We start from the raw sequence: 57671 nt of genomic DNA, 5'->3' as shown, positions 1-57671 counted from the left end.
GGCGGCCCCGGAATAATGACATCTACTCTCCCTGCGGTGCACTCAAGTGGCGAAAGGACGGTCGGTGCGGTCCGATGGAGCTGACGTGGGCGATGCCGAGGTCGACGGGTGGACGCCGCGCAGGGCACCGGCTCTGATATGGGCAGGGAAAGCGTCGACCGGCATGATTGCGTGTGTGTTTCCCGGTCCTTAATTGACTGTTTCCGAGGGCGCCGTCGGGCGCGCACGAAAAACGGCCGACACCGTTGGGAGGAAACGGTGCCGGCCGTTCGGAAAGATGCGAGACAAGTGCCACCACAATGGTCGACGCAAAAAGCCGTCGACGGTGGGCACACAATGGTGAGATCTGACGCCGTGGCCAGATACTTCACGCAGGAAGCATCTTAGGGCCGGATCGGGTGGCGCTGTCAAGGGGTCCGGTGGCCGGCTGTCGGCGCTGGTTCAGAGCTGGGCGAGCACGGTGAAGTCGAGCCCGTCGGCCTCGGCCAGGTAGATGCGCTGACGGACGTGCCTCTGACGCAGCCGCAACCGCCCACGCGGCCCGTGGTACGCGACCGCGTCGGCGGCGGTCTCGATGGCCCGTACGTCGAGGGTGCGGGCCTGGCCGATCAGCGCGGCGAGCAGCATCACGCCCTCGTAGCAGGACTCCCCCAGGCTGCCCAGCGGCGGCGCCTCCACCCCGAAACGCCTGGCGAACTCGCCGTGGAAGTCGAGATTCTCCTGAGTCACCAGCCCGGCGAAGAAACCCGCCGTGCTGTACAGCCTCCGGGTCGCGCCGGCGCCGCTGGCCAGCAGCATGTTCTCGTCCATCAGGGTGCTCAGCCGCAGGCAGCGCTGGTCCAGGCCGGACCGGGCGAACGCGCGGTTGAACCGCACCGCGTCGGCGCCGACAAGCAGCATCAACACCGCGTCCGCGTCACTGTGCTCGATGCGGCGCAACACCTCGGTGAAGTCGTGCGCGTCCAACGGCAGGAAGTGCCGGCCCACCACCTGCCCACCGCCGCGCAGCGCGTACCGCTGAGCCGCCCGCGACGTACGGCGCGGCCACACGTAGTCGTTGCCCACCACGAACCAGCGACGCACCCCCTGCTCCCCGGCGAGCAGCCGCATCGCGGGCCACAGTTGGGCATCTGGCGTCTCGCTGGTCAGGAAGACCCCTTCGGTGCGTTCGCCGCCCTCGTAGAGTGCGGTGTAGACGTACGGCACCCGGTGTGCGACGCGGGGCGCCAACGCCTGGCGCACCGAGGAGATGTGCCACCCCGTCACCCCCTGCACGGCCCCCACCGACACCAACGCCTCGACCTCGGCGGCCACCTCGGCCGGCGGTGCGCCACCGTCGACCGGCACCAGCCGCACCTCCCGGCCGAGCACACCACCGCACCGATTGATCTCCTCCACCGCGAGTTGCGCGCAGAGCTCGCACGTGGGGCCGAACATGCCGGCCGGCCCGCGCATCGGGTAGACCAGCGCGATGCTGACCACGGCGCGGTCGACGGTCAGCCACGGCGGTGCCGGCGCGGACATGAGCACATGATTGCCCGGCCCACGACCGAAGACCAGCGCTCACCACTGACCGGGACGACTCGCTACCATGACAGGGCCACCGGACCAGGGAGTTTCATGTCAGACGTGCCCGGGGCGCCAGCCGACCTGCTGCGCTCGCTCACCCGCGCCGAACGGCTGCTCTCCCGCCGGCTGGGCGCCGTTCTGGCCGACGACGCGTTGAGCATCGAGGCGTGGCGGGTGCTCTGCCTGCTCGCCGACGGCCAGGGTCACCCGATGAGCGAGGTGTCCGTCGAGGCGTCGCTGCCACCGGGCACCCTCACCAAGCTGATCGATCAACTCGTCGACCGCAACCTCGTCTTCCGCCGGATCGATCCGATCGATCGCCGACGAATTCGGGCGTACCTGACCGCTCGGGGCCGCCGCGAACACGCCCGCCTGGACGAGCGGGTCCGAGCCAGCATCGCGGAGCTGGGCGTCGCGGCGCTGTGCGTGGCGCAGACCAGCGAGCCAGGCATGCCCCCGGCCGCCAACCTCGTACGCCAGCTCGACGACCTGATAGGCCGCCTCGACCCGGCCCGGCAACGAGTGCACGCCGACGCGGCCGGCCCACACCGCTGACCCCTCCCCGCTCCGGCTCCGGGCTTGCGGGGCGTTCGGCACGGCCTTGAGCGTGGCCCGACCTCCCACCCCACACTCCAGAGAGCGTGATGTCTGTGAGTCATCACGATGACTCACAGACATCACGCTCTCGTAAGTGTCCGCCAGGCACCGTCGTGCCCCGCACCGCTGTGGCCTCAGGAACGGTCTTGGCAGCCGAGGCCAATCCCCGCTCGGCCGCCGCGGGTGACACGGACCAGCAGGACCGGCGCACGGCCCGATAGCGGCTCCTTAGACCGTTAGGTGGGCACGCAGGGTGTGCGCGTCGGGAGCGGTGGCGGTCCACAATGTCGCCGGACCGCCGGCCAACGGCAGCCGGGCGACACCGCCCTCGACCGTCGGAGGCTCGGCGGGCCGCGACGGGTCGACCACCAGCAGCGACCCGGTGGCCGGGGCGCCGCCGAGCACCGCCGGGCCGGCCCAGCCCGGCGCCTGCGGTCCCACCGCGAGGGACTGGCGCAGCAGTGGTCGACAGGCGTAGTCGACCTGGGTGTGCACCACTGCGCCGCCGGGGGTCTCGCCGTACCGGCCGCAGATCAACTCGTCGCGCCACCGCAGGCTCGCACCGGCGGCCAGGTCGATCCGGGACTCGGCGAGGTGCGCGCAGCCGGCCGCGGCGACCAACTGCTCCGGAAACCAGTGCAGCGTGGCACCGGCATGCACCACCGCCCGCACCGCCATCCGGGACACGGCACCCGCGCGACCCGGCAGGGCGATCGACGCGGCGACGCTGTGCACCCGGACCGCCGCGCCCGGGCCCACCTCGATCTCCAGGCGTAGATCGTCCCCGGCGAGCGGTCCGGCCGCCCCGCCGACGAGGTGCACGGTGGCGACACCACCGTCGGTCGGGGTCTGGCGCAACAGCAACGGCGTCTCGCCGTGCAGCTCGACCAGTGCCGTGCCGCCTCGACCGTCGGCGCGAGCGACCAGCCGGGCGAGCGCTCGCATCAGGCCGGGCCGACCGGCGCGGCAAGCGGGTGCAGTGCGGCGTGGTGGGCCAACTCGTGCCGGATCCACTCCGCGACAGGCGTTGCCGTGGGATCTCCCACGATGGACAGGAAGAGGGTCGGGAGGTCGCCGCGCCGGGCCCGCGCGTCACGATCCATGACGGCGAGGTCGGCGCCCACCATCGGCGCCAGGTCGGTCTTGTTGATCACGAGAAGGTCGGCGGCGGTGACCCCGGGTCCGCCCTTGCGGGGCACCTTGTCCCCACCCGCCACGTCGACCACGAAGATCTGCCGGTCGACCAGCCCCCGACTGAAGGTCGCGGTCAGGTTGTCCCCACCGCTCTCCACGAGGACCAGGTCCAGCGGGCCGACCGCCTCGGCCAGTTCGTCGATGGCGTCCAGATTGGCGCCGATGTCGTCGCGGATCGCGGTGTGCGGGCAGCAGCCGGTCTCCACCGCGCGGATCCGGACCGGATCCAGCACTCCGGCCCGCCGGAGGAAGTCGGCGTCCTCGGTCGTGTAGATGTCGTTGGTCACCACGCCGAGCCGCAGCTCGTCGGCGAAGGCACGGCAGAGCGCGGCCACCAGGGCCGTCTTGCCGGACCCGACCGGGCCGCCGATGCCGACCCGCAGGGCACGGCCGGCGCGCGCCAACGGCGGATGCGGGTCCACCCCCGGCTCCGGGTGGGTGTGCGGAACGGTTTCGTCGTGGGGTGGGGTGACCGGCAGCGGCGTGGTCGGATCGACGGCGGGCACAGCGTTCGGCACAACTGTGTCAGGACGCAAAGAGACGCACCTCCCAGGTGGCATGGATTTCGGCATGGATGTCGGCGAGTGGAGCGGCGGCAGCCGGCAGCCGCTCCGGTGGGTCGTCGGCGGCCCGCGCCGCGTCGGCGGCCGTGCCGTCGCAGGCGTCGGCCAAGCCGACCAGCAGGGCCTGGACCCGGTACGGGTCGAGGCCGAGCAGACGTACGCCGGCGCTGGCCGCCCCGGTCAACGTCCCGTACGCGGCGATCGTGGCGGTCTCCAGCCGGGACAGCCCGGCCGCGGCGCAGAGCAGCCCGAGCACCAGCGGCTGGTGTGGGCCACCGGGCGTCGCGGGCAGGTCGGCGAACGGGGCGTCCGGCCAGATGGCCCGCCCGGCACGCAGCAGCGCCCGGCCCTGTCGGCGCGAGACCGCCCGCAACGCCGGGGCGGCGGTACGCGCGTCCAGTTCCGCGTCGAGCCGAGCCAGCGCCCCCGACCGGACGGCGGACCCGGCCGGCGCCCCCGTCCGAGCGACAGCCTCGGCCGGCACGTCCGACGGTCGGGCGGACCGGGCCGGGTGCGCCGAGCCGACCGTCTCGGCCACCGCCGCCCGGTGTGCGGCCGCCGCGAACGCCGCGCCGACCAGACCGGCGGTGGCCAACCGTCCGGCCAGGAACGCCTCCAACGAGGCCAGGTCGGTGACCCGGCCGGCGGCGACGGCCGCCTCCAGGCCGCCGGAGTGCGCGTGCGCCCCGGCCGGGAAGCGGCCATCGGCCAACAGCAACAGCAGGCTCGGCGTCGCCATCAGAACAGGAAGTACCGCTGGGCCATCGGCAGCCGGGTCACCGGGTCCGGTTCCACCACCTGCCCGTCGATCCGCACCGTGAAGGTGTCCGGGTCCACCTCGATGCGCGGCATCGCGTTGTTCTCCGGCAGGTCGGCCTTGCCCCGCGACCGCACGTCGCTCACCGGCACCACCCGGCGTCGCACGTCCAGGCGGAGCCCGGCGTCCAGGGCCGCCGGAGCCACGAAGGCCAGGCTGGTGGCGGCGGCCGCGTTGCCGTACGCCCCGAACATCGGCCGGGGCAGCATCGGCTGTGGTGTCGGGATGGAGGCGTTGGCGTCGCCCATCTGGGCGTACGCGATCATGCCGCCCTTGATCACCAGCAGCGGTCGTACGCCGAAGAACGCCGGGTCCCAGAGCACCAGGTCGGCGAGCTTGCCCGGCTCGACCGAGCCGATCTCCTGTTCCAGCCCGTTGGCCATCGCCGCGCAGATGGTGTACTTCGCCACGTACCGCCGGGCCCGGTGGTTGTCGGCGGCCCCGTCACCCGGCAGCGCGCCGACCCGGTCCTTCATCACGTGGGCGCTCTGCCAGGTCCGCATGATCACCTCGCCGACCCGACCCATGGCCTGCGAGTCGGACCCGATGATGGAGATCGCGCCGAGGTCGTGCAGCAGGTCCTCGGCGGCCATCGTGGACGGTCGGATCCGGCTCTCGGCGAAGGCCAGGTCCTCCGGAACGGAGGGGTTGAGGTGGTGGCAGACCATCAACATGTCCAGGTGCTCGGCCAGGGTGTTGGCGGTGTACGGCCGGGTCGGGTTGGTCGACGACGGCAACACGTTCGGCTCGCTGGCCACCGTGATGATGTCCGGCGCGTGCCCGCCACCGGCTCCCTCGGTGTGGTACGAGTGGATCGCCCGCCCGCCGATCGCCCGCAGGGTGTCGGCGACGAAGCCGGCCTCGTTGAGCGTGTCGGTGTGGATGGACACCTGGACCCCGGACGCGTCCGCCACCCGCAGGCAGGCGTCGATCGCGGCCGGCGTGGTGCCCCAGTCCTCGTGCAGCTTGAACCCGCCCGCACCGGCCCGCAGCTGCTCCCACAACGCCTCACTGGAGACGGTGTTGCCCTTGCCGAGCAGCAGCACGTTGACCGGCATCGTGTCCAACGCCTCGTGCATCCGGGCCAGGTGCCAGGCGTTCGGGGTGACGGTTGTCGCGCGGGTCCCCTCGGCCGGCCCGGTGCCGCCCCCGACCATCGTGGTGATGCCGCTGGCCAGTGCCTCGGTGACGATCTGCGGGCAGATGAAGTGCACGTGGGTGTCGACCGCGCCGGCGGTGAGGATCCGCCCGTTGCCCGCGATCACCTCGGTGGACGGGCCGATGACCAGGTCGGGGTGGACACCGGGCATGGTGTCCGGGTTGCCGGCCCGGCCGAGCGCCACGATGCGTCCGTCGCGCAGCCCGACGTCGGCCTTGACCACACCCCAGTGGTCGAGCACCACCGCACCGGTGATCACGGTGTCCAGTGCCCCCTCGGCGCGGGTGGCCCGGGACTGGCCCATCGACTCACGGATCACCTTGCCGCCGCCGAAGACCGCCTCGTCGCCGCCCACGCAGTGGTCGGTCTCCACCTCGATGAGCAGGTTGGTGTCGGCCAGTCGGATCCGGTCACCTGTCGTCGGCCCGTACAGGTCGATGTAGCGGTCCCTGCGCACGGCGCTCACCGCGGCGACCCGTCGGCCGTGACCGCGTGCGGCGACGGGTCCAACGCTCCCGCGCACTCTGCGCGCAGGCCCGGCACGACCCGTGCGCCGCCGAGCGGAACGAGGTCGACGGTGCGGCTGATGCCCGGCTCGAACCGGACCGAGGTGCCTGCCGGAACGGCGAGCCGCTGCCCCCAGGCCGCGCCCCGGTCGAACGACAGCGCCGGGTTGGCCTCGGCGAAGTGGTAGTGCGAGCCGACCTGCACCGGGCGGTCGGCGGTGTTCACCACGAGCACTGTGGTCACCGGACGCCCCACGTTGATCTGGACCGGGTCGGCCGCCGGCAGGATCTCCCCGGGGATCACGGGATCGGGTGGTGCACCGTCACCAGTTTGGTGCCATCCGGGAACGTCGCCTCCACCTGCACCTCCCTCAGCAGCTCGGGGATGCCGTCCTGGACGTCGTCGCGGCCGAGCACCGTCCGGCCGGCCGACATCAGGTCGACCACCGACCGCCCGTCGCGGGCCCCTTCGAGGAGGAACGCGGTGATCACCGCGACGGCTTCGGGGTAGTTGAGGCGCAGGCCGCGTTCGCGGCGGGCGCGGGCGACATCGGCCGCGACGTGGACGAGCAGGCGATCCTGCTCGTGCGGGCTGAGGAACACGGGGCTCTCCCGGTGGGTCGGCGTGCCCCGGCTCGCCGTCGGCTCCACGCGGAGCCGCCCGGGCAGCAGGGCCCGGGTGCGAGCTGGGAGTCACACGACCGCCGGGTCACCGCCGACGGGGCGACCCGGGACTCCACCATCCCGGCCCGCACGACGGGCAACCGGCGGTGTCGGGTCGGATGCGGACCGCACCGCCCACCGCTGAGCAGACCGTAGAGGATCGCCACCGACCGAGGCAACAGTCCACCGCGTGTCCTGACCCCCGACGGCGTGCGAGGCGGTGGGAGCATGATCTGGGCGGGCTTTCCGTCGTCCCGGTCGAGCCTCGGCGCGATCGGGCACCGGCAACCGGGGAGGCACCCGATGCAGGAGTCAGCACCTGCGGCGAACGCTGACGGTGAGCGGCGGCTGCGGACGCTCACCGTGGTCGGGGTGGCCGCCAACGTCCTCGGTGTGGTCACGGCGGTGGAGGGCGTGCTGCGCCGAGACGCGCTGCTGGTCGCCCTCGCCCTGACCGCCGTTCTGCTGCTCGGCGGGTTCTGGTTCTGGTACCAACGCACCCGGCTGGCGATCGCGCTGCTCGCGCTCGGCTGTGTGTTGCTCGGCGGCGTCGTGGCGACACAACTCGGCCGCGAGTCGACGCCGCCCCCCGTGGCCGGTGGCACGTCGACGCCCACACCGTCGGCATCGGGCGGAGCTTCCTCGCCGAACACCGCCGCCACCCCGCCTCCGGCGCCGGCCACACCAACCGCCAACGGTACGGCCGTGGTCGACCCGGACGCGCCGCGCGTCCTCGTGGACCGCAGCGTGGTGCTGCCGCGTGGCGCGGCGGTCGACGTCGACCGGCCGGCTCAGCAGGTCGTCGCGAAACACACAGGCGGGGCCACCGACGGGCTCGACCTGTACCACGACTGGGCGGACATCCGGTCGGACAACATCCAGGTGGCCAACCCGCCGAACGTGTACCAGTACTCCGGCGGCGACCCCGACCGGGCGTACGCGGTCTGCGCCGTCGACGGCTCCGGGTCGGCGCGGGCGTCGTTCACGCCCGGGGCGGATTTCTGCTTCCGCACCTCGGAGGGGCGCGTCGGCTTCGCGACCATCGCCCCGCCCAACAAGGATCAGGTGTTCGTCGTCCACGTCGTGGTCTGGGACGCCACCGGCGCCTGAGGTCGGGGCGCGGGACGGCTGTTCCGGCGCGGGGGTTCGCAGGGCATGATCGCCGGATGACGGCGACGAGGGGTACGCGCGCACTGCTCGGTGTTCTGTTCCTGGCAGCGGCGACGGTCGGGGCGTGGATCCTGTGGCTGGGCTGGGACACCCGGTACACCGTCGACGCGCAGACCGGCGCGAGCAGCGGCCCGTACGAGGCGTGGCAGGTGATCGGCTGTGTGCTGACGCTCGTGGTGCTGGCCGCGCTCGCCGGGACGCGGCTCAGCCCGTGGCTGGTGGCGCCGGTGATGACTGTGGCGTTCACGGCGGCCTGGTCGTGGCGGGCCGCGGGGACCGACGACAGCGGATTGTGGGCGGTCGGCGGGATTCTGGTGCTGATCGGGATGGCTGTCGGCAGCACGGTGGTGAGCCTCGCGGCGCGGCGGGTCGGCCAGCGGTTCGCCGGCCGATCCGCCTAGACGACCCATCGCCAGGTGGGCGCCGAAATGCTACGAAGGGGAGATGCCTGACCCGACAAGCTCCCGTGGTGCCACGTCCCTGGAGACTCCGCGGCTGCTGTTGCGCGGCTTGCGAAGCGACGATCTGGACGGCTTCGCCGCGATCAACGCGCAGCCCGAGGTGATGCGCTACATCCATGACGGCCACCCCCTGGACCGGGCCACGACCGCGGAGCGTCTGGCCATCTGTCAGCGGCAGTGGGACGAGCACGGCTTCGGCCTGTACGCGGTGGAGATCAGAGAGACCGGCGAGTTGGCCGGTTTCACCGGACTGGCGGTGCCGACCTTCCTGCCCGAGATCATGCCGGCCGTGGAGATCGGCTGGCGGCTCGGCCGCGCACACTGGGGTCGGGGCCTGGCCACCGAGGCGGCCCAGGCCGTTGTCGCCCACACTCGTGCCGAGCTCGACCTGCGGCGGCTGGTCAGCATCCACGTGGTCGGCAACGACGCGTCCGCGCGGGTGATGGTCAAGATCGGCATGTCGCTGGAGCGCGAGACCGTGCAGCCGGACACCGGCCGCCAGGTCCGGGTCTACGCGATGGACCTGTAGGGGGCCGTGGCGTCGGTTGCCGCGGGTCGGCCGGTCAGCGGGCCGCGACGGGCTGCGGCGCCGGCGCCCGGGTGAAGGGGATGCCGACGTGGTCGCCGGTCCCGGGCTGCCCGTCGGGGTGCCGCCACAGCCCCCGGTCGCGCAGGATCGGCAGCACACCCTCACCGAACCAGTACGCCTCCTCCAGGTGCGGATAGCCGGAGAGGACGAACTCGTCGATGCCGAGCGCATGGTATTCGGCGATCCGGTCGGCGACCTCGGCATGGCTGCCCACCAGCGCGGTGCCGGCCCCGCCGCGGACCAGCCCGACCCCCGCCCACAGGTTGGGCGCGACCTCCAGGCCGTCGCGGGAGCCGCCGTGCAGGTCGAGCATCCGGCGCTGCCCCTCGGACTCGCTGCGACGCAGCCCCTCCTGCACGGCCCGGATGTCGGCCTCGGAGACGCCGTCGAGCAGGCGTTGGGCCTGCGCCCAGGCCTGCTCGGCGGTGTCGCGCACGATGACGTGCAGCCGGATGCCGAAGCGCAGTTCCCGCCCGGCGCGGGCGGCCAACGCCCGGACCCGCGCCACCTTCTCGGCCACCAGGGCCGGCGGTTCGCCCCAGGTGAGGTAGACGTCGCTGTGCCGCACGGCCACCGGGAGGGCGGCGGCGGATGACCCACCGAAGTAGACAGGCGGCACCGGGTCGGGCAGCCGGTGCAGCCGCGCCTGTTCGACGCGGACGTGGGCGCCGTCGTGGTCGACCGTCTCACCGCGCCACAGCGCACGCACCACGTGTAGGAACTCGTCGGTCCGCGCGTACCGGGTGTCCTTGTCCAGGAAGTCGCCGTAGGCCCGCTGCTCTTGCGACTCGCCGCCGGTGACCACGTTGAGCAGCAGCCGGCCCCGGGACAGCCGCTGGAAGGTCGAGGCCATCTGGGCGGCGAGGGTGGGGGCCAGCAGCCCGGGCCGGAAGGCGACCAGGAACTTGAGTCGCTCGGTCACCTCGGTGAGCATCGCGGTGCTGAGCCAGGCGTCCTCGCACCAGGCGCCGGTCGGGGTGAGCGCGCCGACGAAGCCGAGTTGCTCGGCGCTGCGGGCGATCTGCCCGAGGTACGCCACGCTGGCGGGGCGGGCCCCTCCGGCGGCGCCGGTCGGTCCGCCGTGTCCGCCGCCGACGATGTCCCGGCTGTCGCCGTTGGTGGGCAGGAACCAGTGGAAGGTGAGGGTCATCGGGGCTCTTTCCTCCAGCGGGGGTGGTCGGCGCACGCGGCGAGGCGGGCACCTCCTGAGGGGTGGGACGATCCCATCGACAGCCTACCCATAAAACCTATCGGGTTAGTAGGCTACTGCCGGCGCCGACACCTGTCGATGCGCCACCACCCCCGTGCCCGACCCGAGGAGCCGCCATGCCCACCCCGTCGACGAGCCGTCCTCCGCATCGCCGCCTCCTGACGGCCGTGCTCACCACAGTGGCCCTGCTCGCCACGGTCGCGGTGAGCGCGTGCGGCGGGTCCGCCGATGCGGGCGGCACCAAGGACAAGCTCCGGATCGGCTACCAGCGCTTCGGCGGGCTGAGCCTGGTCAAGGCGCGCGGCGCCGCACCGGATGTGGACTGGTCGCTGTTCGAGAGCGGCCCGGCGCTCACCGAGGCACTCAAGGCCGGCTCGATCGACATCGGACAGGTCGGCGAGGCGCCGCCCGTCTTCGCCGCCGCCGGGAAGATCCCCTTCTCCATCATCGGCACGTCGGCGCCGATTCCGCAGGGTGAGGCCGTGCTGGTCAAGGCCGACCGGGGCTACCGCAGCTTCGCCGATCTCAAGGGCAAGACGGTGGCCCTCAACAAGGGGTCCAACGTGCACTGGCTGCTGGTGCGGCTGCTGGAGGCGAACAACATGACGTTGAAGGACATCCAGGTCAAGTACCTCAGGCCCGCCGAGGGGCGGCCCGCGTTCGACGGCGGCCAGATCGACGCCTGGGTGATCTGGGACCCGTACTTCGCCCTGGCCGAGCAACCGGGGGTCCAGGTGCTCGCCGACGCGACAGGTCTGGCCAGCAACCGCGAGTACGTCCTGGCCACGCCCCGGGCGGTCGACAAGCGGACGGACGACATTCGCGCGTTCCTGCAGCGCTACCGCGAGGTGACCGACTGGGGTATCGCCCACCCCGAGGAGCGGGCCAGCACCCTCGCGCCGGAGCTGAAGATCCCGCAGGACGTCACCAGCCGCGCCCTGGCCCGCAGCGCCCGACCCCTCGCCCCGGTCACCCCGGCCATCGGCGACGAACTTCAGGCGATCACCGACAGTTTCATCGCCCTGGAACTCATCCCGGGCCCGGTCGACCTCCGATCCCGGGTCGACGGCCGGTTCAGCGCGGTGTTCCAGTGAGTCGTACGACGCTCGTCGAGGCGCCCGACGAGGTCGCGGCGGCGGCGCCTGTCGTACCCCGTCGTCAGCGGCCGGCCCGGCGCTGGCGGCGGGTGGTGAGCCCGGTGGTGCTGGTCCTGGGGTGGGAGTTGGCCGCACGGACCGGGCTGCTGGCGGCGGAGAAACTGCCCGCGCCCAGCGATGTCCTGGCCACCGGTTGGCGGCTGAGCCGGGACGGAACCCTCGGCATCCACCTGCTGGACTCCCTCACCCGGGCCGGGGCGGGCCTGCTGATCGGCGGTGTTCTGGCCCTGGCCCTGGGCACCGTGGCCGGGCTGCTGCGGCTCGGTGACGACCTGGTCGACCCACCGGTGCAGATGGCCCGGATGCTGCCGCACCTCGGGCTGGTCCCGTTGCTGATCATCTGGGTCGGCATCGGTGAATCACTCAAGATCAGCCTCGTCGCTCTGGGTGCGTTCTTCCCCATCTACTTCAACACCTACGCCGGCATCCGGGACATCGACGAGCGGCTGGTGGAGGCGGCCCGCACCTGTGGTCTGGGGCAGGCCGCCCGGCTGCGGCACGTGGTGCTGCCCGGCGCGCTGCCGTCGCTCTTCCTCGGCCTGCGGTTGGCGATCGGGGCGGCCTGGCTGAGCCTGGTCGTCGGCGAACAGGTGAACGCCCAGACCGGGATCGGCTTTCTGATGATGGAGGCGCGGGAGTTCAGCCAGACCGACGTGGTGGTGCTCGGCCTGCTCGTCTACGCGCTGCTCGGGCTGATATCCGACCTTGCCTTGCGCGTCCTGGAGAGGAGGATGTTGACATGGCGTCGCGGACTGCGGGCCACCTGAACGGCACCGAGCCGGTGCTCACCGCCCACGCGGTGCGCCGGGCGTTCGGGCCGACGGTCGTGCTGGCCGGGGTCGATCTGACCATCGCACGTGGTGAGGTCGTGGCCCTGCTGGGCGGCAGCGGTTCCGGCAAGAGCACGCTCCTGCGGATTCTCGCCGGGTTGGACGGCGAGGCCAGCGGGACGAGCATCGTGCACGGCACCGCCGCGGTGGTCTTCCAGGAACACCGGTTGCTGCCGTGGAAACGCGTGGCGGAGAACGTGGGGCTCGGGCTGTCCGGCGCGGACCGCCCGAGGCGGATCCGGCGGGCGCTGGCCGAGGTCGGGTTGGCCGAGCGACATCGTGCCTGGCCGGCCGAGTTGTCCGGCGGGCAGGCGCAGCGGGTGGCCGTGGCGCGGGCCCTGGTCCGCGAACCGGACCTGCTGCTGCTCGACGAGCCGTTCGGCGCCCTGGACGCGCTGACCCGACTGCGGATGCAGATCCTGCTACGCCGACTACGCGCCGAGCACGGCTTTGCCGCCCTGCTGGTCACCCACGACGTGGAGGAGGCGCTGCTGCTCGCCGACCGGATCCTGCTCCTCGACGAGGGGCGTATCGCCGCGGAGCTGCCCGTCGACCTTGGCCCCACCCGTACGCCGGACGACCCGGCCTTCGGCGCGCTGCGCCGCCACCTGCTCGACCGACTCGGAGTTCCCACCACCTGACGAGCGGAGCTGTGATGACCCGCTGGACCCCCGACCCCACCTTCTACCCGTCGCCCCGCGAGGCGGTGACCGCACCGGCGGAGAAGCTCGCCTACGTGGCGGCCTTCGACCGGACGGCCACCCGCCCGGACGCCATCGTGGTGCTGGACACCGACCCCGACTCCCCCGACTACGGCCGGGTCGTCGGCTGGACCGACCTGCCGTACGTCGGTGACGAGCTGCACCACTTCGGCTGGAACGCGTGCAGCAGCGCGCTCTGCCCGACCGCCCCGCACCCGCACGTCGAGCGGCGCTACCTGATCGTGCCCGGGCTGCGGTCGTCACGCATCCACGTGCTCGACACCCAGCCCGACCCGCGCCAGCCGCAGATCGTGAAGGTGATCGGGGCGGAGGAGCTGGCGAAGCGGGCCGGCTACTCGCGCCCGCACACCGTGCACTGTGGCCCGGACGGCATCTACCTGTCGGCTCTCGGCGGCGCGGACGGCGCGGAGGGCCCGGGTGGCATCGCCATCCTCGACCACACCACGTTCGAGGTACGCGGGGCGTGGGAGGCCGACCGGGGTCCGCAGTTCCTGGCGTACGACGTGTGGTGGCACCTGACCCAGGACGTGCTGGTCACCAGCGAGTGGGGCACCCCGTCGATGATCGAGGACGGCATCGTCGGTGAGCTGCTGCTGGGCCGACGCTATGGGCACGCCATCCACTTCTGGGACCTCGCGAAACGCCGGCACGTCCAACGGGTCGACCTCGGCGACCAGTATCAGATGCCGTTGGAGCTGCGGCCGGCGCACGACCCGACGAAGTCGTACGGGTTCGTCGGGGTGGTGATCAGCGTCGAGGACCTGTCCGCCTCGATCTGGCTGTGGCACCGGGACGGGGACGCCTGGGCGGTCACCAAGGTGATCGACATCCCGGCCGAGCCGGCCGACCCGGCGGACCTGCCCGACCTGCTCAAGCCGTTCGGGGCGGTGCCGCCGCTGGTGACCGACATCGACCTGTCGGTCGACGACAGGTTCCTCTACGTCTCCTGTTGGGGCACCGGGGAGCTGCGCCAGTACGACGTCAGCGACCCGCTGCACCCGGTGCAGACGGGTTCGGTGCACCTCGGCGGGATCGTCCGCCGGACCGCGCACCCGTCCGCACCGGACGAGGCGTTGGCCGGTGGCCCGCAGATGGTGGAGGTCAGCCGGGACGGGCGGCGGGTCTACGTCAGCAACTCGCTCTACGGCTCGTGGGACGACCAGTTCTACCCGGACGGGGTGGGCGCCTGGCTGGCCAAGCTCGACGTCGACGTGGACGCCGGCGGCCTCACCCCCGATGAGCGGTTCTTTCCGCACGGGGAGGAGTTCCGGGGCCTGCGGGTGCACCAGACCCGGTTGCAGGGCGGGGACGCGTCCTCCGACTCGTACTGCTATCCGTGACCGTCACCACCCTGGCGACGCTCGCCGCGCTCGGCGCGTTCCATGGTCTGAACCCGGCGATGGGTTGGTTGTTCGCGGTGGCCCGGGGCCTGCAGGAGCGCAGTCGGTTGGAGCTGCTGCGCGCCCTGCCGCCGATCGCCGCCGGGCATCTCGCCTCGGTGGCGATCGTCGCCGCGTTGGTCGCCGCGACCCGGTCGGTGACGACGAGCACCGCCCTCGCGGTGGTCGGCGGGGTGTTGCTTGTCGCCTTCGGGCTGTGGCGACTGCTCTCCGAGCGGCACTTCCGCTGGGCGGGGATGCGGCTGTCCGCGGCCCAGCTGGCCGGTTGGTCGTTCCTCATGTCCTCGGCGCACGGCGCGGGGCTGATGCTGTTGCCGGTGCTGGTGGCCGAGCCGGTGCCCGGGGGTCACTCCGGGCACCTGGCCGCCGCGCCGGTGGGCGCGCTGTCCGGTCTCGCGGCGGCCGGGGTGCACACCGTGGCCATGCTCGGCGTCGCCCTGGCCGTGGCGATCCTGGTCTACCAGGTGCTCGGGGTCGGTGTGCTGCGTCGGGCGTGGTTCAACGTGGACCGGCTCTGGGCCGGGGTGCTGGTGGCGGCGGGGTTGGTGACGCTGATCCGGGCGTGACGATCCATCGTGGAAACGTGTGATGTGTGATCTCATGTGGTGGTGATCACTCCGACTCCCCTCATGCGTCTGGTGGCCGGTGTGTGGGGGTTCAAGACCCTCGCGGTCGGCGTCGAACTCGGCCTGTTCACCCGGCTCGGGGGCGGGCGGACGATGACCGTCGAGCAGGCCGCCGCCGAGTTCGGGCTGCCCGACCGGCCCGCGGACCTGCTGCTGGCGGCCAGTGCCTCACTCGGCCTGTTGGAGAAGGCCGGCGACGGGTACCGCAACTCCGAGTTGGCCGAGCAGTTCCTGGTCGAGGGCCGCCCGTACTACTTCGGCGCGCAGGTGCGCTACTCGGACCTGCGCACCTACCTGCCCTGGCACCGCATCGGCGAGGCCCTGCGCACGGATCGGCCGTTGACCTGGGACCCGGAGTCCCAACAGTCGATGTTCGACACCGCCGACCCGGCGATGCTGGCGCAGTTCTGGGACGCGATGTTCTCCACGTCCAGCTTCACCGCGAGCGCGTTGGCCGACGCGTACGACTTCTCGGCGCACCGCCGGCTGCTCGACGTGGGCGGCGGGGCGGGCGCGTTTCCGATCGAGTTCTGCCGCCGCCTGCCCGCGCTGCGGGCGACAGTCCTGGATCTGCCGCACGTCTGCGTCCGGGCCCGGGAGCGGATCGCCGAGGCCGGCCTGACCGGGCGGATCGACGCGGTGGCCGGCGACTTCCTCGCCGATCCGGCGCTGCCGGACGGGCACGACGTCATCCTGCTCAGCATGATCCTGCACGACTGGGACGAGCCGACCAACCGGGCGTTGTTGGCCCGGTGCCACGCGGCGTTGCCGCCCGGCGGGGCGATCGTCGTCTGTGAACTGCTGCTCAACGACGAGCGCACCGGGCCGCCGGAGGCCGCCCTGATGGGGATGAACATGCTCGTCGAGACCGAGGGCGGCCGGAACTACTCGGGTGCCGAGTACACGGCCTGGCTCACCGACGCCGGCTTCGTCGACGTACACACGGTGCCCTTCGACGCCCCCGGCGCCAACGGCGCGGTGGTGGCCCGCCGAGCCTGACCGACGACGACACCCGGCCCCGGTGCGAACCGTGGGCCGGGTGTCGCGGCGCCTCACGGCGCTGGCGTCCGATCGGCTACCGGTACGGGTCAGGCGCGAGCCTTCGCCGGCTGCTTCATGAAGTCCATGACCGCCTTGTTGATCTCGTCGGCGTGGGTCCACGGGATGCCGTGCGGCGCGCCCTTCATCGTGATCAGCTGGGCGGTCGGCATCATCGGCCCGAGCCGCTGACCGGTCACCGGGTAGGGCAGCACGCGGTCCTGGTCACCCTGCATGATCAACACCGGAATGTTGATCTTCGGCAGATCCTGACGGAAGTCTTCCTGCCAGGCGTCCACACTGTCGTGGGTGGCCTTGCCGGAGGCCATCGCGCCGATCTGCCAGTGCGCCCGGTACGCCTCTTCGCTGACCCGCTTGCCCATGTTCTGGTCCGGGTTGAAGAACGCGTCGCAGAAGGACGTCAGGTAGGCGAACCGGTCCTTGATGATGGCGTCCTGGAAGCCCTTGAACAGGCTCCGCTCGACGCCCTCCGGGTTGTCGTTCGCCTTGGCCAGCATCGGTTGCAGCGGGCTGAGCAACACGGCCCGGCTCACTCGCTGCGAGCCGTAGTTGCCCAGGTAACGGACCACCTCGCCGGTACCCATCGAGTGACCGATCAGGGTCACCTCGTTCAGGTCCAGCTCGGTCATCAACACGTCCAGGTCCGCCGCGAACGTGTTGTAGTCGTACCCGAACGCCGGCTGGGCGGAGTTGCCGTACCCGCGCCGATCGTAGGTGATCGTCCGGTACCCGGCGTTTTGCAGCGCGCGGGTCTCCTTCTCCCAGGTCGCGCCGTTGAACGGGAAGCCGTGGACCAACACCACCGGCTTGCCGGAACCGTGATCCTCGTAGTACAGGTCGATGGGCGCGGAGTTCTCCGTACCCACGGTGATGAAAGGCATGTTTGTCTCCTGCTCCGGTCTCGGGCTGTCGGACGTCAGGCGCTTTCCCGTCGGGTCGCCGGATATGCGGGCCGTCAGATCGGCCCGAACCAGAACGGGAGCAGAGGTTTCGCGACCCGCCCCTGCCGACCTAACCTCGGGGGGTGAAACTTCCGCCCCGGCTGCGGGCCGTCAGCGACCTGCACGTCGGGCACCCACAGAACCGCGCGTTCGTCCAGGAGCTGCACCCGGAAAACGACGGCGACTGGTTACTCGTCGCCGGTGACGTCGCCGACCGGTTCGCCGACATCGAATGGGCGCTCGGGCTGCTGAGCAGCCGGTTCGCGCGTGTCGTCTGGGCACCCGGCAACCACGAGCTGTGGACGCCACCGGGGGACCCAGTCACGTTGCGCGGCGAGGAGCGCTACCGCGAGCTGGTGCGGATGTGCCGGCGACTGGGGGTCGTCACCCCGGAGGACCCGTACCCGGTGTGGGACGGCGACGGCGGCCCGGCCACCATCGCCCCGCTCTTCGTGCTCTACGACTACACGTTCCGGGTGCCCGAGGCCCACACCCAGGAGGAGTCCCTGGCCCTGGCTTACGCGGCAGGCGTGGTGTGCACCGACGAGGCGCTGCTGCACCCCGACCCGTACCCGAGTCGGGAGGCGTGGTGCGCGGCCCGGATCACCGAGACCGAACGCCGGCTGGCCGAACGCGACCCGGCGCTGCCGACGGTGCTTGTCAACCACTACCCGCTGGTGCGCGAACCCACCGACATCCTGCGGTACCCGCTGTTCGCCCAGTGGTGCGGCACGGTGCGCACCAGGGACTGGCACCTGCGCTTCGACGCGGCAACCATGGTCTACGGGCACCTGCACATCCCCCGCACCACGTTCCACGACGGGGTGCGTTTCCAGGAGGTCTCCCTCGGCTACCCCCGCGAGTGGCAGCGCCGCGGGCCGGTGCCCGACCCGGTGCGCACCATCCACCCCGCCGACGACGTGCGCCGACGCTCGTCCGTCAACGGCTGAGGCCGTCAGGATTTCCGCAGCGGCCGGAACGCGGCCCGCACCTCCGCGGAGAAGAGTTCCGGCTCCTCCCACGCCGCGAAGTGCCCGCCGCGGTCGGCTTCGTTGAAGTACGCGATGCCGGGGTAGACCGCCTCGGCCCAGCTACGCGGAGCGGGCCAAAGCTCGCCCGGGAACGTGGTGAAGCCGACCGGCACCGTGACCGGCGGCGGTGCCTGGCCGGCCGCCTGGGCGGCTGCTTGAAACCGCCCCTGCTCCCAGTACCACCGGGCGGACGAAGCGCCGGTGCCCGTCAACCAGTACAGCGTGATGTTGTCGAGGATGCTGTCCCGGGTGAGACCGCCGGCCGGTTCACCGTCGAGGAACGCGCGGGAGATCTTGTAGTAGCTGTCCGTGTCGTGGTCGAGCATCCAGGCCGCCATCCCGACGGGCGAGTCCAGCAGCGAATAGCCGATCGTCTGCGGCCGGGTGGACTGCTCCAGGAAGTAGCCGAACCCGTCCATCGAGAACAGCTTGAGCGCGTCGAGCGCGGCGCGTTCCTGCTCGGAACTCGCCGGCAACTTGTCCTTGATGCCGACCGCCCCGGCGAGCAGGTTGACGTGGATGCCGAGCAGCCCTTCGGGTGCTTGACGCCCCATGGCGTCCGTGACGGCCGCGCCGACGTCGCCACCCTGTGCGACGTAGCGCGAATACCCTAGGCGGTCCATGAGTTTCGCCCACGCCTGTGCCATCCGCGCCGAATTCCAGCCCGGCTCGGTCGGCTCGCCGGAGAAGCCGTAGCCGGGCAAGGACGGCAGCACCAGGTGGAACGCGTCCTCGGGCGTGCCGCCGTGCGCCGTCGGGTCGGTCAGCGGGCCGACGGCCCCGAGCAGCTCGACGACCGAGCCCGGCCAGCCGTGCGTCATGATCAGCGGCAGGGCGCTCTCATGCTGCGACCGCACGTGGATGAAGTGAATCTCGACGCCATCGATGTTCGTTGTGTACTGCGGCAGCGAATTCAGCTTTGTCTCGCACGCACGCCAGTCGTAATCGGTTGTCCAGTAGCGGGCCAACTCCTGGATCGTCGCCAGCTGCACCCCCTGCGAGCGATCGGTGACCAGTTCGCGAGTGGGCCAACGGGTAGCCGCGATCCGGCGACGCAGGTCGGCGATCGCGTCCTCAGGTGTGACGAGCCGGAACGGACGAATTTCGCTGTCGTTGGACATCTTCCCCACCTCGCCACGTCGAGTCGGCCAGCGCCGATGCACCGACAGTGCCGGCACTCGCCCAGTCTCACAGCGGGCCGACGCCACCCGGGCCGAAACGCGAATCGCCGCCGCGCCTCCACGTCGTACCCATGGGATGATCAACCGGTGGGTGAACCGGACGAAGACGACGACAACTGGCTGAACGGCGAGGAAGTCGCCTGTCCGGAGTGCCACGAACGCCTCTACCGCCTCGACCACTCACCACTGCTGGACTGCTACTTCCTCTACTGCGACAGCTGCCCGATGCGGGTCGATGTCAGTTACTACGACAAGACGTTCAGGACCATCGCGGACGCGCTCCCTTCGCAGGACAGGACCTACCCCACGCTGATGGCGGCACTTGAGGCGCGGCTACGACGATGCGACTGCGGCGGAGGGTTCCGGGACTCGGCACCTCGGCGCTGCCACCGGTGCTCCACCGTCCTGACGGCCATCGGCGAGCCCTCCGGTGTCGACGTCTGGCCGGGTTGGTGGACAGATGAGACGGACACCGGCTCCCTGGAAGAGACGTTCACGGCCAGGTACTTCCGCACCGAGGACCTCTGGGAGCACTGACCCTGCCGTTACGCACCGGTCCACCGAGTTCGATCGTTTGAGTCTGAGTCGGCAGAACAAGGAGGCATTCGTGGCAGCCTCGCTGCGCCGCATTGCTCTGAATCGGCGGTCCGAAGCCGGAACCGAGCCGGGCACTGTTGAGGCGCGGGGCTCATAGCCTGCGGAGACGGCAGCGCGTGTGCTCGTGGATGAGGGCGGCCGCCGCTCCCCCGGCGGCCGCCCACGCCTCGGTCAGCTCGCGTAGACCTCCAGCGTCGACAGCTGCCCGGCCGGCCAGCCGGTGTTGCCGGTGACGGTGATCCGCACGTAGCGCGTCTGCGCCGCGCTGAACGTCAGCGTCACCTGATTACCGCTGGCCGGGTCGAAGATCCGCCCCGCCGATCCAACGAGGGCGGAGAAGCTCCCCCCATCAGTGCTGCCCTGCACGGAGAGGGTCTGCGTCCGAGCACCCCACGCCGACGACGGCGGCAGCTTCAGTACCACCCGCCCAACAGTGCGCGACGAACCCAGATCGACCTGCACCCACTGCGGGAACGCGCTGTTGGCGCTCTCCCAGTAGCTGTTCACGTCACCGTCGACCACGTTCCCCGACCCGTAACTCTGGACATGACCGCTCTCCGACGTGGGTCGACCCCGGGCCAGGTCCGCGTTGGCCGCGGCGTCCGTGGTCACGGTGACCGCGGAGGACGCGCCGGAGGTGTTGCCGCCGGCGTCACGGGCGACGACAGTGAAGGTGTACGCGGTGGACGGGCTGAGCCCGCTCACCGTCGCCGTGGTGCTGGTGACGGTGGCGACCACGGTGCCGCCCTGGCGTACCTGGTAACCGGTAACCTCGGTGTCGTCGATGGAGGCCGTCCACGCCAGGGACACGCTCGTCGAGGTCTTGCCGGTCACCGTGAGGCCGCTCGGGGTGCTCGGCGGGTTGTCCGGGACGGTGCTGCCGGCGTACACCTCGACCTGGGCGAGTTGGGCGGCCTGCCAGCCGGTGTTGGCGCTGATGCTGAGGCGGACGTAGCGGGCCGTGGTGGTCGTCAGCGTGCGCGTCACGGTGTTGCCTGTCGCCGGGTCGAAGGTGAACGCGGAGGCGGCGGCGATGGTGGCGAAGGAGCTGCCGTCGACGCTGCCCTGCACGGTGATGGTCTGGGTACGCGCGCCCCAGCCGGTGGGGAGCCGCACCACGAGCTTGTTGACCTGGTGGCTGGCGCCGAGGTCGACCTGCCACCAGTGCGGGAAGGAGCCGCCGCCGCTCTCCCAGTAGCTACCGGCGTTCGAGTCCACCGCGTTCGACGCCGGGAACCCGCTGCCCTGGCTGCTCGCCGAGATGGGCCGACCGGCGGCCAGGTTCCCGCCGGTCGGGGGCGGGGTGCCGACCATCGGCGGCGTGGGGCGTACGGCGGTGAGCGCGAGCTGCCCCTTGAGCATCCGGCCGCCGTCGGCGGTGATCCGCAGGTAGTAGTCGGAGGAACAGGCGACGCCGTCCTCGTCCAGTGCGCGGATGTTCGCGCCGGCCGGGGTGGTGGCCTGGGTTTCGGACGTCTTGGCGATCTGGTTGCCCTCGTTGTACTCGTCGAACATGGACACGTACAGGCCCTGGGAGCCGAGCCGGACCATGTTGTAGATGTGCCGCCAGTAGAAGTCGCCGTGTTTGCGGTGACCCCCGGCGAGGTCGCCGGGCATGACGCAGGGCAGGTAGTCGATGCCGCGCGCCGCGCAGTCGGCCATGTCGCCGACGTTGACGTTGTTGTAGTACGAGTCCAGCTCTTCCACCGTCCGGGCCCGGTAGACCATCCACGGCGAGATCGCGTGGAACGCGTGGTAGACGTCGAGGAAGCCGGGGCGGGAGTCCTCGATGCCCTGCCGCCACCAGGTGGGCACGCCACCGATGACGTAGCAGCCCTGCGCCTTGAACCAGTTGATGACCTCCAGGCAGGGCCCCGGGGTGAAGGGCCGGCTGGACTCGCTGAAGCCGAACCCCCAGATGCAGACGACCGGTTTGCCGTTCTGCCGGGCGTACGCGGACGACGCGGTGTGCGCCGCCATCTTCGTCGTCCAGTCCGTCTTGATCTCCGACTGGAAGGTCAGCCAGTCGGTGACGTCGTACATGATGTAGAACTTGCGGTTGTACCGTTCGGCGGCGGCGCGCACCTTCTGGGTCATCGCGTCGCGGGTCGGGCCCTCGTCACCCATCGGGTTGAACCGTTGCAGCGCGGCGGTGTCGCACCCGTTCTCCTGCATCCAGCGGAAGTGGGTGTCGACCGTCTGCTGGTCGTACGAGGAGAAGAGGGTGGCCGGCTGGCCGTTGCCCAGGTTGGGGTACGCGGTGGGATAGGTGCGGGTGTATTCGCGCATGTCCGGCCAGGACACGATCGTGGTGTTGGCGGGTGAGGGCGGCTGGAACCGGTCGCGGCCCCAGTGCCACCAGCCGCCGATCGGCGCCCCGTCGCCGGGTGCGCTGAACCAGCCCTGGTAGCCGACCGTCACCTTGCCGACCACGTCCCCGGGGGGACTGGCGGCGTGCGCGGGGCTGGCCAGGGTGGTGAGCAGCTCGGTGGTGGAGGCGGTGGCGAGGGCGGACCCGGCCAGCACCGATGTGACGAACCTGCGGCGGGAGACCGCCATGACGACCACTCCTTCGGGACGGAAGGCATTGACGGCCATCGTGGCAGCAGTGGATGCCGACCCGCAAGAGTTAGACTGTTCGATGAAATTCCGGGTCAGATGACGGGAATTACACGCTGGACCGTCAGTGGCCGATGGCGCGCTCCAGCGCCCGCACCGGGGAAAGGATCTGGCCGCCGGCCTGGCGGCGACGGGCGTCGCGCACCGTCAGCCGTACGCCCTCGGTGAAGCCGATCCTGGGATACCACCCGAGCAACTCGCGCGCCTTCCTGGTGTCCAGAGCCATGTTGCGCACCTCGCCCGGCCAGGGCAGCGGCTCGTAGCGGGCCGCGTTGTCGACGCCGGACGCCACCCGGACCGTGTCGTACACCTCGTTGACGCTCGTCTGCCGACCCGAGGCGATGTTGACCATCCCGACCCCGTGGTGGTGACAGGCGACCGCGATCGCCTCGGCGACATCGCTGACGTAGATGAAATCCCGGGTCTGTGTGCCGTCGTCGTAGATCACCGCCTGCCGGCCCCCGAGCAGCGCATCGGCCATCAGGGACACCACGCCGCAGTCGCCGCCCTGCTGCCGCGGCCCGAAGACATTGCCGAACACCATCGAGGTGTACGACAGGCCGTGCTGACGCCCGTACCAGTCGAGGTAGTGCACGCCGACGGCCTTGCTGACGCCGTACGGGCTCACCGGCGCGATCGGATGGTCCTCGCGGACCGGCAACTCGTTGGCGGCGACGTTGCCGAAGATGTCGCTGCTTGTCGCGTTGATGAGCAGCCGTACGCCGCCACGGGCGCAGGCGTCCAGCACGTTGACCGTGCCGAACACGTTCACGTCGGCGTCGTACAGGGGTGAACGATGCGCTGCGGGAACGCTCGGCTGTGCGGCGAGGTGCACCACCACGTCCGGCTGCCACGTGTGGATGACCTCGACACCCTCCGGCGTACGGATGTCACCCGATACGACGTCCGCCTCGGTCAACCCGCCGGACACGGCGTCGGCCAGGTTCTCGATCCGGCCGGTGGAGAAGTTGTCGAGCACCCGGACCTGGCTGCCCATCAGCATCAGCCGGGCGACCACGTGACTGCCGATGAAGCCGGCGCCTCCGGTCACCAGAACGCGCCGGGGCACCAGGTCCGTCGGCGGGTCGACACCAACGGCGGGAACTGGCATATCCGAAGCTTAGTTAGGTAAACGGCATTTTTGTCCTCTTTGCAGTATTTGGTGCTATCTCGCTAGTAATTTGCTCCCAGGGGGTGCTCGTCGGCGTGCCCTGGGAGCACCTGAGCACGAGGGAGGACGGCGCCGTGGGAGAGACTCCGGGTTCGTCGCCGCGACGAACCGGCGGTGTCGTGCTGGGCGCTCCGCTGCTGGTCCTCGCCGGCGCCGGACTGGGCGCGGTGGTGACAGTGATCAGCCTGCTGCCCGGGGCGGTCGGCCTGGCCGCCGCCGTCGCAGTGCTGTGTGTCGGGGCGTTCCTGCTCTGGCCCGAGCGATGACACCGAACAGGACCATCGCGAACAGGGCCATGCCGACAATGGGCGCCACCCAGTCATCGTCGAACGCGAGCCGGGACTCCCCGGCGGTCTCGGGGCTGTCGGGTGACGGATCGCGTGATCAGCGGCCTCGCGCTGTGGTGCGGCGGTGGTCATGACGTGCCTGCAACGATGGACCGACTCGGCTGACGGCCGGCGCTGCGCGCACCTTGGTCAGCGCCTGTAGAGCTGCCCCAGGATTGGGGCAGTGGACCGGGTGCACCCGATTCGACGATCATCAGTTGCCGCCGTACGGATCCCCGCCGGCACACCGCCCCGCAGATGGGGCAGCTCTACAGGCGGGAGCAGCTCTACCGGCGGGAGCAGCAGTGTTCACGCCCTGTTTCGCGCGGTGGACGGAGACGGCCCATGCCTGGTCCGTCTCGACTGCCGACCAGAGACCGGCAGACGGGCCGTCACAGGCCGACGGGGCCGGAGCCTTCGCCGGCTCCGGCCCCGTCGGTACGCCCGAGATGCCTACGACGTCGGATACTGCGGGAGGTAGACCGGAACGCCGACAGCGGTCATGTCGGCGGCGTCACCGACGCCGTTGACCACGTGGTCGATCGTGCCGGCGCTGAGGTTGACGGTCATGATGTGGTGCAGCCGCACCCCCGGCCGGTTCGGGACCTCGAAGCCGTTCTCGGTGTGGATCGACGGGTTGTTCTGGTTGAACACGTACACCCCGCCGCCGTAGAGGGTGTGGTGACGGACCTGGTCGCCGACCTTGTACCCGGCCCAACCCTCGACCGGGCCGTTCATCCAGTCGGCCTGCGTCGGCGGGTCGTACGGCAGCTCGTTCTGGTAGAGGATCGTGGTGCCGTGCTCCCCGTTCCAGACCGTGTTGTACCGCTGGAAGTGCTCGACGAACAGGCCGGTCGCGGTCACGTGGTCGCCGTTGATGACGGCGCCGTAGCGGCCGGTGTTGGTGCGCCAGCGGTCGGTGTCACCGTTGACGCCCTCGGTGAAGCCCTCGACGCCGTGATCGCCGCGCCACACCCAGGTGTGGTCGATGAGCACGTTGTCGCTGTTGACCTCCAGGGCGGTGTTCGTCCGGCCGACGTGCGGGCCGCCGACCCGGAAGTACACGTCGGAGAGCGTGGTCGGGTTGTGCGGGCTGCTCGCGTTGTGGCCGTGCTGGCGGCCGACCCGCAGCAGGACCGGCGACTCGACCAGGCCGGCGTCGATGGTGACACCGGCGACGATCACCCCGGGCACACCTGCCACGTCCAGCGGGATCGCGCCGTTCACGGCGGTGAGGGTGGCGTGCCCGATCCCGAGCACCACGGTGCCCGGACGCCGGACCTCGATGCTGCGCGCGATGTCGTACGTGCCGGGCGTGAGCAGCAGGTGCTTGCCGCGCGCGAGCTGGCTGTTGATGACCCGCACCGAGTCGGACGGCTTGGCGACGAAGAAGTCGTCGATCCCGATGGTCCGGCCCGGCGTGATGCCGTCGGCCCAGGAGACGCCCCGGCTGTCGTGCTGGGCGGCGGGCACTCGCACCTGGTAGCGACCTTTGCCGTCGACGAAGAGGTAGGGCTTCTCCCGGCTGGTCGGGGTGGTCTCCAGGGTGGTGTACGGCGGGTCGGGGAACGCGGCGTCGTCCGGCGCGCCCTCGACCCCCGCGAACACCTGGTTCCACACCGCGTTGGACCAGCCGCCGACCTCGCTGTTGCGGGTCAACCACTGTTGCTGCGAACCGTTGGTCGTGGCCGGCAGCCGTGAGTCGGCGATGAACCCGCCGCTGGCGTACTGCGGGCCGGCGGTGCAGTAGTCCATCAACGACAGACCCCCGCCGGCGATGTTGAGCCGGCGCATCGACACCGCCTGCGAGACCGCCCAGAAGTTCGCCGACGACCGGCAGTCGTCCTGACCGGCCGCGTTGATGGTGAGCGAGAGGTTGGACAGGGTGCGCCAGAAGTTGACGAGCGCGAGGCAGTTGCCGGTGCCGCCGTCGGCGAGGCAGCGGTTGTAGACCTCGAGTTTGCCGTTGACGGTGACATCGGTGGGCGAGGCGCCGAGGCCGGACACCTCGGTGTAGTAGCCGACCTTGGCCTGCAACGGCTGCGCCGCCGTGCCGTACGTGCCCGGCTTGAACAGGTAGGCGTGCCGCTCGGTGCCCATCTCGTTGTCGACCTGCCGGGCGTGCGCGGCGTCGAGGGTCTGCTGGATCTCGCCGACCGGCATGGACGGGTCGAAGATCGTCACGTTCGGGCCGAAGTCGGGCGCGCCGCGCGTCGGGCGGCCGGCGCTGGCGGCGGTGCTGGTCACCGCGACAGCGGTGGTCACCAACACAGCGAGAAGGAGGGTACGACCGGAGGTCCGGCGAACCCGTCGGGACGGGGCTGTCATGTGGTTCGTCCTCTCCGCTGGCCGGCGTACTTCCGGCGCAGCTGGGGGCGGTGAGAGCGCTCTCTGACTCCTGCGGCCGAAGGCGGGGTTGCGCCGAAGGGGTTGACATGTTTCTACCCCCTGAGCCGGCCGCGCGCCATGACCACCGACGGCGAACTTCGGGCCGGGCGGGTGAGATTGGACGGTGACGCGGGGCAGGCGCTGATGTGGATCGACTCGTTGCCCCACCTGAACGAACGCATTCATGAGTGCCTGGTGGACCGTGGTACGCGTTCCTGATCGCCGATGAGTCACCCTTCCGACGCGGCATGGCAAAAATATTGGCATTGGTGGATGCTGATGCAGAAGCGGCCCGATTGTGTGGCCGATCCGTGCGCAAGCGGACCACTTGGTCGCTCGCCACACCGGGTGCCTCTGCGCTCGACCGCTGGCTGCCCGCCCTCAATTACAGGAGTCGAAAATGGCCATACCCAATTCGAACGACCTATCCGGAAGCGCGGCGTTTCAGGGATTGCTGTCGATTGGCCTGACGGTCTTGCCCGCGCACACTGCGGCGGTCCGACACCTGACCGCCGATCAGCTAGGCGTTCAACAGGCCGAGGCGGAGTCGCTGGCAGTGCGGCTGCGCACCCGGGCCCGGCAACGTTCGGAGATCTCCGAACCCGAGCTGGCGAAGCTCGCCGAGCTGGCCGGACTCTCCCCGACCGACATCCGCGACCTCATGCAACGGGCTCTCACCCACGGGTTGGCGCTGATCGAGGCGTTCCCGGAGCTGACGTCGATGGACGATCACGCGAAGAACATGCTGATCTTCGACGCGATACGACGCAACGAGGCGTTCGTAACTGCGCTCAAGCGCGCGACCACCGAGGGCGTCGCCGCCGACGATCAAGCCAGCGCGTGCAAGAACGCCTGTCTTCTGGCGTTCTTGATGGCCATGTTCACTGCGCAGATCGATGCCGTTACGCGGATGATGGCCTGCGCGGGCCTGGTATTCCCGCCGCTGGTCCTCGTCTGCGCCGCGGTCATGCTGATAATCATGATCGTGGCGATGACGAAAGCGAACAAGGAATACACCCAGTGCGTCGAGGACTGCCTGGAAGAAAACGGAGGAGGCGGAGGAGGGGATTGAGTGCCTCGTCTTTGGGGGTTGATCGTGCAATCAGCCGGTTCCCGGCCAAACTGCGCCGGCATCGCTCGCTTCCTCGGCCGGCCCCCAGCGGGGCGGGTCCCGGCAGGCGATCAAGACGTGAAAGGTCAGGTGCGGCTGGAGTACTAGGATGATCGCCGTGCAGTTCGGGGTGCTCGGGCCGCTCGCCGTGACCACGGACGCCGGCGAGCCGGTGGTGGTGCCCGGCACGAAGGTCCGGGCGTTACTGGCCGACCTGTTGGCCAACCGCAACCAGGTGGTCTCGGCGGACCGCCTCATCGACGACCTGTGGGGTGACGACGCCCCCGCCAACCCGGCCGGCGCCCTGCAGGTGCGGGTGTCGCAGCTGCGCAAGGCGCTCAACGATGCCGAGCCCGGGGCCCGTGAGCTGGTCGAGTCCCGACCACCCGGCTACCTGCTGCGGGTCGACACGCTCGACGTCGACCGCTTCGACGAGTTGGCCCGCTGCGCCGACGTCGAGCGGCTGACCGAGGCGCTCACGTTGTGGCGCGGCGAGGCGTACGCCGACGTGGCCGACGCCGAGTTCGTACGTGCCGAGGCGGCCCGCCTCGCCGAGCAGCGCCTCGTCGTGCAGGAGCGGTTGGCGCAGGCCCGGCTGGCCCGGGGGGAGCACGACCTGGTGGCCGCGGACCTGGCCGAGTTGGTCGCCAAGCATCCGTTGCGCGAGGGCCTGCGGGCGGTGCAGTTGCGGGCGTTGTACGCGGCCAGCCGCCAGTCCGAGGCGTTGGACAGCTACGCCGACCTGCGGGCCCGGCTCGCCGAGGAGTTGGGCCTCGACCCCGGCCCGGAGCTGGTCGCCCTGCACCGCAGGATCCTCGAACAGGACGCCGGCCTGAGCGCCCCGCCGAAGGCGGCGTTCACCCGGAACAGCCTGCCCGCCCCGCTCGACGAGTTGATCGGGCGGGCCGACGCGCTGGCCGAGCTACGGGCGCTGCTGCCGAGGCAGCGGCTGGTCACGCTTGTCGGGCCGGGTGGCGTCGGCAAGACCCGGCTGGCCACCGAGACGGCCCGCGCGGCGTCCTTCCCGGACGGCGTCCAACTTGTCGAGCTGGCCCCGCTCCCGGCCGGTGACGCGCCCGTCGCCGAACAGGTGCTCGGCGTCCTGGGCGCCCACGAGGCCGCCGGAACGACGCTGTCCCCCACCGATCGGGTGGTCACCGCCCTGCGGCACCGGCAGTTGCTGCTCGTGCTGGACAACTGCGAACACGTCATCGAACCGGTCGCCGAGCTGGTCGCCCGGCTGCTGCGCGACGTGCCAGGGGTGGGCGTGCTGGCCACCAGCAGGGAGCCACTCGGGCTGACCGGTGAGCTGCTCTGGGAGGTACCCCCACTGCCCGTGCCGGACGACGGTGACCTGGACGCGGTCCGGCGCTCGGCGGCGGCCCGGTTGTTCGTCGCCCGCGCCGCCGCGCAACAGCGCGGTTTCCACCTCGACCGGCAGACCGCGACCGCCGTCGCCCAGCTGTGCCGCCGCCTCGACGGTCTGCCGCTGGCGCTGGAGCTGGCCGCGACCCGGGTCCGTGCCCTGGGCGTACGCGGGGTGGTGGACCGGCTCGACGACCGGTTCCGGCTGCTCACCACGGCCCAGCGGGACGTGCCGCCCCGGCAGCGGACGCTGACCGCGGTGATCGGCTGGAGCTGGGACCTCCTGGACGAGCCCGACCGCGTGGTGCTCGCCCAACTGGCGGTGTTCCCGGACGGCTGCACCCCGGAGGCCGCCGAACACGTCTGCCGAACCGACCTGGACGCCCTCGCCCGGCTGGTGGACCGGTCGCTTGTGGTACTCGACGACTCCGGCGCGACGCCCCGTTACCGGCTGCTCGAGTCGGTGGCCGCGTTCTGCCTGGAACGCCTCAGCGACGCCGACGAGGTACGCGCCCGGCACGCCGGCTACTACACCGAGCTGGCCGAGCGCGCCGACCCCGGGCTGCGCGGGGCCGACCAGCAACGCTGGCTGGCGTTGCTCGACGCCGAGCTGGCGAACCTGCGGTCGGCGTTGGCGCACGGTGGCGGGCTGCGCCTGGCGGTCGCGCTGAGCTGGTACTGGTTTCTGCGCGGCCGGCTCACCGAGGCGCGGCGAGCGCTGGCCGTGCCCGGCGACCCGGAACAGGAGGCCCGCGCGGCCCCCTGGCGGGTGGGCTTCGCCCTGTCGCAGGGTGCGGCGGTCGCACCGGACGACGTGCGCGCCGCGGTGGCCGCCGACCCGGCCGGTCACGCCGCCTGGTTCGCGGCCAACGCGGTGATCGAGCACGGCGACCTGGCCCTGGTGTCGGAGCTGCTGCCCACCGCCGCCGCCGACAGGTGGACCGAGGCCGCGGTGCTCACCTCCCTGGCCCACCTCGCACACGCCAACGGCGACCAGGCCACCCTGGAGCGCACCGCTACCCGCAGCGCCGCGCTGTTCGCCGACCTCGGCGACCGGTGGGGTCGGCTCCGGGCGACGGAGTGGGTGGGTGGGCTGGCCGACATGCGCGGTCAGCACGAGCGCGCCGCCGCGCTGCACCGGGAGGGGCTGCGCTGGGCCGAGGAGTTGGCGCTGTGGCCGCAGGTCTGCGCCGAGCTGTCCTGGTTGGCCTGGATCGCCGTGCAGACCCGCGACTACGCCCAGGGCCGGGAACTTGGCGAACGCGCGTACGACCTGGCGGTGGAACAGGGCTCGCCCGGTGCCCTGATCTTCGCGGAGATGAGCCTTGGCCTGGCCGCCCGCCGGGACGGCAAGCTCGACCTGGCCGTCACCCACCTCACCCACCTCGCCGACCTGGGCCGGGGTGAGAGCCAACCCGCGCTCTACCTGCCGATGGTGCTGGTGGAGCTGGGCTACGCCGTCGAGTTGGGCGGCGACCCGGACGCCGCGTTGGCCCTACACATCGAGGCATTCGAGGTCGCCGAGGCGATGGCGACGATGCGGGACGCGATCAACCCGCTGGAGGGGATGGCGTCGGCGGTGCGCTCCCCCGAGGTCGCCGCCCGGCTGCTGGGCGCCGCGGCCGCCGCCCGGCTCGCCACGCAGTCCCCCGCCGCGCCGGCCGAACGCGACGACACCGACCGGGTGACCGCACGGCTGCGAGCCGAACTCGGACCGCAGCGCTTCGACGCGTTGCTCGCCGAGGGCGCGCAGCTGAGCCCGAGCGAGGCCCGGGCCCAGCTCTGACCGACGCTCAGGCGGTCGCTTTCGGCGCGTACGAGGCGACGATCACGCCGCTCTTGTGCACCCGGGTGTCGACCAGGTCGAACGAGGCCTTGACGTCGCTCAGTGCCACGGTGAGGCTGGGGCCGCCCTCCAGCACCGGGTGGATCCAGAAGCGGACCTCGTCCACCAGGCCCGCCTTGATCAGTTCGGCGGTGACCGAGCCGAAGCCGTACTGGATGATGTTCTTGCCCTCCTGGGCCTTGAGCGCGGTGACCGCCTCGACCAGGTCGCCCTGGAGCACCTCGGTGTTCTTCCAGGTGGGGTTGGTCAGGGTGGTCGAGGCGACGTACTTCTTGACGTTGTTGAAGAACGCGGCGCCCGTGGTCGGGTCGCTCTCGTCCATGTTCGGCCAGACGGAGGAGAAGCCGTCGTAGGTGGCCCGTCCCATCAGCATCGCGTCGGCTGCCTCGGTCTGCTCGGCGGCGAGGCCCATGGCCTCCTCGTCGAAGTACGGCATGGTCCACATCGGGTTGTCGATGACGCCGTCGAGGGTGATGTAGGTCGAGTTGATGAGCTTGCGCATCGGAATCTCCTGGGTTTTCGTCGTGTTCTCCGGTGACACCCAGAACTCTGCCGGCCCCCGCTTACGATTCGCTTCAGGCGCCCTTACCCGGCTCTTGCGGGCCCGGCGTCGGATCGGTGGACGGGATCGGCAGCGCCTGCGGGGTCACCGTGCCGCCGCCTGTCGAGTGGGCCGGGGCGGGACGGTCACCGACGCGGCTGTGCAGACGACCACGCCCGGCCGGCCCGGCCCGCCGGGTCACCTCGACGGCCACCATCCGCACCGGCGGTGGCGGCGCGGTGAAACGCCCGACGCCCCACCGCACCCAGATCGGGATCCGGCCGGCGTCCGCCTCCGCGCGCAGCTTCTGCACCGTACGGGCCCGGTCGGTGTGGTCGACCTCCACCACGACGGGTGGACCGTCGGGGCGGGCACAGGCCACGTCGATAACCGAGTGTCGCTGCTCCAGCGGCGGCGGCAACGGCAGCACGCTGGGCGCGCGCCGGTAGACCCGCCAGCCCTGGGCCTCGGCCCACCGCACCACCGCGTCGATCACCCGCGCGGTGACCTCGTCGGTGTCCAGGTCGACGAAGGTCACCTCGGCCAGCCAGCGACCCAGGTCCGCGGCCAACCGCTCGCCCTGCGCCGCGACCTCCACCGGCGCAGGATAACGCCTCAGCCGACGACGGTCGCGGTCGCGGCGAGGTGCCGGGTCAGCCAGGCGGTGGTGGCCGTACGGGCCGCCTCGGCGTTGGCCCGGGCCAGGAAGTCGTGCCCCTCCCCGTCGAGCACCAGGTGCCCGTGCGGCACGCCCCGGGCGGCGAGGGCCTCGGCGACCTGCGCCGACTCGCCCGCCGGCACGTTTGTGTCGTTGGCGCCGTGGATCAGCAGCACCGGCACGTCCAGCCGGTCGACGTGGGTCAGCGGGGAGAGGTCGCGCAGCAGGTCGGCGTCCCGCTGCGGGTCGCCGTACTTGCTGACGGCGGCGGCGGCGATCCACGGCTCGGTGCCGGCGAAGAAGGTCCGGAAGTCGGAGATGCCACACTCGGCGACCCCGGCGGCGAACAGCCCGGGGAAGTTCACCAGGACCGCGAGGACCAGGTAACCGCCGTAGGAGCGGCCCAGACAGCCGAGCTGACCAGGCCGGGCGACGCCGGCGTCGACGAGGTAGTCGGCGCAGGCCGCCACGTCGGCGATCGCACCGTACCGGCCGGCGAGGTTGTCGGCGGCGACGAACGACCGGCCGAACCCGGACGACCCGCGGACGTTTGGCGCGAAGACCGCGATGCCCTGCGCCACGAGGGCCTGGAACAGCGGGTTGTAGCCGGGACGCTCCTGCGCCTCCGGGCCACCGTGCAGGCTGATCGCGGTGGGCCAGGGGCCTGGCCCGGCCGGGCGGTAGAGCCAGCCGGAGAGCGGCAGCCCGTCTCGGGCACGCAGGTCGACAAGTTGCGGCGCGACACCGGCGTCGTCCGTCTGCGGGGCGGTGTCCGACCGCAGCGGGCGCGACGCCCCGGTCGACGGGTCGACCAGCCACACCTCCCGGGGCCGCACCGGCCCCTGCGCGCTGAGACAGAGCAGACCGCCGTCGGCGGCGAAGACGGCGTCGCCGAGCACCTCGCCGGGGGCGGCGACGGCCCGCTGCACACCGCTGGCGAAGTCGAGCAGGCTCAGCTCGCTGCGCCCGCCGTAGGTGTTCCACAGCAGCGCGCCGCGCTGCCCGTCCGCGCTCGGCGTGACGTGTTCCAGCTCGGCGTCCGGTCGCCCGGCGAGCCGGGTCGGTGGCTGGTCCGGTCGGGTCAGGTCGACCCGCACCAACGCGGCGAGCTCGGAGTACGCGTCGGTGCGGGCCAGCACGCTCGTGCCGTCCGGGCCGAACCAACCCTGGTCGGTGCTGCCCCGCCCGGTGTCCGGCAACAGCCGCCGCCGGACGCCGGTCGCCACGTCGAGCAGCTCCAGCCAGCGGGCGTTGCGCGGGCCGCGACGCAGCAGCGCCACTCCGGCGTCCGGGGTCACGTCCAGGAGGGTGAGCAGGTCGCCCTCGGCGAGCACCCGTCGGCGCCCGGTGACCGCGTCGACCAGGAGGGCCCGCCCGCGCTCGTCGGTCTCGGTGACCGCCAGCACCGCGCCGTCGGGCAGCCAGCCGGCCAGCGCGGCGCTGCGGCGACCGAACCCGGCGACCTGGTGGCGTCGACTGCCGTCCGGGCGCAGCACCCACAGCTCGGTGCGGGGCGCGCCCCCGGGGGCGACGACGCAGGCCAGCCACTGGCCGTCCGGGGACCAGCTCAGCGCGAGGACCGGCTCGTCGCCCACCGGCAGCGCGACGGGCGCGCCCGCGTCGACCTCGCAGACCCAGACGCCTGGCGTTCCGGCCCGGTCGGAGAGGAACGCCACCCGCCGGCCGTCGGGGGACGGCGCCGGGGCGAAGTCCTCGCTCGTGGGCACCGACGGCGACACCGGCCGGTGGCTCGCGGGTCGGGCCCGGCGGGTGGTGCGCGGCGTCTCAATCCGTACGCTCATCTAAACCCCGATCCGCTGCAACCAGAGCTCCAGCAGCCCGAGCTGCCAGAGCGCGTTGGAGCCCAGCGTGGTCCGCCGGGCGTTCGGCGCGTCCAGCAACTCCTCCAGGTAATCCTTGCGGAACAGGCCCCGCTCGCGCGCCGGTCGGGCGGTCAGCGCGTCCCGCACGTCGTCCAGCAGCGGGCCGGAGAGGTGCCGGATGGCGGGCACCGGGAAGTAGCCCTTCGGCCGGTCGATCACCTCGTCCGGGACGATGCCCCGGCTCGCCGCCTTCAGCACACCCTTTCCGCCCTGCGCCAGCTTCATGGCCGGTGGGCAGGCGGCCGCCAGCTCGACCACCTCGTGGTCGAGGAACGGCACGCGGGCCTCCAGCCCCCAGGCCATCGTCATGTTGTCGACCCGCTTGACCGGGTCGTCGACAAGCATCACCAGGCTGTCCAGGCGCAGCGCCGCGTCCAGCGCGGTGTCCGCGCCGGGCACGCCGAAGTGCGCGGTGACGAACTCCAGGCTGGCGTCGTGGTCGAGCATCCACTCGGGCGCCAGGTGCCCGCCGAGCGCGTCGTGGCGACGATCGAAGAACACCCGGGCGTACGCCTCGACGGCGTCCGCGCGGGCGACGTTCGCCATCGGCGGGTACCAGTCGTAGCCGGCGAGGATCTCGTCGGCGCCCTGCCCGGACTGCACAACGCTGATCCGCTCCGAGACCTCCTCGGAGAGCAGGTGGAACGCGACGCAGTCATGACTGACCATCGGTTCGCTCATCGCCGCGATCGCCTGGTGCACGGCGGGGACGAACCGCTGCGCGCCGATGCGGATCTGCTGGTGGTCGGTGTCGAAGTGGCGGGCCATCAGGTCGGAGTAGTGGAACTCGTCGCCGCTCTCCCCCGCCGCCGCCTCGAAGCCGATGCTGAAGGTGGCCAGCCCGGTCTGCCCCTGCTCGGCCAGCAGGGCGACGATCAGGCTGGAGTCCAGACCGCCGGAGAGCAGCACGCCGACCGGCACGTCGGCGACCATCCGCCGTCGTACGGCGGCGCGCAACGCCGCCATGAGCCGTTCCTGCCACTCGTCGGCGGACATCGCGGGCGCGGCGGCCCGGTTGAACTCCGGTCGCCAGTAGGTGGTGTCGGTGCTCCGGCCGTCCGCGGTGATCACCCGCACGGTGGCCGGCGGCAACTTGCGGACCCCGGCGAGGATCGTGCGCGGCGGCGGCACCACCGAGTGGAAGCTCATGTAGTGGTGCAGCGCCACCGGGTCGAGGTCGGTGTTCACGTCACCGGCGGCGAGCAGCGCCGGCAGGGTCGAGGCGAAGCGCACCCGGCCCGGCGTCTCGGCCAGGTAGAGCGGCTTGATGCCGAGCCGGTCCCGGGCCAGCACCAGGGTGTGCGTGGCCAGCTCGACCAGGGCGAACGCGAACATCCCGTAGAACCGCTCGACGCAGGCCGTCCCCCACCTGTGGTACGCCTTGAGGATCACCTCGGTGTCCGAGGTGGACCGGAAGGAGTAACCGGCGGCGGTCAGCTCGTCGCGCAGCTCCCGGTAGTTGTAGACGCAGCCGTTGAAGACCATGGCCAGGCCCAGCTCGGGGTCGACCATCGGCTGGGCGCCCGCGTCGGACAGGTCGATGATGCGCAGCCGGCGGTGCACCAGCGCCACCGACCCTTGCTGCCATCGTCCCTCGCCGTCCGGGCCCCGGGGGGTCAGGTCGGAGAGCATCCGCTCGACGGCGGCCAGGTCAGCTGGCGCCCCGTCGAGGCGGAACTCGCCTCCGAAACCGCACATGGCACGCACCTCTCCTCGGCTGGATCCGCTGGGGCCGCTGACCGGTCCAGGCTTGGCGGACCGGGTTGCGTCCCGATGACGGGTGGGTCAAGCGTGGGTTACACCGACGGTTCGTCGGCTCCACCGAGCAGCCAGGTGTCCTTCGACCCGCCACCGCGCGACGAGTTGACGATCATGCTGCCGGCGGGCGCCACCCGGGTCAGCGCGACCGGCGCCACCTCGGCGGTGTCACCGAGGAACACGAACGCCCGCAGGTCGACGTGGCGGGGAGCGAGCGCCGTGCCGTCGAAGACCGGGTGCGTGGTCAGCGCGATCATCTCCTGGGCGATCCACCGGTGCGGGGCCGCGAGGATCTGTTCCCGGACGGCGTCCAACTCCTCCGCCTCGGCCCGGGGGCCGATCACCACCCGGTCACCGCCGTACCCGTCGACCGGCTTGAGCACCAGCTCGTCGAGCCGCCCGAGCACCTCGGCCCGCTGCTCGGGCAGCCCACACAGGTACGTCGGCACGTCCCCCAACAGCGGCTTCTCACCCAGGTAGTACTCGATCAGCCGGGGCACGTACGCGTACAGCGCCTTGTCGTCACCGACACCGTTGCCCAGCGCGTTGGCCAGCGTGAGCCGCCCGGCGTGCACCGCGGCGAGCAGCGGCCACCCCAACGGCACCCCGTCCGCGCCCGGCGCGTGCAGCAACGCCTCCTCATCCATCCGCAGGTAGATCACGTCGACCTCGCGGCGGCAGCCCTCGCGGACCAACCGCACCCGGCCCTCCTCCACCAGCAGGTCGCTGGTCTCGGTCAGCGGCACACCCATCTCGTCGGCGAGCAGCCGATGCTCGAACCACGCCGGATCACCCGGGCCGCTGCTGAGCACCACCACGGCGGGGTCGGCGGCGGCGGCGGGCGCGGCCGCGACCAACGCCCGGTACAGCATCGCCGGCGTCTCGTCGGCGGGCAGCAGGTCCTCCGGCACCGGCAGCTCCGGCAGCACCGCCTGGGTCAGCCGACGGTTCTGCACCGCGTAGCCGATCCCGGAGGGCACCCGCAGGTTGTCCTCCAACACGTACCAGCCGCCGTCCGGGTCCCGCACGAGATCGGTCCCGGACACCTGGGCGCGGGTGCCCCGACGGCCCATCAGCGCGCCGGTCGGGCGCAGCCCGGGTGAGGACTCCACCAACCACGCCGGCACCACCCCGTCGGCCACCACGGCCCGGTCGGCGTAGACGTCGCGCAGGAACGCGTCCAGGGCGCGGGCGCGTTGCACCAGGCCGGTCCGCAGCGTCCGCCAGTCGGCGGCGGGCACCACCCGGGGCACCAGGTCCACCGGGAAGAGCCGGGTGCTCGCCTCGCCGGCCACGCTGAACGTCACCCCCCGGGCCCGTTGCTCCTCGTCCCGGTCGTGCTCGCGTTGACGCAGCACCCCTGCGCCGAGTTGGCGCAGGGCCGCGAGCATCGGGGCGTACGCCGGCTGCGGTCCGGCCGGTCCGAAGACCTCGTCGCCGGCATCGGCGTACGTGGGCAGCGTCGGCGGTGTCGGCGCACCCGGCAGCGGCCCTCGGACCCGGCCCCGGGTCTCGTCGAGCAGCAGGTCGACCACGTCGGCCAACCGGCCGCGCCGCTCGTACGCCCGCCGCTGCCGCGCCGCCGAGCTGCCGTGTTGCAGCGCGTACCGGGTCAGCTCACTGACCTGCTGCCAGTCCCCGGTCGCCTCCAACTGGGGGCGCAGGTCGGTCACCAGGCGGCGAACCGCCTGGGCGGCCGGAACCGGTCGGGCCGACCGGGGCAGGTCGAGCAGGTCGCCTTCCAGCCCGGAGCGGGCCGCCCGCCACAGGGCGGCGCGCAGCACCGGTGGTCGTACGGCCGTGCGGTCCACCCCGGCGCGCAGGGCGGCGACCTCCCGGCGGACGAGCGCCCGGAACAGGCCGGTGAGCAGGACGATGGTCTCCACGTCGGCGTTGGCGTCGGTGATCCGCAGTTCCACGGTGGGCACGTGCGCCGACGGCCGGACGTCGAAGTAGATCATGGCGGGGTCGGTGATGGTCTCGGAGGAGATCAGCTCGGCGACCAGCGCCTCGTGGTCCGCGGCGCTGGTCACCTCGCCCGGGTCGCCGGCGGTGGGCCAGCGTTGCCAGACCAACGATCGGACGCTGGCGTAGCCGCTGTCCTGACCCATCCAGTACGGCGAGCTGGTGGAGAGGGCGAGCAGCACCGGCAGCCACGGCTGGACGCGACGGGTGACCGCCACCGCCAGGTCCCGGTCGGAGACGCCGACGTGCACCTGCGCTCCGCAGATCAGCTGCTCCCGGGCGAGCAGCTGGTACTCGTCGAGCATCCGCCGGTAGCGGGACGTGGGCGTCACACTCGGGTCGCCGTCGGCGCGCAGCGGCACCGTACCGGCCGCCACGATGCCCAGCCCGGCCCGGTCGGCGACCTGGACGGCCGCCTGACGCAGCCGGGTCAGCTCGGCGCGGATCTCGTCCAGGGTGCGACAGACCGCGGTGTTGGTCTCCACCACGCTGCGGTGCAACTCGGCGGTGAACGAGGTCGCCGGCAACCGGTCGAGCAACTCCCCGGCGCGGGGCACCAACTCCCGGGTGTGCAGGTCGACGACGTGGAACTCCTCCTCCACGCCGATCGTGGCCAGGTCCGCCGGGTCACCGTCGTCCAGCGACAGGACCGGGTTCATGCGGGGGGCGGGCAGCGTCCGGCCGTTGCCGGACCGGCCCACCGGCCCGTCGTACGTCGGCGCGTTCGTGGTGTTGTCGGCCATGGTCACCCCGGTTCGCGTGTCGGTGGTCTCGACTGTCCGACGAGCGTTCCCAGGGTTGGTACCGGGGGTGTTTCCGGCGCGTTAAGGTGACGCGCCCGTTCTGGCCGGGCTGCTCAGGGACGGGTGATATCGGCCGGTGGCGTCGGGGTATCCCACCGGCCGGTGGGGGCAAGGTGGCCACGAGGGGACCGGCCCTGGCCGGATCGGTCCCCGCGACGTTCAGGCCGCTGGGCGTACCCGGTAGGCCAGGTGGGTGACGCCGTCGCCCTCGACGACGCTGAACGGGCCGTCGAGCTGGAGTGGCGCGATCTTCAGGTCGGCGAAGAGCGGGATGCCGGCGCCGAGCAGGACCGGGACGAGGTCCACGTGCACCTCGTCGAGCAGTCCGGCCTCGATGACCTGGGCGGCGATGGTGCCGCCGTTGACACCGACCTCCTTCTCGCCGGCGATCGCCTTCGCCCGGGCGATGGCGCTCTCGATGCCGTCGGTGACGAAGACGAAGGAGTCGTTCTCGGGCGCCCAACCCTCCGGCACGCTGTGCGTGACCACCACGACGGGCACGTCCATCGGATGCCGACCGCCCCACCCGCTGGTGATGTCGAAGAGTCGCCGGCCGACGACGAGCGCGCCGGTCCGCTCGGTGAGCGCCCGCAGATGCCGGGCACTCGCGGCGGACGTCCGAAAGGTCATCTCCGGGTTGGCCGTCGGCGTCTCGACGTCGCCGTTCTCGTACCACCGGAAGAGGTACTCGAAGCCGCCGTGGGACGCGTCCGCGATGTAGCCGTCCAACGACATCGTCGCCCCGGTCGTCACCTTCGTCATCGATCCACTCCTCGGTCCGTGCCGTATCGGCTCGTCGGCGAAACCGGGTTCTCCCGGCCCTCTACCCATGGTCGAAGCCGGTGCGACCGTCCTCGACACGTTCGCCAGATCTTTTTCCGACGGCGTGTGCTCAGCCGACCCGCGCGGCGACGGCGGCAGCCGCGACGCTCGCCCCGGCGTCGTTGAAGTGCAGGTGGTCGCCCTGGTCGTAGGCGGGCCGCAGGGCGTCCGGGTCGGTCGGATCGGCGAGAATCCGGTCGAGGTCGACGACGGAGTCGTACTCTCCACCGTCGCGGATCCAGCGGTTCACCTCGTCACGGACCATCTCGTTGCGCACGGTGTCGTAGCCTGTCGCGTTCTTGATCGGCGGCATCGTGACGCCGATGACGGTGACCCGGTGGGCGCGGGCGGCCCGGATCAGCGCCCGGTGACCGTCGATGAGCTGGGCGGCGGTCACCACGGGCGAGGCGCCGCAGCCGAAGTCGGGGTAGCCGCCGCCACCGATGTCGTTGATGCCGAGCAGGACGACCGCGACCCGTACGCCCGGTAGCCCGAGCGCGTCGCGCCGGAACCGGTTGACGCCCCGCTCGCCGTAACACGGTGAGTCGGCGAGCAGTTTGTTGCCGCTGATACCGGCGTTGGCAACGGCCAGCGGGCGGCCGGCGGCGACGAGGTGCTCGGCCAACTGGTCCGGGTAGCGGTTGTCGGCGCCAGGTGTGGAACCGTAGCCGTCGGTCTGTGAGTCACCGAACGTCACCACCGTGCCCCGGGTGCGAGGTGACCCGGCAACGTCCACGCCGGCGAGGTGATACCAGGACTGGCTGGTCTCACCGGAGAACGCGGCAGCGCGGTGATCGAAACGGTGATCGCCCGTGGCGCGGTACGTGCTGGTGAGCCCGCCCTGGTGGAAGGTCGCCGGACCGGTGGGACCGGCGAAGTACAACGTGACGGTCAGCGCCTCCAGCGCCCGTACCGGCAGGAGCACCGCGTCGGAGGTGGTCTCGGCGCCGACCGGCACGGTGGTCGACCGTCGCCTGTCGAAGGTGACCGGACGCAGGGTGCCGGGCCGCACCTCGGCCCCGGAGCTGGGCCGGCCGATGGTGGCCCCGGTCAGTCGCAGCGGTTGGCTGCCGTACCGGTTGGACAGTCGGATCCGGATCAGGGGGCCGGCGGCGCCGACCCGGACCACCTGGCGTACCGACTGGTCGGCGAAGCCGGGGACGGACCAGTTCGGGCCGTCCCAGTCATTGCCCGGCACGGGGTGGTGGTGTGCCGCCGACCAGGCGGTCGACCAGCCGCCCGGGCCGTCGCGCCCGGTGGTCGTGGCGCTCGCCGGGGCCGCCGGCACCAGCAGGAGCAGAGCGGTGAGTACGGGAAGGATGCGAACTGTCCAGATCGACACGGGAGTGTCCCTTCGGAAACTGTGGGTGAAGCGTTGTGGTTCACAGTGCTCCGACCGCCTTACCGTTCCCTTACGATCTTCTCTCCTACCGCGGGTGCGGGTCGGCCGCGCCGGTCGTAGCGTGGGGCGCATGCGAACCACCACGTTGGGCAGCACCGGTCCCGAGGTCGGCGTCATCGGCCTCGGTTGCATGGGCATGACCCACGGTTACGACATCACCGGCCCTCGCGACGACGACACGTCGATCTCCGTCATTCGACAGGCACTGGACCTGGGCGCGACGCTGATCGACACGTCGGACGTGTACGGGCCGTACACCAACGAGGAGCTGGTCGGGCGGGCGCTGGCCGGCGGTCACCGGGAGCGGGCCGTGCTGGCGACGAAGGTCGGCCTGGTCGCCACCTCCCCGACCGGCGGCCCCGACAAACTACCGAAGATCGGTAACAACGGCCGGCCGGAGCACATCCGCGCGGCGATCGACGAGAGCCTGCGCCGGCTCGGCGTCGACCACGTCGACCTCTACCAGTTGCACCGGGTCGACCCGGAGGTGCCCATCGAGGAGTCCTGGGGTGCGATGGCCGAGGTCGTGGCGGCGGGCAAGGCCCGACAGATCGGGCTGTCCGAGGTGACGGTGACGCAGATCGCGCGGGCCCAGGCGGTGCACCCGGTGGCGTCGGTGCAGTCCGAGTTGTCGCTGTGGACGCGCGACCCGTTGACCGAGGTGTTGCCGTACTGCGCCGAGCAGGGCATCGCCTTCCTGCCGTTCTCCCCGCTCGGTCGCGGTTTCCTCGCCGGCCGGTTCACCTCGTTCGACGACCTACCCGCCGACGACTTCCGGCGGGGCCTGCCGCGTTTCCAGCAGGACGCGCTGCGCGCCAACCTCGCCATCGTCGCCCGGGTCCGGGAGATCGCCGACCGGGTGGGCTCCAGCCCTGCGCAGGTCGCCCTGGCCTGGGTGGTCGCCCAGGGTGGCCAGGTCATCCCGATCCCCGGCACCAAGACGCCGAAGTACCTGGTGGACAACTGCGCGGCCGCCGACGTGCGGCTCGCCGCCGAGGATCTGGCCGACCTGGACGCGCTGCCCGCACCCGAGGGTGGCCGCTACTGAGGCTCCGCCGGCCCGTGGTGCGGTGGCGGCCCGGCACCACGTGGCCGGGCCGCCACCGGCGGGCCGAACCTGACCCCGACACCTGGCGAGTAGAGCACGCTGACCGGCGGCCCGACCGGTGCCGGCAGCCCGGCGGCGGCGACCAACTCGTCATCCAGGTGCAGCAGTTCGGCCCGGTGCAGCGGCCAGCTCGGGTGCCAGTTCGGCAGGTGCAGCGTGCGCCCGTACGCCCGGGTGTGCAGCCCCCAACGGGCGGTGACGAAGTGTTCGAGCGGGGTCGGGTCGACGATCCGCTCCCCCACCCGCACCACCATCCGGCTCGTCGCGCCCGCCGGCCCGGGCCAACGCCGCCGACAACGGTAGGTGCGACGGTCGCCGTCGCGATCCATCCGCATCGACGACCAGAGGTACGGCAGGCGCAGCGTCGCCCGCGCGACGAGCACCGGCACCAGGCGGGACGCGTCGAGCGACCGGAACACGACAGCTCGTCGGCCGGCGTCGTCGACGGAGTAGAGCCGGACGTTGGTTTCCCAGAAGGTGCCGAAGTAGGGCACCCCCGGGCCACGACCGAGGCCCAGCCCGACCATCCGAAAGCCGATGAGTCCGACGTAGCTGACTCCCTGCACCGTGTCCGGACGAGTGCCGGCGGGCAGCAACGGCGCGACGAGAGCCGGAGCGACGGCCCAGTGCAGGAAGGTGAGGTCCTCCCAGCGCTGGCGCAGGAGCGCCCAGGGGAACGCCTGCCGGGGCGCGTGGTCTACCGGTTCCGGGTGCACGCCCTCATCCTGGCCCAGGCGACTGGCCGGCGTGGTCTCAGGCGTGCGGACCGACACTGACGGCGCCGATGGTCAGCGACGCCTTACCCTCCATGATCTCCCCGACCCGTTCGACCTCCTCCCCCAGCGCCCGCTGCCGGGCGGCGCCGAGCGTCCCCAGCGGCTCGACCGTGACGCGGATCGAGCGGCCGGAGCGGCGCTGATGCCACACGCCGGCCACCACCCCGTCCACCAGCAGCACCGGATAGTTGCCGGCCTGGCCGCCGGCCAGTGCCCGGTCGGCGGCGGCACCGGGAAAGAGCCGCTCGCGGGGGTGGCAGCCGACCGCGTACGCGTCGAAGTAGGGCAGCAACCGCAACCCGGACGGCCGGTCGTCGGGGAATTCGGTGTCGTCGGCGCTCACCCAGGCCCGGGTGCCCTCCACCGTCACCTCGGTCAGGTCCAGCGAGTCGAACAGCAACGTCGCCCACCCCGAGGGCACCCCCAGCCACCTGGCGAACTGCGCCGGGGTGGCCGGCCCGTACGCGTGCAGGTAGCTGCGGACGAGTGCGGCCAGGGCGGCCGGACCGGGCATCGGCGCAAAGTTGGGCAGCCACCGGGTCGGGCTGGTGTACGTGCTGGCCCGACCGCGATTCGGGCCGAAGCAGACCACTCCGCTCCGGGTGGCGGCGGTCATCGCGGCGACCCACCGGGGCCACTTGTCCTGGAACGCCTCCATGACCAGGTCGCCGGCCCACGGGCCGGTACGGGCGACGATCTCCTCGGTCAGCTCGGCGGTGGTCAGGTCGGCCTCGGCGACCGCGTCGGCGATGGCCGCGAGGACCTGCTCGGTCTGCCGGGGCGTCAGCAGGACCCCACTCCGTTCCCAGGACGGCGCCGGCAACGCGGTAAGCGCGCCGACCCACATCGGCAGGTCCGCCGCGGCGAGCAGGTGCACGGTCCCGCGTGGCCCACGGCTCTTGACCAGGGTGCGGTCGGTCCACAGCGCCCGGCGCACCAGGGCGCGGGTCGTGCCCGGCACCCGCAGGCCGATGGACAACTCGGCGGCCGACGCGATCTGGGCGTGCGCGCCGCAGATGGCCGACACCACGTCGGCGACGCGTCCGGCGTCCGGTGCCGCCTCCGGTGCCGCGTCCACCACCGGTGTGCCGAGCCGGTGCCGCTGTAGGCGTCGGGCGGACACCTGCGCCCAGCTCAGGTCGGTCATCGCCGGCCCTCGAAGAACGCGCGGATGTCCGCCGCGTGCGCCAGCGGCTCGTCCATTGCCACGAAGTGGCTGCCCGGGTTGCCCTGCGGCCAGTGGACGATGGTGTTGTCTCGCTCGGCGAGGCGGCGCATCAGCGCGGAGCCGCCTCCGTACACACCGGACGGCACTCGCCGCTGGCCCGTGGGCCAGGCGAAACCGCCGTCGTCGGCGACGGTGAGTCGCTCGTACATGGGCCACGACGACGTTCCTGACGTGCCGGTGAACCAGTAGAGGCTCACATTGGTGAGCAGGTGGTCCCGACCGATGGCCTGCTCCGGTGTCGGTACCGTCATGGTGAACTCCTTGAACTTCTGCATCATCCAGGCCAGCAACCCGACCGGCGAGTCGTCCCAGGCGTACGAGAAAGTTTGCGGCGCTGCCCGCAGCAGCGCGTGATGGTCGACGCCAGCGCTCATCCACTGCTGCATCTGCTCCCACTCGGCGCGCTCCGCCTCGGTCATGTCCGGCACGTCGGCGGCGGTCGGGAAGCCGAACCCGCCGTCGATGTGCACGCCGACGACCTGCTCCGGCGCCACCGCGGCCACCCGTGGCGCGATGTACGCACCGAGGTCGCCGCCCTGGGTCCCGTACCGGTGGTAGTCGAGGCGGGCCATCAGCTCGACCCACATCCGGGCGAGCCGGTCGATAGTGAACCCGGCCGGCGGCGCCTGCGAGAAACCGTAGCCGGGCACCGACGGCACCACCACGTGAAACGCCTGCGCGGGATCCCCGCCATGAGCAGGTCGTCGAGGTCCGCCTGCGGGATGTCGATGCGAAATGGCGTCATACCGGAAACGCTACGGCCCATATAGGACAGGTTCTGGCACACATCGCTGGCATTCTGGGATCATGTCCGACACCCCCGCCCGACTGCTGGGCCTGCTGTCGCTGTTGCAGACGCCGCGCGAGTGGCCCGGCAGCGAACTGGCCACCCGGCTCGGCGTCAGCCTGCGCACCATTCGCCGCGATGTGGAGCGACTGCGCGACCTCGGCTACCCGGTGCGGGCGACGATGGGCGCGATCGGCGGTTACCGACTGGTGGCCGGCAAGGCGATGCCTCCGCTGTTGCTCGACGACGACGAGGCGGTGGCGATCGCTGTCGGTCTGCGCACCGCCGCCGGTCATGCGGTGGCCGGCATCGAAGAGGCTTCGGTACGGGCGCTGACAAAGCTCGAACAGGTGCTGCCGTCCCGGCTGCGGCACCGCGTCAGCGCGCTGGGTGCGGCCACCGAACCGCTGCTCACCTGGGCGGGACCGACTGTCGACCCGGCGCACCTGAGCGCGCTGGCCGGCGCCGTCAACAACCGGGAGCAACTGCGGTTCACCTACCGCCGTCGCGACGGCGTGGACACCGAACGGCTCGTCGAGCCGTACAAGCTGGTGTCGGCGGGCCGGCGCTGGTATCTGGTGGGCTACGACAACGACCGCGACGACTGGCGCATCTTCCGGGTCGACCGGATCACCGACCTGCGGCCCACGCGGACCCGGGTCGCCGCCCGGCAACTGCCGGCGTCCGACGCCGCCTCGTTCATGACGGAGAAGCTGCTTGAGCTGACGCCTGTCTACCGGGCGGTGGTGACGCTGCACGCGCCGATCGAGCAGATGGCGGGCCCGCTCGGCGGCGCCGGCGTCGATCTGGAGCCGATCGACGCGACCTCGTGTCGGTTACGCAGCAACGCCGACACCCTGGAGTGGCTGGCGTGGCGTCTGCTGACTCTCGGTTGCGACATGGAGGTGCACGAGCCTCCGGAGTTGATCGCGCACCTGCGGCAGATCGGCACCCGGGCGACCCGCGCCGCAAGCCCGTCCGCAGCGTAGGACGGCCGACCGGCCCGGGTCGTCGGCACGTCGGTCCGCCGTACGCTTGATGGAGCACAACCGTTCAGAACAGGTGTTTCGGGGAGGAACAGGGCGTGACGCAGAGCGACGGGGAGCTGGTCGTGCTCGCGCAGGCGGGAGACGCGGCTGCGCTGGGGGCGCTGCTGGCCCGCCACGAGGCCGGGATGCGGGCCGTCGCGTTGAGCGTCCTCGGTTACGGGCCGGACGCCGAGGACGCGGTGCAGGACACCATGGTCGTCGCCCTGCGCCGCATCGGCGAGGTCCGCGACCCGAGCGCCGTCGGCCCCTGGTTGCGGGCCATCGTGCGCAACAACAGTCGGACGGCGTTGCGTGGGCCGCGAGCCGTCCCGGTCGCCGAACCGGAGTGGTTCACCCGCCCGGCCGACACGCCCACCCCGGAGGAGGCACTGGACCGGGCCGCGATGCGCGACTGGGTGTGGCACTCCGTCGGGCAGTTGTCCGAACCTGACCGCCTCGTCACCCTGCTGCGATACTTCAGCGACGCGTCCTCGTACGAGCAGATCGCGGCCGTGTGTGGCGTGCCGGTCGGCACCGTCCGCAGCCGCCTCAGCCACGCCCGCCGCGCGCTCGCCGGTGGCCTCCGCACGGCGGCGACCACGGCGCACGCGGACGTCGCCACCTTCAACGACACGCGGTGGCGGGAGGGCAGCGACATGCTCACCGCGGCGATGGGCGGGGACTTCGAGCGGGTGGTCCGCGATAGCTGGTGGCCGAACGCCGAGATGATCGTGCCGGGTGGCCCGCGCGGCGGCCGGGACCTGGCGATCGGTGGCATGAACCGCGACCTGGCCGCCGGGGTACGTCAGCGGCTGCGCAACGTGGTGTCCAGCGGCAACGTGCTGATCTGGGAAACCGACCTGATCAGCCCTCCCGACGACCCGGAGCACTGCCCACCCGCGGCGCTGTGGTTGCAGGTGCTGCGCGAGGGCCGGGTACGCCAACTGACCCTCTTCCACCCCGTCCCCGCTCGGGTCTGAAGAAACTTTCCCGACCGAGCGAACTTTTCCCTCGACCCGCGCATCTGGTCCGTGTCATGCACCAGTTGCCGTGTCGGCGGACGCCGCGCGGGTCTCGGATCGGGAGATAGTTCATGGGTTTCACCAGCCACGACGTCAGCGCCCTCGCGCCCGGTGCCCACACGTTCACCGTCGATGGCGTTCGGCAGGTCTACCACGTCGCCGGCACCGGCCCGGTCTGCGTGGCGCACTCCGGCGGCCCGGGCATCGAGTGGGCGTACCTGCGCACGCCCAGCCTGGAGGCGCACTTCACGATGGTCTACGTCGAGCCGGTGGGCACGGGCGCGTCGGGGCAGCTCGACACCCCCGGCGATTACCGTCTCGACACGTATGTCCGGTTCCTGCACGCCGTCGTCGAGCACCTCGGCGAACCCCGGGTGTACCTCCTCGGGCACTCGCACGGCGGTTTCGTCGTCCAGCGGTACGCGCTCACCCACCCGGACCGGGTCGCCGGCCTCGCCCTGTACGACACCTCACCCGTCACCGGCGCCGAGTTCTGGGCCGAGGCCATGGCCGGCCTCGCCGCCTACCCGCAGCGGCACCCGGACCGGCCGGAGGCGGCGGCGGTCCCGGCTGCCTTCGGGCAGATCGGTGCCGCGACGGACGACGAGTCGCTGGGCGCCGCTCTGCGCGCCGCCCTGCCGGTGTACTTCGCGGACTTCTGGGATCGACAGGACGAGTTCGCCCCGTTTCAGGCTGCCGTCCGGATCTGGTCGACACCGGCCGGCGCGCAGGACCCGACGCCCTTCGACGTACGGGACGACCTGGGTGAGATCACCGTGCCCGTCGTGGTGATCGTCGGGGCGTACGACTTCATCTGCGGCCCCCGCTGGGCGGAGCAGCTGCACGCGGGGCTTCCGGACTCGCGGCTGGTGACGCTGGAGCGAAGCGGACACTTCGCGCACATCGAGCAGCCGGTGGAGTTCACCGACGCCGTGGCGGAGCTGCTGAAGCGGTGACCCACCGCGGCGCAGCGCGCCCCGAGGTCCGTTCGTCACAGCGGGCAGGCCTCGGGGCGCTGTCGCGTTGCACGGTCATAGGCTGAGCACTTTGCTGCACCCTGACGAAGAGGAGACCGCCGTGAGCCAGACCGAACGGGTGGATTCCGTCGACGAGTGGAACGTGGCCGAGGACGACGGGGTTCTGGACGCCTCCGACACCCTCGACGACGACCGGGTCGGCGACCCCCTCGACACCGGCATCGTCGCCGAGGACCACTGGACGGCGGCGAACCGCTTCGGCACCACGCCCGCCGAGGAGCGGGCGGGCGAGTCGCTGGCGCAACACCTGGCCCAGGAGGTGCCGGATGTCGACCCGTACGCCGAGGGCGGCGACGACGAGGACGAACTGACCCGCCGGGGGTACGACGCGGAGGCGCGCGCCGGTCGTCTCGTCGCCTACGACGAGGGCGTCCGCGAGGACGACGAGGCCGAGTCGGTGGCGTGGGACGCTGGCATCGACGCGGGTGCCGCCAGCGCGGAGGAGGCGGCGATCCACGTGGTCGAGGACCCGGACGGGCCCGGCGACGGTCCGTTGCGCTGACGCCGTACCCGCCGCGCTCGGCACCGCACCGGGTGCCGAGCGCGGCGGCGCCGGTCAGTGGATGACGACGGGCGTCCTGACCTGCTCGCCCTGCGGGTCGTCGAGCTGCGCCGGCTGACGTCGCCGCGGCAGCAGCGCGGCCGGGATGAAGGTGAGCACGACCAACGCGAACGCGACCCAGAACGTGGTGGCGAACGACTTGGCGGCGAAGTCGAGCCCGCGCTCGATGAGCGACGGATCGACAGGCATCTGCTGAAGCAGCTCCGGCCGCTGCTGGGAGGCGATGGCCAGCCCGGCCTCGGTGATCGGCTTGCCGCTCTCGTCGACCAGGCCGGGGATCGGCCGGGAACCGTTCAGCTCGTTGGTGAGGATCACCGACATCACGGCGGCGCCGATCGACCCGCCGATCTGCTGGAGGATGTTGACAAGCGTCGAGCCGCGCGCCACATCCTGCGACTGCAACGTCCGCAGCGCCGACGTCATGATCGGCATCATCGTGCCGCCCATGCCCAGACCCATCACGAACAGCGACCCACCGAGCAGCCAGTACGAGGTCTGCGGGTCGACCTGGGTGAAGCCGAAGAACCCGACGACGATGAGCCCCAACGCGAACGGGACGGTCCGCCCGATCGGAACCCGGTCGGCGAGCGTGCCGGCGATCGGCATGGTGATCATCGCGCCGATGCCCTGCGGGGCCATCAGCAGACCGGCGGCCAGCGTCGACTCACCGCGCACCTGGAGGAAGTAGCTCGGGAACAGCAGACCGGCGCCCATGAACGCGATGATGAACACGAACATCGTCACCGACGCGATGGTCAGGCTGCGGTTGCGGAACAGCCGCAGGTCGAGCAGCGGGTGCCGAGGCTTGAACGAGTAGAGCACGAACGCCACCACCAGCACGCCGCCGACCAGCATCGGGGCCCAGACCTTGGCCTCGGCGAAGGTGCCCGTTTCCGGCAGGGACGAGACGCCGTAGAGGAAGAGGGCGAGACCCGGCGAGAGCATGAGCATGCCGACGAAGTCGAACGACTCGGACGGCTCGGGCGCGTCCTTCGGCAGCGCGAACTGTGCGTAGATCAGGGCGATCACGCCGATCGGCAGGTTGATCAGGAAGATCCAGTGCCAGCTCGCGGTGTCGATCAGCCAGCCACCCAGGATCGGGCCGCAGATCGGCCCCAGCAGCATCGGGATGCCGAGGACGGCCATCAACCGGCCGATCCGTTGTGGCCCGGCCGCCCGGGTCATGATGGTCATGCCCAGCGGCATGAGCATGCCGCCGCCGAGGCCCTGCAGGACCCGGTAGCCGATCAGCTCGCCGATCGTGTCGGCCATGGCGCAGAGGCCCGACCCGATCGTGAACAGGGCCAACGCCACCATGTAGAGCCGTTTGGTGCCGAACCGGTCCGCCGCCCACCCACTGAGCGGGATCACGGTGGCGAGGGCGAGGGTGTAGGCGGTCATGGTCCAGGCGACGCGGGCGTAGGACGCGTCGAACTCGCTCTGGAATTTGGGCAGCGCCACGCTGACCACAGTCACGTCGAGGATCGACATGATCGCGCCAAGGACGACGACGCCCGCCACCTTGAGCACCGCGGCGTCGAGCTTGTCCGATGTCGCGACGGATTGCTGTGTCACTAACTCTCCCGAAGTCGATTGAGCCGGCCGATGGTGGGCGGTGGCGGCGATGCCGCGCCAACCAGGCGCGGGGCGCGACGTGCCGGGGCAGCGACGCGCGGAGGCAGACTAACCGCCAACTGTGACGATTCGCCGCCGGATTTCGTGACCGCCGGTCCGCATATCCGAACGGCCGTCCGACTGTGGCCGGACGTCGGGGTGGCGTCAGCCGGCAGAGCCGCGAGCCAGGACCCTGACCAGAAACGTTGGCCGGGTTGACCACCCGGCGAAGACCAGCCACGCCGACAGGGCTCCTGAGGACGATGCGTGAGGTCGTGGACGGTCGCCTCGTCCTGTGGGAGATCCGGCTGGCCAACGGCGTCGACCTGCGGCTCGACCGTGCAGTGCCGGACAGGCCGCGCAGCCGGCTCCAGCCGGCCGCGCCGGCCGTGCTCATCACGTGGCGGCGAGCGTCTCGGTCAGTCCGATGGCCGTTGACTGGAGCAGCAGCCGGAGCCGGGGCTCGAGATTCTGCATGACGGCGCCCATCCCTTCGCTGTGCTGCTGCCAGCGAACTCCTAGCTTTCGACGCCAACCCGGGCTTCCGCTTGCCGCCTGCCGACGCCAGAACGACCATGTCCGCCATACCCGGATCGTGAACCGGTGCCTGTGCGGCCGCACACGTACGAGACCCGCCACCGCCACAGCCTGACGTCGCAACGCCAACGCGTGTCAGACCAACGGCGTGTCAACCAAAACCGTGACGTTTGTGGTCACGGCACAGGGTAGGGGTCGGTCCGGATCAGCTCGGTGAGGCCCGGGGATCGGCTGTGCGACGGCGACGCGACCACCGTTCGTGAGGGTTGGCGCGTCCACCCACGGCACGGCGGCGAGGTCGAACCGAGAATCGCGCTGATCTCCGCACGAACAAGGGAATCGGGTGCGAGATCGCGGCCGACCTGCGTGCCCGATCCTGATCGCGCGCCTCTCGCACCACCCCGGCAGCTGAGACGAAGTGGGGCCCTGGCCGCGACTCTCTTCGCGTCGGTGGCCGCGGGAGTGGGCGTGCTGCACTGACCCCTCGATCGGCCGGCTGACCGGGTGATCGTTGTGTGCCGGCGGTGCTCACGTTCGTCGGTGGTAGTGGTTGCGGCGAGGGACCTGTGCGGGGTCGAGCCAGGCCGGTGGCACGAACTCGGGCTGGCCGTCGCCTGCCAATCGCACCGCCCAGTCGCTGTGGTGCAGGTGCCGGTGGTGGTGGCCGCAGAGTAGGACGGCGTTGGTGAGGCTTGTGTCGCCGCCGTCGGCCCAGTGGTGGATGTGGTGGGCGTCGCACCAACGCGGCGGTCGGTCGCAGCCCGGGAAGGCGCAGCCACCGTCCCGCAGCACCAGGGCTCGCCGGAGGGGGCCGGTGATGAGACGACGTTGCCGGCCGAGGTCGAGTGGTTGGCCGGCTCCGCTGAGGACGGCGGGGAGGACGGCGGCGTCGCAGGCGAGGCGGCGCACGGCCTCGGCGGTCAGGTGCAGGCCGGTGTCGAGGGTGCCGCCGCCCAGTTGCCGGGTCAACCCGTCGTAGCTGGTGGTGACGACGATCTGGGCGGGATCACCGCCGTGCTCGGGCAACTCGCCGGTGCGCAGGGCGAGGCGGCACACGTCGCTGAGAGCGTCGTGCCGGCGTTGCCCGGGCGTGCGCTGGTCGTCGGGGCCCATGGGTGCGCTGAGTGGGTCGATGGCGGCGCGGAGCAGCCCGGCGGTCTCGGTGTCGAGGACGCCGGTGAGTCGCAGGCGGCCGTCGGTGAGGGTGGAGAGGGTGAGGTGGCGGTCGCGGGTGGCGCGGCGGGCTTCGGCGTCCAGCGCGGCTTTGGCGGCGGCGTCGGCGATGTCGGGTGCGACGTGGTCGAGGATGCGGGTGCCGAGTTTGCGGAGCAGGGTGGGATCGAATTGCCCGGCCCAGTCGACGAGCACTCCGAGGGCCTTGTCGGCGGCCTCAGGACCGGCTGTGGTCTGCACGCTGTCGACCGTGTCCGCGATGACCCGGGCCTGGTCCACGGTGAGGTGACCATCGGCCAGCGCGTGGTGTACCCCGGGGTTGCCGGTGTCCAGGACGGCGGCGAGGTCGACGAGGCGGCGGGCGGCCGGGACGGTGAGGCGTAACCGTTCGCGGAGCCAGACCGCGGTGGAGGAGGCACCGTGCGTGGTGGCGGTGCGTCGACCGTCGAGCTCACGGATCAGGGCCAGCTTTGCCGCCGCGAGACGCTGCTCGACGCGGTGCGCGGTGTCGAGCGCGGCGATCAGCTCGGTCTCGGGCAGTGCCCAGACGGCCGTTTCGGCGCAGGCCGCGATGGCGTCCTCTGCCTGCGTCAACTCCTCGACCACGACCCGACCTTAGAACAGGTGTACGACACTTTCAGTCATCATGATCGATCTGCGGCCGACCTGGTGCGCTCTGCCGGCCGGGCCTCAGCCAGGGATCGCCGAACCCTGGATAGACCGCACCTGGTTGGGGTTCCGGCACGGTGCGACGGTCGGTCCATGACACCTTCCACCCACACCGTCGCCGGCCACTGGATCGCTGGCGAGACCGTCACCGGCTCCGCCGACACCCTTCCCGTCGTGAACCCGGCCACCGGCGAGGTCGTCGCCGAGACCGCGGCCGGCACCGCCGCCGACGTCGACCACGCTGTCACCGCCGCCCGGGCGGCCTTCCCGGCCTGGTCGGCGACCACCCCGCAGCACCGGGCGGACGTGCTGCGCCGCCTCGGCGCCGGCCTCGCCGCCCGCACGGAGGAGATCGCCCAGGCGATCACCGCCGAGATGGGCTCTCCGATCGGTATGTCCCGGACCGCCCAGGTCGCGTTCCCGGCCGCTGTGGTCGAGTCCGTCGTCGGCCTGGCCGACGACTTCGCCTGGACCGAGGAGGTCGGCAACTCGCTGATCGTCCGCGAGCCGGTCGGCGTGGTCGGCGCGATCACGCCGTGGAACTTCCCACTCCAGCAGATCGTCTCGAAGCTGGCGCCGGCCCTGCTCGCCGGCAACACGATGGTCTTCAAGCCGTCCGAGAACGCCCCACTGACCGCGCGCATCCTCGCCGAGGTCGCCGCCGAGGCCGGCGTACCGGCGGGTGTCTTCAACGTCGTCTACGGCACCGGCGCGACAGTCGGCGAGGCGATCTCCGCCCACCCCGACATCGACATGATCTCGTTCACCGGCTCCACCCGTGCCGGGCAGCGCATCTCCGCGGTGGCCGCGGCGACAGTCAAGCGGGTCGCGCTGGAGCTGGGCGGCAAGGGCGCGAACATCATCCTCGACGACGCCGACCTGCCCTCCGCTGTCGAGCGGGGTCTCATGATGGCGTTCTCCAACGGCGGTCAGGTCTGCGGCGCGTGGCCGCGGATGCTGGTGCCCGCCTCCCGTCAGGACGAGGTCGTGGCGTTGGCCGTCGAAGCCGCGAAGCAGTACACCGTCGGCGACCCGGGCGACGAGGCCACCCGGATCGGCCCGCTGGCGTCCGAGGCCCACCGGCAGAAGGTCGTCGGCTACATCGAGCGGGGCATCGCCGACGGCGCCCGGCTCGTGTTCGGCGGCCCGCAGCGGCCCGAGGGGCTGCCCGTCGGGGCCTACGTCCAGCCGACGATCTTCGCCGACGTCGACCCGGCCTCCGCGATCGCCCAGGAGGAGATCTTCGGTCCGGTGCTGACGATCATCCCCTACGCCGACGAGGAGGAGGCCGTGGCCATCGCCAACGGCACGCTGTACGGCCTGACCAGCGGCGTCTTCGGGGAGCCGGAGCATGCGCTGGCGATCGCCCGGCGGCTGCGCGTCGGCCAGGTCGACGTGAACGCCGGCCACTGGAACCCGCTCGCCCCGTTCGGCGGCTACAAGCACTCCGGCAACGGCCGCGAGTTCGGCCGCTTCGGGCTGGAGGAGTTCCTGGAGACCAAGTCCATCCAGCGCTGACCGAACCAGCCCGGCCCGACCCGGCCCGGCCCGACCCCAAGATCGTGCTGGATGTAGTGGCCTCGATCGCCTCGCACACCACTACAACCATGATCCAGTGCGATCTTGGGGGTGGGTGGAACACCGGCGCCGGGCTCGTCTGTTGCACCGAACGTGCCGCGCCGCCGCCGGCACACACCGAACGGAGACACCGTGGACCGCGTCCAACTCGCCAGCTTCCTGCGCACCCGCCGGGAGGCCCTCCAGCCGGAGGACGTCGGGTTGCCCCGGGGGCCCCGCCGGCGCACCGGAGGGCTCCGGCGCGAGGAAGTCGCCACGTTGAGCGGGATGTCCACCGACTACTACAGCCGGTTGGAGCAGCAGCGCGGGCCGCACCCGTCGGAGCAGATGCTCGCCGCTCTGGCTCGTGGCCTGCGGCTCTCACTCGCCGAACGCGACCACCTGTTCCAGCTCGCCGGGCACGCCGTCCCGCGTCGCGCGGTGCGCGCCGACCACGTGAACCCGGGAATGATGCGGATCCTCGACCGGATGCACGACACCCCGGCCCAGGTGGTGAACCACCTCGGCGAGACCCTGGCGCAGACCGCGCCGGCCGTCGCCCTGCTCGGTGACGAGACGCGGCACACCGGGTTGGCGCGCAGCGCGCATTACCGCTGGTTCACCGACCCGGCGGCACGGCAGCTGCACCCGACGGAGGACCACCAGACGCAGAGTCGCCTGCTCGTGGCGCACCTGCACGCGTCGTACACCCGCGACGGGCGCGGCTCGCGGGCCGCGGCTCTCGTCGACGACCTGCTGGCCCGGAGCCCGGAGTTCGCGCGGCTGTGGCGGGAGCACCCGGTACCTGCCGGCTACTGCCCGCCCAAGCACTTCGTGCACCCGGAGGTCGGGGCGTTGGAGCTGCACTGCCAGACGCTTGTGGACCCCGACCAGTCGCAGACCCTGTTGGTCTTCACCGCCGTGCCCGGGTCGCCGAGCGACGAGAAGCTGCGGCTGCTCTCCGTGATCGGCGGTCAGCGCGTCTGACGCGCGATCAGCTGCGGGCGGGGTAGCGGGCCGGGCTGACGCCCAGGTAACGCCGAAAGTGGCGGCTCAGGTGCGCCTGGTCGAAGAACCCGGCGGCGACGGCGGCCTCGACGGGCCGCTGCCCGGCGAGGAGCAGGCGACGCGCCAACTCGACGCGGCGGCCGGTCAGGTACGAGTGCGGTGGCACGCCGTGCGCGTGGGTGAACGTCCGGACCAGGTGTGTCGGGTGGGCGTGCAGCAACTCGGCGGCCTCCCCCAGTGTGACGCCCTCGACGGTCCGGGCGTCCAGCAGCTCCCGTAGTCGGATCGCGAGCCCGCGCCCGGTCGGCTGGCCGGCGACCGGGGAGCGTTTGTGGAGCTGGCGGCGCAGCCGGTCCAGGATGAGCGCGAGTCGGCTCTCGGCCTCGAACTCGTCGCCGGGTGCGGCGAGCACCTGGTGCAGGTGGTGGATCCGGTCGCGCAGCTGCGGATCGGCCAGGTCCGGCTCGTCGACGGCCCGGCCGACCAGCTCCGCGTCGAGCGCCGAGGTGTCGAGGTACAGGACCCGCTTGCGGAAGCCGTCCGCTGTGGCGGAGCTGCCGTCGTGCGGCACGTACGGCGGTAGCAGGGTGACCGACGTGCGCAGCGCGCCGTGCTGGTGCCGGTCCAGGTCGAAGCGGACGGCGCCGTCGTCGACGATCAACAGCGTCCACACGTCGTGGATGTGCCGGGGGTAGGCGTGGTCCACGAAATGGGCGTGGAAGACCTCGGCGACCCCGGCTACCGCGGGTCGCCACGCGCTGACGTGCGAGCCGGCCGGGCGGGTGGCCACGCTAAGAACGTACAAGACCGGGTGGTGTCCGGGCGGGCAGGCTCGACGCCATGACCGAACCGATCCGCTTTCCCACCAAGATCGCCGTACTGCTCCGCAACGACCTGGCGAGCTGGCAACGGCTGAACGTCACCGCCTTCCTGGTCAGCGGCATCGCGCACGCGCTGCCGGAGCTGCTCGGCGAGGAGTACCGCGACGCGGACGGCACCCGCTACCTGGCGATGTTCGGCCAGCCGGTGCTGGTCTTCGCCGGGGATCGGGCGGCGTTGGTCGGCGCGCACTCTCGCGCACTCACCCGCGGCCTACGGCTGGCGGTCTTCACGTCCGAGCTGTTCGCCACCGGCAACGACCGGGACAACCGTGCCGCCGTCGAAGCCGCCGGTCGGGAGAAGCTCGACCTGGTGGGCTTGGCGCTGCACGCGCCGCGCAACGTGGTGGACAAGGTGCTCAAGGGTGCGTCCATGCACCCGTAAACGGCATTCCTGGCGACGAAGACATTGATATCGGTGTCTATGACTGTAATGATTAACACACTTTACAGTTGTTTCGCCGCCCGGAAGGACCCCCACATGGCGCGACGATCGGCCGGGCTCGCGCCCCGCCACCCCCGGATCAGACTGACCTCCGCGCTCGCCGCGGCCCTGCTCGCCGTACCGACCGGCCTGGCCGTCGGCGCATCGCCCGCGGCGGCGGCCGCGACCGGCGCCATCACCGGGTACGGCGGCAAGTGCGTCGACGTGGCCGCCGCGAACCCGGCCAACAACACGCCGGTTCAGCTCTTCACCTGCAACGGCTCCACCGCGCAACAGTGGACAGTGGCCGACGACGGCACGATCCGGGCGCTGGGCAAGTGCCTCGACATCGCCGCCGCCAGCACCGCCAACGGTGCTCGGGCGCAGATCTACGACTGCAACGGCACCGGGGCGCAGCAGTGGTCGCCCAGCGCCGGGCAACTGGTCAACCCGGCTTCGGGCAAGTGCCTCGACGCGACCGGCCCCAGCTCGGCCGACGGCACCCCGCTGCAGATCTGGACCTGCACCGGCACCGCCAACCAGGCGTGGACGCTGCCCACCGGCGGTGGCACCACCCCACCGCCGTCGTCGGGTGGTTTCACCCACCCCGGCGTGCTGGTCAGCCGAGGCCAGCTCGACTTCGTCCGTGGGCGCGTGCAGGCCGGCGCGCAGCCGTGGGCGGCGGCCTACAACCAGATGATGGGCAGCCGGTACGCCTCCCTGTCGCGCACCCCGGCACCCCGATCGGTGGTCGAGTGCGGTTCCTACTCCAACCCGAACAACGGCTGCACGGACGAGCGCGAGGACGCGATCGCCGCGTACACCGACGCGCTCGCCTGGTACTTCACCGGGGATGCCCGGTACGCGCAGAAGTCGATCCAGATCATGGACGCGTGGTCGGCCACGGTCACCTCGCACACCGGCAGCAACGCTCCGCTGCAGACCGGCTGGGCCGCCTCGGTCTGGCCCCGGGCGGCCGAGATCATCAAGTACACCTACACGAGTTGGCCCAACGCCAACCGCTTCGCCACCATGCTGCGCAACGTCTACCTGCCGATGGTGCGCAACGGCTCGAACAGCAACGGCAACTGGGAACTGAGCATGATGGAGGCCACCATCGGCATCGCGGTGTTCCTGGAGGACCGGTCCGTGTACGACGCGGCGACCACGCGCTTCCTCAACCGCGCCCGGGCCTTCGTCTACCTGCCCAGCGATGGCGCGTTGCCGTACACGATGCCCGGCAGCGGCCTGGACACCAGCGCGGAGATCATCGGGTACTGGCAGGGCCAGTCCACATTCGTCGCCGGCCTCGCCCAGGAGACCTGCCGCGACTTCGTCCACACCGGGTACGGGATCTCCGCCATCTCGCACGTCGCGGAGACCTCCCGCATCCAGGGACGGGACCTGTACCCACAGGTCGGTGAGCGACTGCGTCAGGCGCTCGGGTTCCACTCGCGCTACCAACTCGGGGAGGCGCCGCCCTCCTGGCTCTGCGGCGGCAGCCTCACCCGCGGCCTCGGCCCGATCACCGAGGTCGGCTTCAACGCCATGAGCACCCGGTTG

The 57671-nt window shown here is 71.6% G+C and carries 51 protein-coding genes (2 of these 51 only partly in view); 24 read left to right on the top strand and 27 right to left on the bottom strand.

Annotated features, from left to right (window positions below; genetic code table 11):
• Together urtA and ACLQ3B_RS13150 are read right to left on the bottom strand one after the other, a co-directional pair.
• Window positions 1–22: the beginning of an urea ABC transporter substrate-binding protein gene (gene urtA / locus ACLQ3B_RS13155; protein WP_425780516.1), read on the bottom strand. 1223 nt of this gene lie to the left of the window's left edge; 22 of the gene's 1245 nt are visible here — the first part of the coding sequence; the start codon lies at window positions 20–22; its stop codon lies off the left edge, out of view.
• 419 nt (window positions 23–441) lie between these two features.
• Window positions 442–1524, bottom strand: coding sequence for a substrate-binding domain-containing protein (locus tag ACLQ3B_RS13150; RefSeq protein ID WP_425780514.1), 1083 nt, complete (start codon window positions 1522–1524; stop codon window positions 442–444).
• A gap of 96 nt (window positions 1525–1620) precedes the next feature.
• On the opposite strand from ACLQ3B_RS13150, the gene ACLQ3B_RS13145 reads away from it, so the two are divergent.
• On the top strand, window positions 1621–2124 hold the full coding sequence (locus ACLQ3B_RS13145) for a MarR family winged helix-turn-helix transcriptional regulator (RefSeq protein ID WP_425780513.1): 504 nt from the start codon (window positions 1621–1623) through the stop codon (window positions 2122–2124).
• Window positions 2125–2394: 270 nt separating this feature from the next.
• Here the strand turns inward: ACLQ3B_RS13145 and ACLQ3B_RS13140 are convergent, their stop codons facing one another.
• From ACLQ3B_RS13140 to ACLQ3B_RS13115, 6 genes are read right to left on the bottom strand one after another with little or no spacing between them, the layout of a single operon-like run.
• Complete coding sequence (locus tag ACLQ3B_RS13140; RefSeq protein WP_425780511.1) at window positions 2395–3111, bottom strand: urease accessory protein UreD; 717 nt, start codon at window positions 3109–3111, stop codon at window positions 2395–2397.
• The gene (ureG, locus tag ACLQ3B_RS13135) at window positions 3111–3866 is read right to left on the bottom strand and encodes an urease accessory protein UreG (RefSeq protein ID WP_425780509.1); all 756 of its coding nucleotides are present in this window, start codon (window positions 3864–3866) and stop codon (window positions 3111–3113) included. The genes ACLQ3B_RS13140 and ureG overlap by 1 nt, the downstream gene beginning before the upstream one ends.
• A gap of 19 nt (window positions 3867–3885) precedes the next feature.
• Entirely contained in the window at window positions 3886–4662 is a 777-nt protein-coding gene (locus ACLQ3B_RS13130) for an urease accessory protein UreF (RefSeq protein WP_425780507.1), read from the bottom strand.
• Complete coding sequence (locus ACLQ3B_RS13125) at window positions 4662–6365, bottom strand: urease subunit alpha (RefSeq protein WP_425780505.1); 1704 nt, start codon at window positions 6363–6365, stop codon at window positions 4662–4664. The genes ACLQ3B_RS13130 and ACLQ3B_RS13125 overlap by 1 nt, the downstream gene beginning before the upstream one ends.
• Window positions 6362–6709 (bottom strand): urease subunit beta, encoded by a 348-nt coding sequence (locus ACLQ3B_RS13120; RefSeq protein WP_425780503.1) that lies wholly within the window; start codon window positions 6707–6709, stop codon window positions 6362–6364. The genes ACLQ3B_RS13125 and ACLQ3B_RS13120 overlap by 4 nt, the downstream gene beginning before the upstream one ends.
• A complete protein-coding gene (locus tag ACLQ3B_RS13115; protein WP_091398934.1) occupies window positions 6706–7008 on the bottom strand; it encodes an urease subunit gamma in 303 nt (100 codons plus the stop codon). The genes ACLQ3B_RS13120 and ACLQ3B_RS13115 overlap by 4 nt, the downstream gene beginning before the upstream one ends.
• 363 nt (window positions 7009–7371) lie before the next feature.
• Between ACLQ3B_RS13115 and ACLQ3B_RS13110 the strand changes: the two genes are divergently transcribed.
• From ACLQ3B_RS13110 to ACLQ3B_RS13100, 3 genes are read left to right on the top strand one after another with little or no spacing between them, the layout of a single operon-like run.
• The gene (locus ACLQ3B_RS13110) at window positions 7372–8178 is read left to right on the top strand and encodes a hypothetical protein (protein ID WP_425780500.1); all 807 of its coding nucleotides are present in this window, start codon (window positions 7372–7374) and stop codon (window positions 8176–8178) included.
• Window positions 8179–8234: 56 nt separating this feature from the next.
• A complete protein-coding gene (locus ACLQ3B_RS13105) occupies window positions 8235–8639 on the top strand; it encodes a hypothetical protein (RefSeq protein WP_425780499.1) in 405 nt (134 codons plus the stop codon).
• Between the two features lie 43 nt (window positions 8640–8682).
• A complete protein-coding gene (locus ACLQ3B_RS13100; RefSeq protein ID WP_425780497.1) occupies window positions 8683–9228 on the top strand; it encodes a GNAT family N-acetyltransferase in 546 nt (181 codons plus the stop codon).
• A 34-nt stretch (window positions 9229–9262) separates the two neighbouring features.
• Here ACLQ3B_RS13100 and ACLQ3B_RS13095 read toward each other — a convergent pair whose 3' ends face one another.
• The gene (locus ACLQ3B_RS13095; protein WP_425780496.1) at window positions 9263–10438 is read right to left on the bottom strand and encodes an LLM class flavin-dependent oxidoreductase; all 1176 of its coding nucleotides are present in this window, start codon (window positions 10436–10438) and stop codon (window positions 9263–9265) included.
• 176 nt (window positions 10439–10614) lie between these two features.
• Here ACLQ3B_RS13095 and ACLQ3B_RS13090 point away from each other — a divergent pair, with 176 nt between their 5' ends.
• The 6 genes from ACLQ3B_RS13090 to ACLQ3B_RS13065 are packed head-to-tail and all read left to right on the top strand — an operon-like array spanning window position 10615 to window position 16232.
• Complete coding sequence (locus ACLQ3B_RS13090; RefSeq protein ID WP_425780494.1) at window positions 10615–11592, top strand: aliphatic sulfonate ABC transporter substrate-binding protein; 978 nt, start codon at window positions 10615–10617, stop codon at window positions 11590–11592.
• Complete coding sequence (locus tag ACLQ3B_RS13085) at window positions 11589–12422, top strand: ABC transporter permease (protein WP_425780492.1); 834 nt, start codon at window positions 11589–11591, stop codon at window positions 12420–12422. Before ACLQ3B_RS13090 ends, ACLQ3B_RS13085 begins: the two co-directional genes overlap by 4 nt.
• The gene (locus tag ACLQ3B_RS13080) at window positions 12395–13126 is read left to right on the top strand and encodes an ABC transporter ATP-binding protein (RefSeq protein ID WP_425780490.1); all 732 of its coding nucleotides are present in this window, start codon (window positions 12395–12397) and stop codon (window positions 13124–13126) included. Before ACLQ3B_RS13085 ends, ACLQ3B_RS13080 begins: the two co-directional genes overlap by 28 nt.
• A 14-nt stretch (window positions 13127–13140) precedes the next feature.
• Window positions 13141–14547 (top strand): selenium-binding family protein, encoded by a 1407-nt coding sequence (locus ACLQ3B_RS13075; protein ID WP_425780488.1) that lies wholly within the window; start codon window positions 13141–13143, stop codon window positions 14545–14547.
• The gene (locus ACLQ3B_RS13070; RefSeq protein WP_425780486.1) at window positions 14544–15173 is read left to right on the top strand and encodes a hypothetical protein; all 630 of its coding nucleotides are present in this window, start codon (window positions 14544–14546) and stop codon (window positions 15171–15173) included. The genes ACLQ3B_RS13075 and ACLQ3B_RS13070 overlap by 4 nt, the downstream gene beginning before the upstream one ends.
• A gap of 42 nt (window positions 15174–15215) precedes the next feature.
• On the top strand, window positions 15216–16232 hold the full coding sequence (locus ACLQ3B_RS13065) for a methyltransferase (protein WP_425780484.1): 1017 nt from the start codon (window positions 15216–15218) through the stop codon (window positions 16230–16232).
• Window positions 16233–16321: 89 nt separating this feature from the next.
• On the opposite strand, the gene ACLQ3B_RS13060 is transcribed toward ACLQ3B_RS13065, so the two are convergent.
• Window positions 16322–17173: an alpha/beta fold hydrolase gene (locus ACLQ3B_RS13060; protein ID WP_425780482.1), complete on the bottom strand. Its 852-nt coding sequence runs from the start codon at window positions 17171–17173 to the stop codon at window positions 16322–16324.
• Window positions 17174–17316: 143 nt separating this feature from the next.
• Between ACLQ3B_RS13060 and ACLQ3B_RS13055 the strand changes: the two genes are divergently transcribed.
• Window positions 17317–18183, top strand: a complete 867-nt coding sequence (locus ACLQ3B_RS13055; protein ID WP_425780480.1) for a metallophosphoesterase family protein — start codon at window positions 17317–17319, stop codon at window positions 18181–18183.
• A 5-nt stretch (window positions 18184–18188) separates the two neighbouring features.
• On the opposite strand, the gene ACLQ3B_RS13050 is transcribed toward ACLQ3B_RS13055, so the two are convergent.
• The gene (locus ACLQ3B_RS13050) at window positions 18189–19385 is read right to left on the bottom strand and encodes an epoxide hydrolase family protein (RefSeq protein ID WP_425780478.1); all 1197 of its coding nucleotides are present in this window, start codon (window positions 19383–19385) and stop codon (window positions 18189–18191) included.
• 147 nt (window positions 19386–19532) lie between these two features.
• Between ACLQ3B_RS13050 and ACLQ3B_RS13045 the strand changes: the two genes are divergently transcribed.
• Window positions 19533–19982, top strand: coding sequence for a hypothetical protein (locus tag ACLQ3B_RS13045; protein WP_425780476.1), 450 nt, complete (start codon window positions 19533–19535; stop codon window positions 19980–19982).
• 231 nt (window positions 19983–20213) lie between these two features.
• Here the strand turns inward: ACLQ3B_RS13045 and ACLQ3B_RS13040 are convergent, their stop codons facing one another.
• Window positions 20214–22601, bottom strand: a complete 2388-nt coding sequence (locus ACLQ3B_RS13040) for a discoidin domain-containing protein (RefSeq protein WP_425780474.1) — start codon at window positions 22599–22601, stop codon at window positions 20214–20216.
• 124 nt (window positions 22602–22725) lie between these two features.
• Entirely contained in the window at window positions 22726–23772 is a 1047-nt protein-coding gene (locus tag ACLQ3B_RS13035; RefSeq protein WP_425780472.1) for a GDP-mannose 4,6-dehydratase, read from the bottom strand.
• Between the two features lie 134 nt (window positions 23773–23906).
• Here ACLQ3B_RS13035 and ACLQ3B_RS13030 point away from each other — a divergent pair, with 134 nt between their 5' ends.
• The gene (locus tag ACLQ3B_RS13030) at window positions 23907–24098 is read left to right on the top strand and encodes a hypothetical protein (protein ID WP_425780470.1); all 192 of its coding nucleotides are present in this window, start codon (window positions 23907–23909) and stop codon (window positions 24096–24098) included.
• A 513-nt stretch (window positions 24099–24611) separates the two neighbouring features.
• Here the strand turns inward: ACLQ3B_RS13030 and ACLQ3B_RS13025 are convergent.
• Window positions 24612–26486: an adenylyl cyclase gene (locus ACLQ3B_RS13025; protein WP_425780469.1), complete on the bottom strand. Its 1875-nt coding sequence runs from the start codon at window positions 26484–26486 to the stop codon at window positions 24612–24614.
• Window positions 26487–26946: 460 nt separating this feature from the next.
• On the opposite strand from ACLQ3B_RS13025, the gene ACLQ3B_RS13020 reads away from it, so the two are divergent.
• Together ACLQ3B_RS13020 and ACLQ3B_RS13015 are read left to right on the top strand one after the other, a co-directional pair.
• Entirely contained in the window at window positions 26947–27618 is a 672-nt protein-coding gene (locus tag ACLQ3B_RS13020) for a hypothetical protein (protein WP_425780467.1), read from the top strand.
• A 148-nt stretch (window positions 27619–27766) separates the two neighbouring features.
• Window positions 27767–30808: a BTAD domain-containing putative transcriptional regulator gene (locus tag ACLQ3B_RS13015; protein WP_425780465.1), complete on the top strand. Its 3042-nt coding sequence runs from the start codon at window positions 27767–27769 to the stop codon at window positions 30806–30808.
• Window positions 30809–30815: 7 nt separating this feature from the next.
• On the opposite strand, the gene ACLQ3B_RS13010 is transcribed toward ACLQ3B_RS13015, so the two are convergent.
• From ACLQ3B_RS13010 to ACLQ3B_RS12980, 7 genes are all read right to left on the bottom strand, one after another.
• Window positions 30816–31370: a dihydrofolate reductase family protein gene (locus ACLQ3B_RS13010; protein WP_425780463.1), complete on the bottom strand. Its 555-nt coding sequence runs from the start codon at window positions 31368–31370 to the stop codon at window positions 30816–30818.
• A 73-nt stretch (window positions 31371–31443) separates the two neighbouring features.
• Window positions 31444–32007 (bottom strand): hypothetical protein, encoded by a 564-nt coding sequence (locus tag ACLQ3B_RS13005; RefSeq protein WP_425780461.1) that lies wholly within the window; start codon window positions 32005–32007, stop codon window positions 31444–31446.
• 17 nt (window positions 32008–32024) lie between these two features.
• Window positions 32025–33869: a S9 family peptidase gene (locus ACLQ3B_RS13000; RefSeq protein ID WP_425780459.1), complete on the bottom strand. Its 1845-nt coding sequence runs from the start codon at window positions 33867–33869 to the stop codon at window positions 32025–32027.
• Complete coding sequence (locus tag ACLQ3B_RS12995) at window positions 33870–35648, bottom strand: N-acetylglutaminylglutamine amidotransferase (protein ID WP_425780457.1); 1779 nt, start codon at window positions 35646–35648, stop codon at window positions 33870–33872.
• Window positions 35649–35746: 98 nt separating this feature from the next.
• Complete coding sequence (locus ACLQ3B_RS12990; protein WP_425780455.1) at window positions 35747–38416, bottom strand: glutamate--cysteine ligase; 2670 nt, start codon at window positions 38414–38416, stop codon at window positions 35747–35749.
• A 219-nt stretch (window positions 38417–38635) separates the two neighbouring features.
• On the bottom strand, window positions 38636–39238 hold the full coding sequence (locus tag ACLQ3B_RS12985) for a dihydrofolate reductase family protein (RefSeq protein ID WP_425780453.1): 603 nt from the start codon (window positions 39236–39238) through the stop codon (window positions 38636–38638).
• A gap of 130 nt (window positions 39239–39368) precedes the next feature.
• Window positions 39369–40640, bottom strand: coding sequence for an SGNH/GDSL hydrolase family protein (locus ACLQ3B_RS12980; protein WP_425780451.1), 1272 nt, complete (start codon window positions 40638–40640; stop codon window positions 39369–39371).
• A 130-nt stretch (window positions 40641–40770) separates the two neighbouring features.
• Between ACLQ3B_RS12980 and ACLQ3B_RS12975 the strand changes: the two genes are divergently transcribed.
• On the top strand, window positions 40771–41748 hold the full coding sequence (locus tag ACLQ3B_RS12975; RefSeq protein WP_425780449.1) for an aldo/keto reductase: 978 nt from the start codon (window positions 40771–40773) through the stop codon (window positions 41746–41748).
• Here the strand turns inward: ACLQ3B_RS12975 and ACLQ3B_RS12970 are convergent.
• The 3 genes from ACLQ3B_RS12970 to ACLQ3B_RS12960 are packed head-to-tail and all read right to left on the bottom strand — an operon-like array spanning window position 41742 to window position 44474.
• Complete coding sequence (locus ACLQ3B_RS12970; protein ID WP_425780447.1) at window positions 41742–42524, bottom strand: YqjF family protein; 783 nt, start codon at window positions 42522–42524, stop codon at window positions 41742–41744. The genes ACLQ3B_RS12975 and ACLQ3B_RS12970 overlap by 7 nt on opposite strands.
• A gap of 37 nt (window positions 42525–42561) precedes the next feature.
• Window positions 42562–43731 carry a winged helix DNA-binding domain-containing protein gene (locus ACLQ3B_RS12965; RefSeq protein WP_425780445.1) on the bottom strand — a complete coding sequence of 390 codons (1170 nt, stop codon included), beginning with the start codon at window positions 43729–43731 and terminating at the stop codon, window positions 42562–42564.
• Complete coding sequence (locus tag ACLQ3B_RS12960; protein WP_425780895.1) at window positions 43728–44474, bottom strand: alpha/beta hydrolase; 747 nt, start codon at window positions 44472–44474, stop codon at window positions 43728–43730. Before ACLQ3B_RS12960 ends, ACLQ3B_RS12965 begins: the two co-directional genes overlap by 4 nt.
• A 145-nt stretch (window positions 44475–44619) precedes the next feature.
• On the opposite strand from ACLQ3B_RS12960, the gene ACLQ3B_RS12955 reads away from it, so the two are divergent.
• From ACLQ3B_RS12955 to ACLQ3B_RS12940, 4 genes are all read left to right on the top strand, one after another.
• Window positions 44620–45588 (top strand): helix-turn-helix transcriptional regulator, encoded by a 969-nt coding sequence (locus tag ACLQ3B_RS12955; RefSeq protein WP_425780443.1) that lies wholly within the window; start codon window positions 44620–44622, stop codon window positions 45586–45588.
• 95 nt (window positions 45589–45683) lie between these two features.
• A complete protein-coding gene (locus ACLQ3B_RS12950) occupies window positions 45684–46607 on the top strand; it encodes an RNA polymerase sigma factor (protein ID WP_425780441.1) in 924 nt (307 codons plus the stop codon).
• 113 nt (window positions 46608–46720) lie between these two features.
• The gene (locus ACLQ3B_RS12945) at window positions 46721–47605 is read left to right on the top strand and encodes an alpha/beta fold hydrolase (RefSeq protein WP_425780439.1); all 885 of its coding nucleotides are present in this window, start codon (window positions 46721–46723) and stop codon (window positions 47603–47605) included.
• Between the two features lie 121 nt (window positions 47606–47726).
• The gene (locus tag ACLQ3B_RS12940; RefSeq protein ID WP_425780437.1) at window positions 47727–48188 is read left to right on the top strand and encodes a DUF5709 domain-containing protein; all 462 of its coding nucleotides are present in this window, start codon (window positions 47727–47729) and stop codon (window positions 48186–48188) included.
• A gap of 54 nt (window positions 48189–48242) precedes the next feature.
• Here the strand turns inward: ACLQ3B_RS12940 and ACLQ3B_RS12935 are convergent, their stop codons facing one another.
• Window positions 48243–49823, bottom strand: a complete 1581-nt coding sequence (locus ACLQ3B_RS12935) for a DHA2 family efflux MFS transporter permease subunit (protein ID WP_425780435.1) — start codon at window positions 49821–49823, stop codon at window positions 48243–48245.
• Between the two features lie 1104 nt (window positions 49824–50927).
• On the bottom strand, window positions 50928–52178 hold the full coding sequence (locus ACLQ3B_RS12930; RefSeq protein WP_425780433.1) for a DUF222 domain-containing protein: 1251 nt from the start codon (window positions 52176–52178) through the stop codon (window positions 50928–50930).
• Window positions 52179–52334: 156 nt separating this feature from the next.
• On the opposite strand from ACLQ3B_RS12930, the gene ACLQ3B_RS12925 reads away from it, so the two are divergent.
• Window positions 52335–53759: an aldehyde dehydrogenase family protein gene (locus tag ACLQ3B_RS12925; RefSeq protein WP_425780431.1), complete on the top strand. Its 1425-nt coding sequence runs from the start codon at window positions 52335–52337 to the stop codon at window positions 53757–53759.
• Window positions 53760–53951: 192 nt separating this feature from the next.
• Entirely contained in the window at window positions 53952–54785 is an 834-nt protein-coding gene (locus ACLQ3B_RS12920; RefSeq protein ID WP_425780429.1) for a helix-turn-helix transcriptional regulator, read from the top strand.
• A gap of 7 nt (window positions 54786–54792) precedes the next feature.
• Here the strand turns inward: ACLQ3B_RS12920 and ACLQ3B_RS12915 are convergent, their stop codons facing one another.
• The gene (locus ACLQ3B_RS12915) at window positions 54793–55596 is read right to left on the bottom strand and encodes an AraC family transcriptional regulator (protein WP_425780427.1); all 804 of its coding nucleotides are present in this window, start codon (window positions 55594–55596) and stop codon (window positions 54793–54795) included.
• A 50-nt stretch (window positions 55597–55646) separates the two neighbouring features.
• Here ACLQ3B_RS12915 and ACLQ3B_RS12910 point away from each other — a divergent pair, with 50 nt between their 5' ends.
• Window positions 55647–56069, top strand: a complete 423-nt coding sequence (locus tag ACLQ3B_RS12910) for a DUF2000 family protein (RefSeq protein WP_425780425.1) — start codon at window positions 55647–55649, stop codon at window positions 56067–56069.
• Between the two features lie 96 nt (window positions 56070–56165).
• On the top strand, window positions 56166–57671 hold the 5' portion of the coding sequence (locus ACLQ3B_RS12905; RefSeq protein WP_425780423.1) for a ricin-type beta-trefoil lectin domain protein. It continues 111 nt past the right edge of the window; only the first 1506 of its 1617 coding nucleotides appear in the window; the start codon lies at window positions 56166–56168; the stop codon falls past the right edge of the window.

It is taken from the genome of Micromonospora sp. DT53, assembly GCF_049841535.1.
In the GTDB taxonomy this organism is placed as follows: domain Bacteria; phylum Actinomycetota; class Actinomycetes; order Mycobacteriales; family Micromonosporaceae; genus Micromonospora.
This window is presented reverse-complemented; position numbering and strand designations above follow the sequence as displayed.

Coding starts and splice junctions, on each gene's coding strand:
- ACLQ3B_RS13150 (WP_425780514.1), bottom strand. CDS start 1,524: ATGTCCGCGCCGGCACCGCCGTGGCTGACCGTCGACCGCGCCGTGGTC.
- ACLQ3B_RS13145 (WP_425780513.1), top strand. CDS start 1,621: ATGTCAGACGTGCCCGGGGCGCCAGCCGACCTGCTGCGCTCGCTCACC.
- ACLQ3B_RS13140 (WP_425780511.1), bottom strand. CDS start 3,111: ATGCGAGCGCTCGCCCGGCTGGTCGCTCGCGCCGACGGTCGAGGCGGC.
- ACLQ3B_RS13130 (WP_425780507.1), bottom strand. CDS start 4,662: ATGGCGACGCCGAGCCTGCTGTTGCTGTTGGCCGATGGCCGCTTCCCG.
- ACLQ3B_RS13110 (WP_425780500.1), top strand. CDS start 7,372: ATGCAGGAGTCAGCACCTGCGGCGAACGCTGACGGTGAGCGGCGGCTG.
- ACLQ3B_RS13105 (WP_425780499.1), top strand. CDS start 8,235: ATGACGGCGACGAGGGGTACGCGCGCACTGCTCGGTGTTCTGTTCCTG.
- ACLQ3B_RS13100 (WP_425780497.1), top strand. CDS start 8,683: ATGCCTGACCCGACAAGCTCCCGTGGTGCCACGTCCCTGGAGACTCCG.
- ACLQ3B_RS13095 (WP_425780496.1), bottom strand. CDS start 10,438: ATGACCCTCACCTTCCACTGGTTCCTGCCCACCAACGGCGACAGCCGG.
- ACLQ3B_RS13090 (WP_425780494.1), top strand. CDS start 10,615: ATGCCCACCCCGTCGACGAGCCGTCCTCCGCATCGCCGCCTCCTGACG.
- ACLQ3B_RS13080 (WP_425780490.1), top strand. CDS start 12,395: ATGGCGTCGCGGACTGCGGGCCACCTGAACGGCACCGAGCCGGTGCTC.
- ACLQ3B_RS13075 (WP_425780488.1), top strand. CDS start 13,141: ATGACCCGCTGGACCCCCGACCCCACCTTCTACCCGTCGCCCCGCGAG.
- ACLQ3B_RS13060 (WP_425780482.1), bottom strand. CDS start 17,173: ATGCCTTTCATCACCGTGGGTACGGAGAACTCCGCGCCCATCGACCTG.
- ACLQ3B_RS13050 (WP_425780478.1), bottom strand. CDS start 19,385: ATGTCCAACGACAGCGAAATTCGTCCGTTCCGGCTCGTCACACCTGAG.
- ACLQ3B_RS13040 (WP_425780474.1), bottom strand. CDS start 22,601: ATGGCGGTCTCCCGCCGCAGGTTCGTCACATCGGTGCTGGCCGGGTCC.
- ACLQ3B_RS13035 (WP_425780472.1), bottom strand. CDS start 23,772: ATGCCAGTTCCCGCCGTTGGTGTCGACCCGCCGACGGACCTGGTGCCC.
- ACLQ3B_RS13025 (WP_425780469.1), bottom strand. CDS start 26,486: ATGACAGCCCCGTCCCGACGGGTTCGCCGGACCTCCGGTCGTACCCTC.
- ACLQ3B_RS13020 (WP_425780467.1), top strand. CDS start 26,947: ATGGCCATACCCAATTCGAACGACCTATCCGGAAGCGCGGCGTTTCAG.
- ACLQ3B_RS13015 (WP_425780465.1), top strand. CDS start 27,767: ATGATCGCCGTGCAGTTCGGGGTGCTCGGGCCGCTCGCCGTGACCACG.
- ACLQ3B_RS13010 (WP_425780463.1), bottom strand. CDS start 31,370: ATGCGCAAGCTCATCAACTCGACCTACATCACCCTCGACGGCGTCATC.
- ACLQ3B_RS13000 (WP_425780459.1), bottom strand. CDS start 33,869: ATGAGCGTACGGATTGAGACGCCGCGCACCACCCGCCGGGCCCGACCC.
- ACLQ3B_RS12995 (WP_425780457.1), bottom strand. CDS start 35,648: ATGTGCGGTTTCGGAGGCGAGTTCCGCCTCGACGGGGCGCCAGCTGAC.
- ACLQ3B_RS12990 (WP_425780455.1), bottom strand. CDS start 38,416: ATGGCCGACAACACCACGAACGCGCCGACGTACGACGGGCCGGTGGGC.
- ACLQ3B_RS12985 (WP_425780453.1), bottom strand. CDS start 39,238: ATGACGAAGGTGACGACCGGGGCGACGATGTCGTTGGACGGCTACATC.
- ACLQ3B_RS12975 (WP_425780449.1), top strand. CDS start 40,771: ATGCGAACCACCACGTTGGGCAGCACCGGTCCCGAGGTCGGCGTCATC.
- ACLQ3B_RS12965 (WP_425780445.1), bottom strand. CDS start 43,731: ATGACCGACCTGAGCTGGGCGCAGGTGTCCGCCCGACGCCTACAGCGG.
- ACLQ3B_RS12955 (WP_425780443.1), top strand. CDS start 44,620: ATGTCCGACACCCCCGCCCGACTGCTGGGCCTGCTGTCGCTGTTGCAG.
- ACLQ3B_RS12945 (WP_425780439.1), top strand. CDS start 46,721: ATGGGTTTCACCAGCCACGACGTCAGCGCCCTCGCGCCCGGTGCCCAC.
- ACLQ3B_RS12925 (WP_425780431.1), top strand. CDS start 52,335: ATGACACCTTCCACCCACACCGTCGCCGGCCACTGGATCGCTGGCGAG.
- ACLQ3B_RS12910 (WP_425780425.1), top strand. CDS start 55,647: ATGACCGAACCGATCCGCTTTCCCACCAAGATCGCCGTACTGCTCCGC.